Source organism: Methylobacterium sp. J-078, assembly GCF_022829285.1.
Lineage (GTDB): Bacteria > Pseudomonadota > Alphaproteobacteria > Rhizobiales > Beijerinckiaceae > Methylobacterium.
In genome coordinates, this window is sequence record NZ_JAKSYI010000068.1 from 1 (window position 1) to 56,661 (window position 56,661).

Sequence of the window (56,661 nt, forward strand, 5' to 3'; positions counted from 1 at the left end):
GATGAAAGGACGCGCCCCCTGCCACGGCCGCCACGACGCGCTCGCGTAGATCGACAGACAACGGTGAAGGCATCGCAGACTCCTTCACCGGTCAACGCTTCAGCCGCCCTCCCGTCGCAACACTGCCGGGCACAGCTCTAGGTCATCTTGACCTGTCCATGGAGCGGGTCCGCCCCGGTGTTTACGGATAAGGTTAGCGAGGGTCGATGCGACCGAGCTACCTACCATATCCTGGCCCTGAGGTAGGGCCTTTGTTGACGCTCACTTTCAATAATCGGATCTTTGATGACGATGAGTAGAATGCCGAACGACCATAGTGCTATAAGACCCTGAAAATACAGATGCATCTGTAGTGCTTTACGTGACGCCCAACACTTTCCTGACACGCGCTCGAATTTCGATCTTGGGTTTCGGCTCAGGGCCGGAAACCGGCTTTGGCCGCCGAACGAAGGTCGAGCGTTCGGCCATCGTGCCGGCGCAGCCCGGAAGTCCCCGAACCGGGCAGGGATGAAGACAGAATCATCCCAACCCTGAATCGGCTCATCGATACCGCGTCGCCGTGACCTTTCCACGCAAACTGCGCGAGAACCGTGAAACTGCGGGAGGATCACATACGGGTTGCGGTCGCCCTTGAGGAGGCGTGACGGCATCCGGAGATCGCGTTCGGCCGGGGCCGAACGGAATTACCGGCGGAAGAGGCCTCACCCATGCGGACGAAGCCGCGAGGTGGGCACACGGATGGGTCGGACCTTGCGTGGCTCGAAACGGGCGCGCCGCAGCCGCCTACGCGGGCAGCACGACCACCTTCGTCTTGACCGGCGTTCGCGCGTAGAGGTGGATCATGTCCTGGCTGAGCAGACCGACGCAGCCGCTCGTGATGCCCGAGCCGATCGATTCGGGGTCGCTGCTGGCGTAGATCGTATACAGCGTGTAGGCGCCGTTCTGGTAGAGGTGCAGGGTGCGGGCGCCGAGCGGATTGTCGAGGCCCCCCGGCATGCCCTTGGCGTACTTGGCGGCCTCGGGCTGACGCCGGATCATCTCCTTGGGCGGTGTCCAGGTCGCCCATTCGGACTTGCGGCCGACATAGGCGTCGCCGCTCCAGAGGAAGCCGTCGCGGCCCACATTGGCACCGTAGCGCGTGGCGGCGCCATCACCCTCGATCCGGTAGACGTAGTAGTTGCTCGGATCGACGACGATCGTGCCGGGCGCCTCCTTGGATTCGTACCGAACCGTGCGACGATAGTATTTCGGATTGACCTTGCTGATGTCCGTCGCCGGGATCGGAAACTTCTCGTCGGGCATCGGCCCGTAGATCTGTGCCGCCTCGGCGAGGAGCAGGCCGTCGGATGTCGCGCAAGCCCCGAGCCCCAAGGTGCCGAGACCGACGGCCGAGCTGGCCAGAAACGAGCGGCGGCTGAGCAGCCCCGACCGAGCCCCTGGCCGGGCGATCCCGTCCGCATCGGCGCGTCCACCGTCCATCGTCATGCTCCGGGGCTTTCCATGTCGTGCGAGCCATGTCTTACAGCCATGTCTTGCAACCAAGGTGAAACCGCCCCGGTCCACACCTGTCAAGCCTATGGCCAAGCCTGAGATTGCCGGGCCTCCACGCGGGCGGCAAGCCCGGTCGCGCAACGGATGGCGGGCGGAGCGCACCCGAACCGGTCGCATCCCGACCAGGGCGTCAGACGGGCCACCCGTGTCTCCGGCGCATAGTGCGACAGGTCGCCGTACACCGGGCCGGATCCCGGCCGCGGCGCGCGCATCCTCTTTCCGCGCGATCGACGTTACGGTGACGTGCTTGGGCGCGTCGATACGCGGTGGCCCGATGAGCCCGCCGGCGCCGTTCCGGCGCGGGGGACCGAGGATCGAGGCGATGCGCCAGTGGCCGGCGAGTCTGCAGAGCGCCGCCTGGCGCGTTAGCCTCTTCACGCTTCTCTACCTCTACCAGGGCGTCGTCGCCGGCTTCGCCCTCACGGCACTTGCCAACCACTTCGCCGCCGCGGGCGCGTCCGCGGCGGAAGTCGGCCGGCATCTCGCCGTGGTCGGCCTGCCCTGGGTGCTGCAGCCGCTGCTCTGGGGGCCGCTGATCGATCGCGCGCGCCCGTTCCGCATGGGCCCGCGCCGCTTCTGGCTCGTGCTCGCCCTCGCCTGCGCGCAGGCGAGCCTCGCGGGCCTGCTCCTCCTCGGCACGACTCCCGGCCTGACGGCCGTGAGCGTCGTCCTCTGCCTGCACAGCCTGGCCGCTTCCCTCGCCGACACCGCCACCGACCGCATGATCGCGGGCAGCGTACCGGCCGGCGAACTGGGGCGCACAAGCGCGGCGACGCGGGCCGGTTTCGTCATCGGCAGCGCGGCCGGGACAGCGCTCTTCGCGTGGATCCTCGAGACGGCGGGTTTCGCCGCAGCGGCCGGGGCGCTCCTCGGCCTGACCACGGTGCTCGCCCTCCCTGCCGTGCTCGTGCGCGAGGCACCGGACGACCGGTGGGTCTCGCTCGGCCTGCGCGCGCCGCCGCACCGGGCGGAGCCGGGGCAGGCGGCACGGGCGAGTTCCTTCATCCGTGGGCTCCTCGCAGCGTTCCGAACCCGCGACGCCGCGATCCTGCTGGCGATGTGCTTTGCAATCGATTTCGGCCTCGCCCTGTTCCAGGTGCCCTTCGCGGTCGCGCTGGTGCAGGTCCATGGCTGGGACGCGGGCGCGCTCTCCCGGCTGCAAGCACTCCTCGCGCTCCTGGGCGGGACGGTCGGCGCGCTGGGCATCGGCGCCTATGTGGATCGCATCGGCCCGGAGCGGGCCCTGCGCGCCCTCCTGGTCGCCGGCGCGCTGGCCTTCGGTGCCGCGGCCGCGCTGATCGCGGCAGGCCTGGAGGCCGCGACGGGGCCCGTCATCCTGGGGCTGGCCAGCGTCGTGCCGGCCCTCCTCTACGTTGCCCTGCTCCCCACCGTCCTGCTGGCGAGCGGCGCGGGGCGTGCATCCGCGACGCAGTTCCAGGTCTACATGGCGGTGATGAACCTCGGCGACGTGGTCGGCGCGTCGCTGGCCGGAGCGCTCGGGTCGCCGATGGCGCCACCCCTCGTCGCACTCGGGGTCGCGGGCCTCTTCCTGATCTGCGCACGAGCCCGCTCAGGCGACCAGCGCCCGGCCTGACTCCGGGAACCCGCCGATGGCACAGATCCGAAGGCCCGTCCGCGCGCATCCGGAAACACCGGGGGCTCCCCGGGTTCGCGTGCTAAGCGCGTCCCGACAGGATTTCGATCGGGCCAGCACCCCGACCCCGATCCGCCACGACGACAGGATCGATCTGCCGTCCCCGCCGAGAACGAGACGATCGACCGGATCATCGCCGCGATGACGCACGCGTGCGAGACGGTGTTGGCGCGCGAGCACGTTGCGGGTGCTGGTCGCCCGGTCGCCCGAACTGCGCCAGGGACTCTTTGCCGACTCGGGCACCCGCGAGGTCGCGGTCCGCCTCGCGCAGGGGCCGGGCGAACACCTGCCGGACAGGGTGCACACCCATCGCGACATGGGGATCGGGGCGAGCCTGGACGCGGTCGGTCTCCAAAAGCTGAAGAATGGAATTCCCTCGAAAACCTTCAAGGGATCAACAGTCGCGAGGCTGCTCCCCGGCGATCCGAGACAGACCGCCCACTCCATGAGTTTTCGCGATGCTTACACGTGAGATGGGGCATCACGCAGCGGCGTGGCGGGGATCAGAACCATCGGCTACTCGACCGACATCAGACGCGCGTCCGGATTTCGTATTTTACATGTGTCGCGATCACATTTCAGAACTACAATGATCGACGGGGTGATCGGCCGGCTGTCGGCCGATGCAGAGGCACCAGAGGTTGCCCGTCCGTCATCGAAAGCTGCCCGTGGAAATAGGAATACCCAACGACCTCGCAGACCTGAACCGCCTTCGCGCTGCCCTCGACGCCTCGTGCGTCGTCGGGACGTGGGCGTGGGATCACGTGCGTGGCGTCGTCACCTACGACGAGGGCGCCGCGCGCGTTCTGACCGGCAACCCCGAGCTTGCGGATCGCGAGATCAAGGGTCCGATCGCCCTCGCCCTCGTCCATCCGACCGACATGACGTGGCTCATGGAGCACATGCTCCGGGCCGTGCAGGTCGGCGGCCTGGTGCTTGCCGAATACCGTGTGTTCAGGCGTGACGGGACGGTGCGCTGGCTGCTCAGTCGCGGGCGGACGTACCACGACGAGGCGGGTCGACCCGAGCGCTCCCACGGCATCCTGATCGACATCACGGACATGCGCGACGGCGGCGAACGCTACGTCCTCGGAACGACACCGGCATACCCGGATCCGCTGATGCAGGCCGCCGACATGGCCCTCTCCCTGAAGAACGTCCTGGGCCCCGAACCCGCACCGGAGGTGATCGAGGCCGCCAACCTGCTCCTGTTCAGGCTCGGCTGTGCCATCGCGCGGGCGACGGATCAGCAATTGCAATAGGGCACGCCGATCGGTCCGGTGAGGCGAACGAAGGCGGCGGGCAGATGTCCGTCACCCATCCGGCGGATGGGTGACGGCGCACGCGGCCGCTATTCGGCGGCGATCTGCCGGGGCCGGACCGCTTCGACGCGAGCCGCGCAGAACTTGAACTCCGGGATCTTGCCCATGGGATCGAGGGCCGGATTGGTCAGGAGGTTGGCGGCGGCCTCGGCGTAGCAGAACGGCATGAAGATCATGCCCACCGGCACGTCGCGGTCGGACCGGACCTTGAGTTCCACCGCGCCGCGGCGGGTCTCCAGGCGCATGGTGTCGCCGGGCTCCAGGCCGAGGCGATAGAGCTCCCGCGGTGCCATGAAGGCCACCGCCTCCGGCTCCAGGGCGTCGAGGACGCCCGAGCGCCGGGTCATCGAGCCGGTGTGCCAATGCTCCAACACGCGGCCCGTGGAAAGCACCATGGGGAACTCGGTGTCGGGCACCTCGTCCGGCGGCACGATGTTGGCCGGGACGATCTTGGCCCGCCCGCTCGCCGTCGGGAAGCCGGCATAGAAGATGATCTCGTTGCCGGGCTGGTCGGGACCGTCGACCGGGTAGGTCACGGCGCCCTCGCGCTCGAGGCGCTCCCAGGTGATGTTCTTCAGGGAGGGCATCACCTGCGCCATCTCGGCGAAGATTTCGGCCGGGCCGGTATAGGTCCAGTCGAGGCCGAGGCGGCGGGCGAGCTCCTGCAGGATCCACCAATCCTGGCGGGCGTCGCCGGGCGGCGGGACCACGGGCTTGGCGATCTGCACGCGCCGGTCGGTGTTGGTGAAGCTGCCTGCCTTCTCGGCGAAGGCGGAGGCCGGCAGCACCACGTCGGCGTGGAAGGCGGTCTCCGTGAGGAACAGGTCCTGCACGACGAGGTGGTCCAGCATCGCGAGCGCGTGCCGGGCGTGGTTGAGGTCGGGGTCCGACATCGCCGGGTTCTCGCCCTCGACGAACATGCCCTTGATCGTGCCCGCATGGATGGCGCGCATGATCTCCACGACGGTCAGGCCGTTCTTGGGATCGAGGGACTGGCCCCAGAACGTCTCGAACAGGTCGCGGACGGTCTCGTTCTCCACCGACTGGTAGTCGGGGTAGACCATCGGGATCAGGCCGGCATCGGAGGCGCCCTGGACGTTGTTCTGGCCGCGCAGGGGGTGCAGGCCGGTGCCGGGGCGGCCGATCTGGCCGGTGGTCAGCGCCAGCGCGATCAGGCAGCGCGAGTTGTCGGTGCCGTGCACGTGCTGGCTGACGCCCATGCCCCAGAAGATGAGCGAAGCGCGCGAGCGCGCGTAGAGGCGTGCGACCTCGCGCAGGGTCTCGGCATCGATGCCACAGACGGGCGCCATCTTCTCCGGCGTGAAGGCGACGATGCTCTCCCTCAAAGCCTCGAAGTTCTCGGTGTACCCGGCGATGTACTGCTCGTCGTAGAGCTTCTCCGTCACGATGACGTTGAGCATCGCGTTGAGCATCGCGACATCCGAGCCCGGCTTGAAGGCGAGGTGCTTGTAGGCGTGCCGCGACAGGACCTGCCGGCGCGGATCCATGATGATCAGCTTGGCGCCGCGCTCCTTGACCGCGTTCTTGATGAAGGTCGCGGCCACGGGGTGATTCACCGTCGGGTTGGCGCCGATGATGACGATGACCTCGGCGTCGAGGGCCGCCGCGAAGGGGGCCGAGACGGCGCCCGAGTTCAGGCCCTCCATCAGGGCCGCCACGGACGAGGCGTGGCAGAGTCGGGTGCAATGGTCGACGTTGTTCGAGCCGAAGCCGAGGCGCACCAGCTTCTGGAAGAGGTAGGCCTCCTCGTTCGAGCCCTTGGCCGAGCCGAAGCCCGCCAGCGCCTTGGGGCCGACGGTGTCGCGGATGCGCTTGAGGCCGCCGGCGGCGCGCTCCAGCGCCTCCTCCCAGGTGGCTTCACGGAAGTGGGTCCAGGGATTGGCCGGATCGACCTGGTCGTTGGCGTCCTTGGCGACGTTGTCGAGGCGGATCAGCGGCTTGGTCAGCCGATGGGGGTGGTGGACGTAGTCGAAGCCGAAGCGGCCCTTCACGCAGAGGCGGTTCTGGTTGGCCGGCCCGTCACGCCCCTCGGCGTAGACGATCTTATTATCCTTGACCTTGTAGGAGACCTGACAGCCGACGCCGCAATACGGGCAGAGGGAATCCACCTCGCGGTCGGGATAGACGGTCCGGGTCTGTTGATCGTCGAGATAGGCCGCCGGCATCAGCGCGCCGGTCGGGCAGGCCTGGACGCACTCGCCGCAGGCCACACAGGTCGACTGGCCCATCGGGTCGTCGAAGTCGAACACGGGCTTGGAATCCGCCGAGCGGTAGGCCATGCCGATGACGTCGTTGACCTGGACCTCGCGGCAGGCGCGGACGCAGAGGTTGCACTGGATGCAGGCGTCGAGGTTCACCCGCATGGCCGGGTGGCTCCAATCGCCCTCCCAGCGCTGGGCCGCCGGGAAACGGCTCTCGCTGATCGCGACATGGTCGGCCTGCGCCCAGAAATGCGAGTCCGGGTCGTGCGAGATCGCCCGGGCCGGCTGGTCGGCCACGAGGAGTTCCATCACCATGGCGCGGGCCTTGGTCGCCCGCTCGGAGGCGGACTTCACCTTCATGCCGACGCCCGGCACCCGCTTGCACGAGGCGGCGAGCACGCGCTCGCCCTCGATCTCGACCATGCAGGCGCGGCAATTGCCGTCCGGCCGGTAACCCGGGGCGGGCTTGTGGCAGAGGTGGGGGATGTGCGTGCCGAGGCGCTGGGCGACCGCCCAGATCGTCTCACCGGGCGCGGCCTCGACCTGCTGCCCGTCGAACTCGAAGATCACGCCGGGGATGCCGGCGGGCATCTCCTTGAGGCCGAAGGTGCCGCTCGGGGCCGGACCCGCCTGGCCGCCCGACCGGGTGCCCTCGGAATAGGTGCCGCCGGCGCCCGGGTTGGCGTCGTCCGCCTTGCCGCCCGCATCCTGCGGGCCGGTGGGGGTGGTGGCGTGGGCTCCGTTGAGACCAGAGTTCTGTGTGCCGCTGCTCATGGTTCCGCTCCAGACATGGCGCAGGAAAATCGGGGATCGGGCAGCCGCCGCGAGGGGCGGCCGCACCGTCGGATCGGAGACGGATCGCTACTCGGCCGCGATCCGTTGCGGCGAGGGGAACAGGTCCGGGAAGTACTTGATCACGGTGGTCAGCGGGTTCGACGCCGCCTGACCCAGGCCGCAGATCGAGGCGTCGCGCATGCATTGCGAGAGTTCACCGAGGAGATCGGTGTCCCAGACGTCGCTCTCCATCATCACGCGTGCCTTCTGCGTGCCGGAGCGGCAGGGCGTGCACTGCCCGCAGGACTCGTCCTCGAAGAACCGCATCAGGTTGAGCGCCGCGCCGCGCACGTCGTCCCGGTCCGACAGGACGATGACGGCGGCCGAGCCGATGAAGCAGCCGTACTTCTCGAGGGTGCCGAAATCGAGGGGGATGTCGTCCATGCTGGCCGGCAGGATGCCGCCGGAGGCGCCGCCCGGCAGGTAGGCCGCGAAGCTGTGCCCGTCGCTGATCCCGCCGCAATACTCCTCGATCAGTTCACGGATGGTGAGGCCGGCCGGCGCCAGCTTCACGCCCGGCTCCTTCACGCGGCCCGAGACCGAGTAGGAGCGCAGGCCGACCCGGCCGTTGCGGCCGTGGCCCTTCCACCAATCCGCGCCCTTCTCGATCAGGTCCCTGACCCAGTAGAGGGTCTCGACGTTGTTGATGAGCGTCGGGCGGTTGAACAGGCCGACCTGGAACGGGAAGGGCGGCTTGTGGCGCGGCAGGCCGCGCTTGCCCTCGAGCGACTCGATCAACGAGGATTCCTCGCCGCAGATATAGGCGCCCGCGCCCCGGCGCAGGTGGATGCGCGGTCCGCCGGCGGGGAGCCTGGCGATCTCGCGGGCCAGGATCTCGCGGGAGATCGGGTACTCGTCGCGCAGATAGATGTAGACGTCGGCCGCCTCCACCACGTGGGCGCCGATGAGCATGCCCTCGAGGAAGCGGTGCGGATCGGCGTTGAGGTAGAGCTGGTCCTTGAAGGTGCCGGGCTCGCCCTCGTCGCCGTTCACCGCCATGAGGCGGGGACCGGGCTCGCCGCGCACCGAGCGCCACTTGCGGCCCGTGGGGAAGCCGGCGCCGCCGAGGCCGCGCAGGCCACCGTCGTCCAGTACCTGAAGAACCGCGTCGATGCTGAGCTCACCGGAGCGCAGACGGTCGAGGACGGCGTAGCCGCCGCCCGCCCGGTAGGCGTCGTAGTCGGGATAAGCCGGCAGATGAGCGTGGGTGTCCCCCGCCGCGACCGCCGCCTGCACGCTGGCGACGTCGGCCTTGTGCAGAAAGTTATGGCCGACCTCCACCGCCGGGGCATGGTCGCACAGGCCCACGCAGGGCGCGCGCACGACGCGGACCCCGCTGCCGAGGGTCTCGCGCAGGGCCTCCAGCAGGGGCTCGGCGCCGAACATCGCGCAGGTGAGGCTGTCGCAGACCCGCACGGTGAGCGCCGGCAGGTCGGCCTCACCGTCCTTCAGTACATCGAAATGCGCGTAGAACGTCGCCGTCTCGAACACCTCGGCGAAGGCCAGCCCCATCTCGTCGGCGAGTGCCGCGAGGTGGGGGGCGCTGATCTGGCCGTAGGTGTCCTGCACGAGGTGCAGGTGCTCGATCAGGAGGTCGCGCTGCCGCGAGCGGTCGCCCAGTAGGCGCTCGATCTCGACCTTGGCCACGGGCTCGACCTGACGTCCCTTCGGAACGGGCCGCGCCCGATCGCGCCCCTTGCCGGGGTGCTCGAAGCGGCGGACCACACCGTTGTCATGCTCGCTCATACCGTGATCCTGACTTCTGGCATACAAAATACCATCAAAGGCCCTACACTTATATACCGCGCCCGGCCGAACGCATGCAAAAAATTGCGGCGCCTACTGGCCGCCAAAAGCGCGCAGGGGGCGCCCGGCCTCCGAGCGCTGGCGGAAGCTGAGCGTTCCGTCCGGAGCGACCGCATCGAGGCGGGGCCCCACGACGGCCCCGAGGTCGAGTTCGAAGGCGTCCAGGGCGTCGTTGATCCGCCCGACGCCCGCCTCGTCGAGCGGTTCGTCCCCGGGAAGGTCCGAGCCGACTCCGCGCAGAGCGGTGCGCAGGGTCTCCGACAATTCGGGCGTCAGGGGAGGCGTAGCGTCCGCGGCGTAGCCGCGGGCAATGCCCTCGATCAGATCCTGCGGAGAATGGGTTTGAAGTTCGGTCATCGGCGCGCCTCCCGGCATTCTTGTTCGCCGGATCAACGCACGGCGCGTGAATTCAGGCGCATGGCCCGGGCGAAGACTTGGAAACCGGGCTCGGCGGGGTGGCGATCGCCTGGGGGGAGTTCGGAACGACGGCGGGCACGCACGTCCCCAAAAATGCCGCTCCGGAGCGGCCGGGCCCCGCTCATGCCCGGCGCGCCCGCTCCGCCTCCCCGATGGCCGCCTCGACGATGTCGAGGGCGTCCGTCATCTGCCCCGGCGTGACGGTGAGTGGCGGGGTCAGGGTCAGGACGTTGCCCATGGTGGTCTTGAACGACAGGCCGGCATCGAGCGCCCGGTACAGCACCGCCTCGGCGAGGTCGGCATCGGGTTCGCGGGTGGCGCGGTCGCGCACCAGTTCGATGCCGAGGAGGCAGCCTCGGCCGCGCACGTCGCCGATGGCCGGGCAGCGCGCCATCATGGCGCCGAGGCGCTCCAGGGCGAGCGCCCCAACCCGCGCGGCGTTGGCGACAAGGTCTTCGTCCGCGATGATCCGGATCGTCTCCAGGGCGGCCCGCGTCGTCACCGGGTTCTTCTCGTGGATGTAGTGCCCGAAGGCCCAGGCGCCGCCGACGTCGAGGGAGGGATCGGCGATCACCGCCGCGATCGGCAGGATGCCGCCGCCGAGGCCCTTGCCGATCACCAGGATGTCGGGCGCGACACCGTCGTGCTCGCAGGAGAACATCCGCCCGGTCTTGCCGAGGCCGGTGGGGATCTCGTCGAAGATCAGCAGCACCCCATGCCGGTCGCAGATGCGCCGGACCTCCGCCCAGAACCCCGGCGGCGGGATGTAGGGCACCGCCCGCGTCGGCTCGGCGACCAGGGCCGCCACGTCGGGGTCGCGGGTCAGCACGTAGTCGATCATGCGGGCGCAGGCCCGGCCGCTCGCCTCGGCGCCGTCGGTGCCGTAGGGGCAGCGGTAGCCGCCGAAGGGGGCGACGTGGAGCGCGCCGGCCACCAGCGGACCGGCGGGGCCGGAGCGGAACAGCATCTCCCCCGACATCGCCGCCGAGCCGGTGCCGGCGCCGTGGAAGGCATCCCAGAACGACAGGGTCTTGTGCCGGCCGGTGGCGGCACGGGCGACCTTCACCGCCACCTCTACCGCATCCGACCCGCCGGTGGTGAACAGCACCTTCGCGAGGGTGCCGGGCGTGATCGCCGCGAGTTTCTCGGCCAGGGCCAAGGCGGGCTCGCAGGCGTAGCGACGGGGCGCGAAGGGCAGCGCGTCCATCTGCTCGGCGATGGCGCGCTTGAGGCGCGGATGGCCGTAGCCGATGTGGTGGACGTTGTTGCCGTGGAAATCCATGTAGCGGCGCCCGGCCGCGTCCTCGATCCAGACCCCCTCCGCCCGCGTGATCGCATTGAGGCAGGGCGTCGAGACCGACTGGTGCAGGAAGGCCTCCGAATCCCGCGCGAGCAGCCCGCGCGTCGTCCCGTCGAGGCTCCGCGCCTGCCAGGCGGCACGGCGATCGGTGCGGTTGGTGTCGCCCTCGGATTCGGCGATCCGCGCGTCCCGGGTCATGCTATCGCCTCGCGGCGGCGCCAGCCCTGGGCGCGGGCGACGACGAAGCGGTTGACCAGCGCCAGGGCGAGGCGGGCGCCCAAAGCCGTCGCCATGATCACGCTCGCCATGGCGGCGGCCGCCGCCGTGGTGCCGGCCTCGTCCATGTGGACGATGGCGATGGCCGCGAGCTTGGTGCTCGGCCCGTAGAGGAAGATCACCGCCGAGACCGTCGTCATCGCATTGACGAACAGGTAGACGAACAGCTCCAGCACGGTCGGCAGGCAGATCGGCAGGCTGACCCGGCGGAACGTCTGCCAGAACGGCACCTTCAGCGAGGCCGACACGGCCTCGAATTCCGGGTCGATCTGCTTGAGCGCCGTCGTCGCCGTCACATGGGCCACGGTGTAGTAGTGCGCGAGCGTGTTGATCACGAGGAGCGCCAGACTCCCGTAGAGGACGTTCAGCGGGTTCCAGGGCGCGTTGAAGAAGAACACGTAGCCGAGGCCGAGCACGAGGCCCGGCACGGCGAGCGGCAGCATCGCCAGCAGTTGGGCAAAGGCCCGGCCGGCGGGAAACAGCCTCAGCTTCTCGATGAGGTAGGCCCCGCAGAACACGACCGCCGTGCCGATGGCGGCCACCGAGAGCGCCATGGCCAGCGAGTTCCAGTAGGGCGACCAGCCGTCGGCATCGGCCGCCGCGAAGTCGTAATGGTCGAGCGTCAGGCCGAGATTGTAGGGCCAGTAGCGGATGAACGAGGCCCAGACCGCGACCCCGTAGGTGCCCGCGATCACGCCGGCCACGAGCACCGCGTAGGCCAGCGCGAGCGGATCACGGACCGGGTGGGCCTTGGGCTCGTAGGGCACCGAGCGGGCCGAGAGCAGGGACGATTGCCGGCGCTGGATCAGGCGGTCGACCACGAAGGCCAGCACGGCGGGCACCAGCATCAGCAGGCCGACGACGGCACCCATGGGGAAGTTCTGCTGGCCGACCACCTGCCGGTAGGCGTCGGTGGCGAGCACAGCGTACTGGCCGCCGATCACCTTCGGGATGCCGAAATCCGTGACCACCAGGGTGAAGACCACGAAGGCCGCGCTGACAAGGCCGTAGCGCGCCCCCGGCAGGGTCACGGTGAGGAAGGTGCGCCAGCGGCGCGTCCCCATGGCGGCGGCGGCCTCGTAGAGGCGCCCGTCGGAGAGGCCGAGGGCGGTGACGAGGATGATCAGGGCGTGCGGGAAGGCGTAGAGGCATTCCGCGAGGGTGATGCCGATCGGCCCGTAGACGCTGCGGCCGAACAGCAGGCCGCGCAGGAAGCCCTGGTTGCCCAGGATGTAGGTGAGCGCGATGCCCGACAGGAGGGAGGGTGCGAACAGCGGCAGGAGCGCCAGCGCCAGGAACAGGCCCTTGAACGGCATCGCCGTGCGGGTGAGCGCGTAGGCGTAGCCGAAAGCCAGCGGCACCACGATTCCCACGACGCTGCCGGCGACGGTCAGGCTGTTGAGGAGAGCGTCGACCAGGGTCGGCGTCGCGAAGTAGGTGCGGAAGTTCGACAGCCCCGCCATCCCGCCATCCGGCGCCTCCAGGCTCTTGATCAGCAGCGCGCCGAGGGGCAGCGCGATGACGAGCAGGAGGAGCAGGCACAGGCCCGCGACGAGCGCGACGCCGATCGCGGTCTCGGGCACGGACCGGTATTTCGTGGGCGCGGCCTCCGGCAGAGCCCTGGCGAGGGTGGGTTCCCCCAGGATGGATTCGGCCATGGCGCGGCTCACGGGTGCGCCGCCACGGGGAAGGCCCGCAGGGCCGCCGGCGGCAGGGAGACGTAGAGGTACTGGCCTTCCGTCAGGGCGAGGTCGCCGTGGAGATTGGCCGAAACGTCGGCCACCAGCGAGCCGCCGAGGTCGAGGCTCGGTTCCAGGCGGGCGCGGGTGAAGGCGCCGAGGAATTCGAGGCTGCGCACCCGCACCTGAAACGCGTTGACGTCGGTGGGCCGCACGTTGCCGACCCGGATCTCCTCCGGCCGGAAGCCCAGGCGCACCGGACTGCCGGGGATGAAGCCGCGTCCCTCCTCGCAGACGAGATCGACGGCGCCGACCCGGATTTGGCGGGCCGAACCGACCCGGGCATCGAGGAACGTCATCGCTCCGATGAAGTCGGCCACGAAGGCGGTGGCGGGGTTTCGGTAGATCTCCGCCGGGGTGCCCACTTGCTCGATCGTGCCGCGGTTCATCACCACGACCCGGTCGGCCATGGCCAACGCCTCCTCTTGGTCGTGGGTGACCATGATGGTGGTGATCCCGAGGCGCTTCTGAAGCTGCCGGATCTCGTCGCGCAGCCGCGTGCGCACCTTGGCGTCCAGCGCCGAGAGCGGCTCGTCGAGGAGGAGAAGGGAGGGCGAGGTCGCCAGGGCGCGGGCGAGCGCCACCCGCTGCTGCTGGCCGCCCGAGAGCTGGACGGGATACTTGGTGCCTTGCTCGGGCAGGCCCACGAGGGCCAGCAGGTCGGCGACCCGGGCGGCGACCCGCGCCCGCGGCATCCGCCGGTTGACGAGACCGTAGGCGACGTTCGCCGCCACGGTGAGGTTCGGGAACAGCGCGTAGGACTGGAACACGATGCCGAAATCCCGCGCCGCCGGCGGCGCCCGCGAGACGTCGGTGGAGCCGATCGCGATGCGCCCCGCATCCTGCCGGTCAAGGCCGGCGATCAGGCGCAGCAGGGTGGTCTTGCCGCAGCCGGAGGGGCCGAGGAAGCAGACGAACTCGCCCCGGGCAATCTCCAGGTCGATCCCGTCGAGGGCCGTGAAGGCCCCGTAGCGCTTCGACAATCCCGAAACCCTGAGGAACGGCGTCGCGTCGCCAGGCGTCATGGCGGTGCTCCTGATCTCTGTGCGGCCGGGGCTGCGCCCTACTTCCTGGCGACCTTCTACTTCTTGGCAGCCTTCTATTTCTTGGCGGCCTTGGCCTCGTAGCGGCGCGACCACTCGGCCAGCACCCGCTCGCGGTTGTCGGCCATCCAGCCGAGATCGTTCTTGATCATCGCGGCCTCGGCGTTGGCGGGGTAGTTCGCCGGCACGTTGGCGACACCCGGATAGGCGACGACCGCATAGCTCTTCGCGTAGAGTTCGTTGGCAGCCTTCGTGGCACCCCAGTCCGCGACCTTGCGGGCGAGTTCCAGGTGCTTGGTGGCGGCGACGATGGCGTAGGCCTCCTCGTCCCAGCCCGTGCCGTCGGCGGGGACGACCACCGCGAGGGGCGCGCCCTTGGTCTTCTCGGCGGCGCCACGCATGTCGAGCGACAGACCGGCGGTGCGCTCGCCGCGGGCGGCCTGGACGCAGGGCGCGGACCCCGAATGCAGGTAGGCGGCGATGTTGTCGTGGAGCTTGTCCATGTAGGCCCAGCCGGCCTCCTCGCCCATGCCCTGGAGCCAGCCCGCGACCAGCAGGTAGCCGGTGCCCGAGGAGGCCGGATGCGGCATCACCACCTTGCCCTTGAGGGCCGGCACCAGCAGGTCCGCCCAGCGCACGGGGGTCTTCACCCCGTCCTTCTCGGCCTCCGCCGTGTTGAAGCAGACCACGCCGATCGAGGCGTCGGTGCCGGTCCAGCTGTAGGGCGGCACGGAATCGCGGAAGGCGGCTTTCAGGGCGTCGGCGCCCTTCGGCTCGTAGGTGGCGAGCAGCCCCTGCTTCTCGAACAGCAGGAGGCTGGAGGCGGCCAGTCCCATCACCATGTCGGCCCGGGGATTGTCCTTCTCGGCAAGGAAGCGGGCGGTGATGACGCCGGTCGAATCCCGCACCCAGACCACCTCCACCTCGGGTACCGCCCGCTCGATCCCGGCCTTGAAGGGACCGAGCTGGTCGTTCTCCAGGGCCGTGTAGATCGTGAGCCGGGTGCGCTCGGCGGCCGACACGGGTGCGGCCAGGGACGACGCGAGGGCGAGGGTCAGGGCGAGGAGGCCGAGGACTTTCATGGACGATACTCCGGGGTCTTGTCGTTCCGATGTCTAAGGCCTGGTCCATGACAGTAAGAAGACAAAAACCGATGCGATCAAGTCCAGCCTTTTTGCATATAGTGCCTAATTACAGACCATGATAAAGATTTACTTGCGTAGACGGCAGACGGCCGAAATCGATCCGCGGCGCCCGGCCGCGGATCGATGCCGAAATCTTCGTTTCCCTGCAAAAGGAGGCTCGCCGGGGCGACCTCCTCAGCAGGCCTGGGGCATGCGTCCGGCGGCCAGCAATCCCTCGATGTCGCTCACCACGCCCGGCAGCTCGGCGATCGTGTCGATGAGGAAGTGGGGCTTCGAATCGGCGAACAGGGCGGCGATCCGGGCCCGCTCGGCGGCCAGGCGCTCGGCGGGCGCTGCGCGGAACGCGTCGTAGCTCAGGCCCAGCGCGTTGCCCGAGCAGGTGAGCGCCACCGTCCACATGCCGGCCCGGCGGCCCTCGAGGATGCCCGGAACCGTGTCGTCGACCTTCACGCAGGCGGCGACGTCGTCGATGCCGAGGGCGATCACGTTGGCGAGGGCCTGGGCCGGGAAGGGACGCCCGTTCGGGACCTCGTCCGTGGCGACCACATGGTCGGCGACGTAGCCGTTGGTGGCGGCGAGCGCGACCACGCGCTCCATCACGCGGGCGGGATACCCTGAGCAGGAGCCGATCTTCAGGCCCCGGGCCCGCAGGTCGGCGACGGCCTCCAGCGCCCCCGGGATCACCGCGGAATGCGCGGCGATCTTCTCGATCTGCAGCGGCATGAAGCGCTCGTAGATCGCGGTGACGTCCGCGTCGGTGGCGGGGTGCCCGTGCGCGGCGGCGTAGCGCGCCGCGATCGCGGGGTCGTTCAGGAGGGTGCGGATGTGGTCCCACTTGCCCATGCCCATCGGGCCCCTCGCCTCGGGCAGGCTCACGGCGACGCCGAACTCCGCGAAGGCCTCGACGAAGATCTGGGTGGGGGCGAAGGAGCCGAAATCGACCACGGTCCCGGCCCAGTCGAGGATCGCCGCCTGGAGCTTCTTCGGGGGAGCGTAGGACATGGATAGACTTTCGCGTGCGGCCGAGGGACGGGCGATCAGAGGGTCGTGATGTTCAGATCGGCGAACGCCGCGGCGACGGCCTCGACCGCCCGCTCCATGTCGGCGGATTCGACGTGACCGATGCAGCCCACGCGAAAGGTCTCGCGCTGCGTGAGCTTGCCCGGATAGAGGATGAAGCCCCGCGCGCGCACGGCGGCGTAGAAGTCGGCGAAGCGGTACTTCGGGTCGCGCGGGGCGTGGAAGGTCACGATGATCGGCGCCTGGATTTGAGGCGCCAGGAAGGACTTCAGGCCGAGGCGCTCCATGCCGCGGATCAGCACATCGCAGTTGCGCGCGTACTTGGCGTGGCGGGCCGGCAGGCCGCCCTCCTCCGCGTGTTGCAGCAGCGCCTCGTGGAGCGCCGCCACGACATGGGTCGGCGGGGTGAAGCGCCACTGCCCCGTGCGCTGCATGTAGGTGTGCTGGTCGCTGAGGTTCAGCGCCAGCGACGGCGAATTGCCCTCGGCCCGGGCCAGGGCATCGCCCCGCGCGATCACGAAGCCCATGCCGGGCACGCCCTCGAGGCACTTGCCCGAGGCGGCGATCAGCGCCTCGATCGGCACCGCGGCCGCATCGATGGGCAGCGCCCCGAAGGAACTCATCGCATCGACGATGAGACCGCGCCCGTGGCGCGCGACCACGTCGGCGATTTCGGGCAGCGGGTTGAGGATGCCGGTGCTGGTCTCGCAGTGGATCAGCCCGACATGGCTGATGGCGGGATCGGCGGCGAGCAGGTCGTCGACGGCCTCGGGGGTGGTCGGCACGTCGTCGGCGGTCTCGTAGACCGTGTGGTCATGGCCGAGCGCCTCGCAGATCCGGGCCAGGCGCTTGCCGTAGGCGCCGTTGACGAGGACCAGCACCTTGCCGGTGCGCGGCACCAGGGTGCCGATGGCGGCCTCCACGGCGAAGGTTCCGCTTCCCTGCAGCGGCACGCAGACATGGCTGCCGGTGCCGTTGGCGATGGCGACGAGACGCGCGCAGACGTCGGCCGTCAGGGCGTTGAAACTTCCGTCCCAGGACCCCCAATCGGTCATCATCGCCGCGCGGGTGCGCTCGGACGTCGTCAGCGGACCGGGGGTCAGGAGGATCGGCGTCGGAGGGGTGGACGAGGCGCCTGTCATGGTGATCCTGCCCGATCGGCCTTGGGACAATCCCGTGCCGAAGCGCGCTCCGGGATGCGGCGACCTTGCGTTCGGGCAACCCATCAGATCAAATCGTTTCTCGTGATGCGTGCCATCAGTCTGACCGATCGATCGCCATGAACCTCTTCCAGCTTCGGGCCTTCGATGCGGTCGCGCGGGAGGGCAGCTTCACGCGCGCGGCCGGGCGGCTCTGCATCAGCCAGCCCGCGGTGACCGGGCACATCAAGGCGCTGGAGGAGCGCTACGACCTCGTGCTGTTCCGGCGCACCGCGCGCGCCGCCGAGCTGACCCCGCAGGGCCGGGCCCTGGCGGAGCTCACCGGCCCGCTCTTCGGCTTGGTGGAGCAGGCGGAGGACCTCCTCGAGGCCAACCGGACCCTGGTCTCGGGGCGGGTCGAGATCGCGGTGGATTCGCCGCACATCGTGATGCCCCTGCTGGCGCGCCTGCGCGCGCGCCACCCCGGCATCGTCGTCGGGTTGATCCTCGGCAACGCCGCCGACACCCGCGAGGCCCTGCTGTCGGAGCGGGCGAGCGTCGCCGTGCTCACCGAGGCCGAGGCGCATCCGGATCTCCACCTCGCGCAGATCGCGGTCTCGCGCATCTGCGCGGTGGTCCCGCGCGGCCATCCCCTGGCGGATCGCGAAACGCTCGACCGCGCCGAACTCGACGGCGCCGCAATGGTGCTGCGCGAGCCGACCTCGGTGACCCGGCGCACCTTCGACCGGGCCTGCCGGGCCGGCGGCGTCGCGCCCGCCGTGCTGATGGAACTCGACAGCCGCGAGGCGGTGATCGAGGCCGCCGCCGCGGGGATCGGCATCGGCATCGTCTCGTCCCTGGAATGCGGGGCGGACACCCGGATCGCCGCGATCCCGATCGCGGGCGCCGACCTCACCAACCGCCACGCGATCGCCTGCCTCGCGCGGCGGCGGAACCTGCGCCTGATCCGGGCGGTGTTCGGGCTGGCGACCGAGACAGACGAGGCGGCGCGATGACCCGGAAACCGCCGGCTTCGGAGAACCGGGCACTCGCGGCCGCCCGCCACGACGCGATCCTGGCGCGGCTCGGCCAGAACGGCAGCGTCAGCGTCGAGGCGATGGCGGACCGCTTCGGCGTCTCGCGCGAGACGATCCGGCGCGACCTGAAGGCCCTGGCCGAGCGGGGCCGCCTCGCCATCGTGCACGGGGGCGCGACGCGCTGCGCGGACGAGCCGGTCCTCGCCATACGGGAGCGCGACAACCCGGCCGGCAAGGCCGCGATCGGGCGGGTCGCGGCGGGGCTCGTCGAGGACGGCATGGTGGTTCTGCTCGATTCCGGCGCCACCACTCTGGCGGTCGCCAACGCGCTCGCCGGCCACGATCCGCTCTTCACGCGCCCCGTGCCGAAGGGCCTGACGATCTGCACCAACAGCCTGCCCGTCGGGCTCGTCCTGTGCCGCGTGGCCGGCGTGCGGGTCCATGTCCTCGGAGGCGAGGTCGAGGGCGCGGACGAGGCGGCATTCGGCATCGAGGCCCTGGCCGCCCTGGCGCGCTTTCGCGCCGATCTCGCCTTCGTGGGCGCCGGCGGCATCGCGCCGTCGGGGGAGATCACCGATTTCGCGCCGTTTCCCACCGAGTTGCGAATCCGCATGCTGGCTGCGGCCGAGCGCGGCTACGTGGTGGCGGACAGGACCAAGTTCGGCCGCATGACGCCGATCCGCCTGACGCCGATCCCGGCCGGGACCGGTCTGATCGTCGACGCGGAGCCCCCGGCGCCCATGCGGGAGGCCCTCACGGCACGCGGTCTCACGGTGATCGTCGCCCCGTGATGTGGTTTTTTGTGGCTTTCTGAATTCTTTTGCGGCAAACCTCCGTTTGCGGTGGCGCGGATTCCAACGGAGGCGAGACCCCATGACGGCCAGCGGCATGAGCCTGCCTGTCTTCAGTGCGGTGCTGGCCGCCGCCTTCATGCATGCGGGCTGGAACGCGGTCGCCAAGCTTCGCCTCGAGCCGATCCTCACCATGGCGCTGATCTCAGCCTCGGCCGGGCTGTTCGCGCTGCCGGCCGCGCTCTGGTTCGGGTGGCCGCCCGCCGCCGCCTGGCCCTGGCTGGCCGGTTCGATCCTGCTGCACCTCGGCTACTACATCGCCCTGGCCGAGGCCTACCGGCACGCGGATATGGGGCAGGTCTACCCAATCGCGCGCGGCAGCGCCCCGCTCCTGACCGCCTGCGCGTCCCTTCTCCTGTTGCGGGAGGGGCTGGCGCCGCTGGCCGCCCTCGGGATCGCGATCCTCTGTGCGGGAGTCGCCCTGATGGCCTTCGCCAGGGCCGGCGGGCAGCGGCTGAGCCGGACGGCCCTCGGTTACGCGCTGCTCACCGGCGCCCTGATCTCCGGCTACACGCTGGTGGACGGGCTCGGCGCGCGGGCGGCGGGCGACCCGCACGCCTACGCGGCCGCGCTCTTCGTGGTCGACGCGATTCCGCTGCCGGCCTTCGTCCTCTGGACCCGCGGCCGCAGGGTCCTGGGCTCCGTCCGGGGCCTGACGCTGCCCGGCCTCGGGGGCGGCGCCCTGGCCCTCGGCTCCTACTGGATCGCGATCTGGGCGATGACGGTCGCGCCCATTCCCCTGGTCGCGGCGACGCGGGAGACCAGCGTCCTGTTCGCGATGCTGATCTCCGTCCTCGTCCTGAAGGAGCCGCTCCTCCTGTCGCGGATGACGGCCGTCATCATCATCGTGGCGGGCGTCGTGGCCATGCGCCTGGCCTGAGGCGGAGGGCCTCCATCCCTGTCGCGCTCCGTGCCGAACAGGGCCTACCTTCGGGGTCGTCGAATTTGTATACATTGTGCAGGCGGTGCGATCCGGGGCCGCCGGGCACGGATGAGAGACGTCGATGACACCGCAGCAGGTCACGCTCGTTCAGGACAGCTTCGCGAAGGTGCGGCCCATCGCCGACACCGCGGCGGATCTCTTCTACGGCCGCCTCTTCGAGATCGCCCCGGGGGTCCGTGCGATGTTTCCCGAAGACATGAGGGAGCAGAAGAAGAAGCTCATGGCGATGCTCGGCCTCGCGGTCACGAACCTCCATAAGCCCGACACGGTGGTGCCCGCACTTCAGGCCCTCGGGCGCCAGCACGTGGCCTTCGGCACGCAGTCGGCGCATTACGCGCCCGTGGGCGAGGCGCTGCTCTGGACCCTGGAGCAGGGGCTCGGGCCCGACTTCACGCCAGAGGTGCGCGAAGCCTGGACGGAGACCTACGGCCTCGTGGCGCGCGTCATGCAGGATGCGGCCGCCGACATGCGAGCATGATCCTGGCGCGGCGCGGCACCGTCGCGCGGACGGGCCGGGACGCCGGGGACGAGGGAACGACGACGTGAAGACGGTGCTGCATCGCCTCCTGGCCATCGGTGTGATGGTCGTGGTCGTGGGCGCCGCCCACGGCCTCAAGCTCGCGGGCTTCGCACATGCCGAGCTCGACGCGTTCCTGGCCGCGGGCCTGGCCTCCATCCTGACTGTGGCGTCCACCCTGTAACGTCCGCCGCCCTCCAGTGGAGGGGGCGGCGCCCGGGGGGCAGCTTTCGGCTCTCCCGTGAACACAATGGTGACGGTCCTGCGCTACGCCTGGGCGCGACGGGCGCATCGGACCCAAGCGCACGGCCAAGGGAGACGTCACATGAGCGCTGCTCCAGCGCCTTCGCATCGGTCTCGGGACGCCGCGCAGCGCCTGCCCGAGTTGTCGGATCTGGCGGGGCGCCTCGCCGACCGGGTCGTGGAGGCCCAGGTCGCGGGCGAGCCCGTACCCGACGATCACATCCGTTTCCTGCTCGACGCGGCCCTGCTGCTCCAAGAGCACGGCGTGGGGCTGCCCTCGCTCCTCGGGCAGATCATGCGCGGCGCCGCCGAGCCGGAGATCCGGATGCCGCGGGTCGATGAGGACGACGATGCCGGCCGCCTCGCCTGGCTGCTGCGCCCCTTCCAGGAGACGCGAGGCTGAGGGCGGCCGCGCCCCCGGCCCGCCACGCGCTTGCGAACCCTTCGCTTGCGAGACCCTGGCCTGCAAGTCTTTCCACCAGGAGACCGAGCAACCGAAGGTCGAATCACTGGAATCGAGCCTCCCGGACGACGTCTCGTCGTGGGCCGGAATGGCAAGCCTCGTGCAAGGCACCGATGGAGCCGGCGGAACGTCTCCGTCCAGCCATCGTCCCCGACCCGAGACGGCTCACTCGACCCGCCCGGCGCAAGCCGCGGCGGGTTTTTTTACTGTCGACCCGCGCGTATCGCCTCGAGCGAACCCTGCCGGGGACGCGCTCGCCAGGAGCGGTCAGACCATCCCGGAGGCTCCCGGACGGCCCCGCGTCCGATGTGAGAGAGGCGCGCCGCTCAAGCTGACGTGGGGCGGGAGTCGCGCCGGCACCGGCCGATTGTTGTGTCTCGGCCACACACTATTTCTATCGCAGACGGACGCGGAATACGCCTTGAGCGTCGCGATTTCGTGAAGCTACAAATCTGACTGTCAACACGCGATCGAAACAATCGATTCAAATTCAGGCGCGTTCCGCTTCACTCTTGGAGCGATGGGCACGCGCTATAGCCTTTTGATCGGCAGGAAACCTTCCAAGATTCTGAGGACACCGATGTCGAATCCAACGCGTCTGCGGCCCCTGCGCGCCGCCGGGCTGAGCTTCCTGTTGTGTGCGGGCGTCTCGCACGCGGCCCTCGGACAGACGACCGGGTATCAGGATCCCGGCCGGATCGGGGACGTCGCGAGTTGGCGCACGCCGGAATACCTCGCCGATTTCGGTCTCGCCTCGATGAACGCGGATCAGGCCTATGCCCGCGGCATCACCGGTCGGGGCGTGGTGGTGGGGTCGGTGGATTCGGGCTACCTCGCCACGCATCCGGAATTCGCTGGCCGTGTCACCGCCCTCACCAACACCGGCACTTTCCTCGCCGACGGCTATCGCTACGAGACGGCCGCCGGGGTGCGCTCGAGCTTCTTCACCGCCGGATCGAGCTATTCGGTGCCCGGCACCTGGATCCAGGGCGTCAACGACGACCACGGCACCCATGTCGACGGCACCATCGTGGCCAACCGCGACGGCGTCGGCATGCACGGCGTCGCCTTCGGCGCGACGCTGCTCGCCACCAACACCAACGGCACCGATTCCTCGATCTACGGCACCAACCAGGACTACAACTACTTCAAGAGCGCCTACGGCAACCTCGTCGCGCAGGGTGCGCGGGCGATCAACAGCAGTTGGGGCAGCCCGCCGCCGCCTGAGAACTACAACACCCTGGGCGGCCTGTTCTCGGCCTATGCCAAATTTCCGCGCCAGCTCGACTGGCTCGACGCCGCCGCGGAAGCCGGCCGTGCGGGGACCATCATGGTCTTCGCCGCCGGCAATGCGGGCGTGAACAACCCGACCGTGCGCGCCGCGCTGCCCTATTTCGAGCCCGACCTGGAAAAGAGCTGGATCGCCGCCTCGGGCCTGACCGCGACGGATGGGTCGGCCTTCAACCGCTGCGGCGTCGCCAAGTACTGGTGCATCGCCGCCCCCGGGCGCAACGTCTACTCGACGGTGACCAGCGCCACGGGCGTGGCCGGCTACGGCCTGAAGAGCGGCACCTCGATGTCGGCTCCCCACGTCACCGGAGCGCTGGCCCTGGTGATGGAGCGCTTCGCCTACATGACCAACGAGCAGACCCGCGACGTCCTGCTCACCACCGCGACCCACCTGGGGGACGGCCCCGCCGACCGGCCCAACGAGACCTTCGGCTGGGGCAAGATCGACCTCGGCCGGGCGATGAACGGCCCCGGCCAGTTCCTCGGCCGGTTCAACGCCAATCTCGGCGCGGGCGTCTCCGACACCTGGTCGAACGACATCTCCGACGCGGCCTTGCGCCAGCGCCTCGTGGAGGACACCGCCGAGCACGCGGCCTGGATCCAGACCAAGGCCGAGCGCGGCTGGACCAACGGCCTGCCAGCGAACGCAACGCAGGAGCAGGGGGTCGAGTACACCTACAAGCAGGCCCGCGATCAGGCCTTCCTCACCCGCACCTACGCGGGCGGCTTGACGAAGTCGGGCGGCGGCACGCTCCAGCTCACCGGCAACAGCACCTACACGGGCACCACCGAGGTGAATGGCGGCCTGCTCGCGGTGAACGGCTCGATCACCTCGCTCGCCAACGTCAATGCGGGTGGCACGCTCGGCGGCTCGGGCCGCGTCGGCGGCCTCAACGTCGGCCAGGGCGGCACCGTGGCGCCGGGCAATTCCATCGGCACCCTCAACGTGGCGGGCAACGTCACCTTCGCGGCGGGTTCGACCTACGCCGTCGAGGTCGCCGCCGGCCGCAGCGACCGCATCGCCGCCACGGGCGCGGCGCAGATCGGCGGGGGCACCGTCTCGGTCTCCCTGGAGAACGCGCTCAGCCCCTTGAGCCCATCGGAGACCCGCAGCCTGCTGGGGCAGCGCTACACCATCCTCACCGCCACCGGCGGGGTCAGCGGGCGCTTCGACGTGTCGACGCCGCGCTACACCTTCATCGGCACGGACCTGTCCTACGGCGCCAGCACCGTCGACCTCTCGGTGGCGCGCAACGCCACCACCTTCGCGTCCGTCGGAGCCAACCGGAACCAAGCCTCGGTCGGCGCCGCGGTGGAGGGGCTTGGGGCCGGCAACCGGATCTACGAGACCATCCTGGTCACCACCGATCCGGCCAGCGCCCGCGGCGCCTTCCAGTCCCTCTCCGGGGACATCCACGCGAGCCTCGTCTCGGCCGAGTTCGAGACCGCCTTCTTCGTGCGCGAGGCGATCCTCGACCGCCTGCGCTGGGGACCGACGCCGGGCTCCACGGAGGCCACCGATTACGGCCTGCTGCCGGCCACCTACACCGCCGACTTGCCCGGCCGGGCCGCTCCGGTGCCGATGCGGGTGGTGGATTCCCGCGTGTTCGGCGTCTGGGGCCAGGGCTTCGGCAGCTTCGGGCAGGCGCGAACGGACGGCAACGCCGCCAGCCTGTCGCGCCAGACCAGCGGCTTCGTGCTCGGCGCCGATGCCAGGCTCGAGAACGGCATCCGGATCGGCGTCGCGGGGGGCTATTCCAACACGGGGCTCGATACGCCCGGCAGCCTGCAATCCGGCACCATCGAGAGCGGGTTCGGAGGCGTCTACGGCGGCTACGAGTTCGGGGCGGTGTCGCTGCGCCTCGGCGCGGTCTACGCCGACAATTCGGCGCGCCTGCGTCGCAGCGTCGCCTTCGCCGGGCTGGCCGACAGCACGAGCGCGCGCACCGGCGGCGACACCATCCAGGGCTTCGGCGAACTCGGCTACCGCTTCGCCTTCGCGGGCCAGCCGGGTGTCACACCGGGCGGTTTCGCGCTGGCCTACATCGAGCCCTTCGTGGGGGGCGCCCTCGTCAGCATCGGCCGGGATCGCCTGACCGAGACAGGCGGGTTCGCCGCCCTCACCGGCGCCGCCCAGACCTACGACATCGGCACCTCCACGGTGGGCCTGCGCGCCCAGGCGAGCCTCGACCTCGGCTTCGGCGCTCCGGTCTCGCTGCGCGGTCTCGTCGGCTATCGGCGGGCCTACGGCGACGTCGTTCCGAAGGCCCTCCTGGCCTTCGGCACCGGCCCGAGCTTCCTGACCGCCGGCCTGCCGATCGACCGGGACGCCCTCGTGGCGGAGGCCGGCCTCGACGTCCTCGTCGGGCGGGGCACCACCCTGGGCGTCGCGTATACCGGGCAGGTCGGTGACCGCGCCCAGGATTACGCGGTGAAGGGCAACTTCACCTACCGGTTCTGATCCCAAGTCTCTAGGAGACGGACCCATCGGTCCGTCTCCCCAGAGGTCCGGCGGCCGAAAGCCGCCGCGCCGCCCCTGGTCCCCGGAGCATCCGGACCCGGACCAGGGGCGGATTCATGATGATCCGTCCCGCCCTCGCTTCGCGCCGGAACCGGCTGGGGCTTCGTGCCGCACATCTGCTGCCCCGGCGCGTGGCGGGCTCCCGATCGCATCCGCCCGCCGTGGCCGCCCGATCCCTGGGCGGCCCGATCCCGGCCGCGTGCCCTCGGTCCCCGAGACGCGATGACGGGTTCTGCAGGCCGCGCCTCTCTCGACGGCCTGATCCGGAACGGATCTTGCTCTGCCTCGGGATCAAGATCCGGGTGGCCCGGGATGCGCCGCGCAGGTCCGTCACTTCGACACGCAGTCGTCTTCGTCCTGGGCGTGTGTTCCGCGGGCGGAGGGCAGGACGACATCCGCTCCCGTCATCGTGAAAAGCATTTTGTCATAGTTGTGTAATAGATTCGATGTGCATTCGGTCAGCGCTCATGAGAATCGACCGCCATGGGGACCCCGCACATGCTTGAAAGGTTAATCAACAATATTTCCGGAAAAATCTCCTCAAAGCCGACATTGAGATTTTTCGATGAAAAATATTACACATCTCAGTATCCAGACGTTGCAAGTCACGAACTGAGCCCGTTGGAGCATTATCTCCTGATCGGCTGGAAGGATCGTTACGATCCCAGTACACTGTTCAGCACACGCGGATACCTAAGCGCGAACCCGGACGTCGCGGCGATTCGGATCAATCCGCTCCTTCATTTTCTCCAGCACGGATTGGCCGAAGGCCGGACCGGCTGGGAAAAGTCCACGTCGATGCCCGCACCCGACCCCGCGATCGCGCGCTGAAGCCGAAGCGATATCCCGCCGGCGCGAATCGCCCCCGAGCCCGACGAGAGCGGGGCCTTCCCGCTCCCGTCGGGCCGGTGCATCGCATCACGGGTGAAGCCCGCGAGCCTCCGGACCGGCAGGAGGCGTGAAATCCGGAGGCCCGATCAGGCGCGCCGGCACAGAACGGCGACATCGAGGTTTCCGATGAAATCCGGAATGACATCGACGACATCGAGGTGCTTGGACCAGGCCCGGCGCGTGTAATCCTGGGTCTGCACCGTGTGGCGATAGTAGGTGCTGTCGGAAATCTTCCCCTCGAGGGCCGGATCGATCAGCTGATCGTCGAAGCCCGTCTCGGTCCAGTGCCGCCAGAAGTCCGGCCCGCGAAAGACCGACGACCAGGCGACGGAACTCGACCCGCCGAAGGTGATCAGCGCGACGCCCTCCGGCTTGAGCAGACGGCCGATCTCGTCGAGCCAGGCGGCCTGAACCTCGGCGGAGAGGTGCGTCATCACCGAGATGCCGAAGATGCCGTCGAAGCTTCCGTCCGCGAAGGGCGTCGGCGGCATGAGGGGCGTGGTGCGGAACTCGCCCGCCAGATACGCCCGGCACCAGGCGATGTTCTCGTCGTCGATGTCGGTTCCGCACACCCGCGCGGCATTCCATTGCTGAATGAAGTGGCGCGTGACCCGGCCATGCCCGCACCCCCAGTCGAGCACGGAGACGCCGGCGCGGTTCGCCACCCCGTAGCGGCCGAGCAGGCTCTCGATGGCCTTGAAGGCGCAATGGCCCGTGAATGTGACGCTCTGGTCGTTGGACCAGGTCTGCACCCGGGTCAGCTGGCTGCTGTCGCGGGGAAGCCCGATCCCGGCATCGAGACGGGTCGGGACGAAGACCCGCCGCCCCAGGATGTCGCCGACCTGGCGCCCGTCGAGGTCGAGGGGATTTCCGTTGTCGTACGCGAAGGTGAAGCTGAACGGATCGGAGCCCGGCTTGCAGGCGGGCAGGTCGATGACCACCATGAAGGACGAGTGATGGGCGTTCGGCCAGTACCAGAAGTGATTGCCGAAGGAGATCGAGGGCAGCGGATACTGGAATTCGTAGGCGACCCCGGGCCCGAAGACCACCCGCAGAGCACCGGGATCTCCCGCGGGCGGCAGGTGCTCGCCCGAGATGATGAGGCGGGCGCCGTCGAAGCTCAGCCAGGGGGCCGCCTGGAACGGCAGGGGATGGACCGCGAGCACGTCGCGGGCCGTCAACCCGAACTGGTTGACGATGGGCGCGCGCGGCGGGACCGTGAGGCGCGCAAGGCACGCCTCCTCGGACGATCCCCGCACCTCGACCGCGGTCTCGGCCGGAACGATCATCGGTGGCAACTGACACGTGAAGCGCGCCAGACCCTCGACATTCGCCACCGGAACCGTCGCCCAGTGGCGGCCGTCGCACCGCACCGTGACCCGAGAAGCGATCTTCTTTCCGGTGAAGGTGCCCACCAGCATGTCGCCCGGATCGAGGCGCAGGTCGAGCCCTCCCGACTCGGAGGCAACGATGTCGGCCTCGATCGCGGTCGGTGTCACCATGGTCCGGTCATCCCTTCAAGCGAGATCTCGCCCTGTGCGGTGAGCTAAGGCAGTTCTCCTATAAGGCGATTTTTTCTCGTTATCCAATAGATACTTTGATCCACTCGCATCCAGACCATGCGACGATCTCGAACTTGAGCGGCCAAAACCGCAGCGGCGCTCGTCGGGAAGGCGTATCTGCGGGACAGAAACCCGGCCACGAAACAACCAGAGTGTGCGAACAATTCTCTTTTCGATCGAGATGACCCGCGAGGGCGGGTTTTCGTTGCCGATCCGGCCCCATCGGGACGTGGACCATGGATACGGCCGGCCCGGTGTCCGGAGTCATCCCTTGAGTCTGACCCGACGGAATCCGGACGCTTCGCACCGGCCTCCCTTCCCTCCAGGGATCACCCCCGACGGATACGGATAGGGAGGGGGTGCCGCTGGATTTAGCCGCTGGATTCAAAGGATCACAAAAGCACTTCCTCTTCCAAAATCATTCCTCTAGACAGACAAGCCGATCGTCTCGACCCTATGACCACTGAACGCGAGCCCTCGATGAGCGACGAAACCAATCCCTTGATCGTACAGATGCCGGGCTTTGACGAAGATTATTACCGCTCTCAGTGCCCCGACGTGGCAGATTACGAGGGATCTGCGCTCGATCATTACTTGAACGTAGGCTGGAAGGCCGGCATAAACCCAAGCAAAGGCTTTGATGGCAATGCATACCTGACCGTCAACACCGACGTCAGGGAGGCAGACATCTGCCCACTCCTCCACTTCCTCAACTACGGCCTGGCCGAGGGACGCGCTTTTTCGCCGAATCCTTAAGAAAAAGCGATCGCAATATTGACCTGACAGGTTGTTGTCGGGGCGCTGATTTTAGGCACGCGCGTCAATCATCATCCAAAAGCTCAGCTCTGTTCGGGCTCGACGATTCCAAAACTGAATCGACCCGAGCCCCCAGACCGTTGATCTGCGGGCTCCGGCCCCAGGCCAGTGTCTGTTGCCGAGGGCTGATTTCGAGATCGTCGAGCCTCGGGGCGAAACTCACCGGGTGTGACCGGCTTGCACCTTGCCCCCTCTCGTCATGGCGCCTTATAGACTTTCGCCATGAAGTCCCTCCGCCTGAAACGCACAACCGGACAGACCGGAAAGCCTTCCACGATGGCGGGTTTCGATTCCGTCTATTATCTCTATTGGTACAGGGACGTCGAACAATACGGGGGAACCCCGCTCGATCACTACCTGACGATCGGCTGGAAGGAAGGGCGTGATCCAAGCGCCGGATTCAGTACGGATGGCTATCTCGCGGCCCATGCCGACGTCCGTGCGAATGGCGCCAATCCGCTGATCCATTTCCTGCAGTTCGGCCTGGCCGAGGGGCGGCGCGGATGGGAGAAGGATCCCGGTGCTCCCGCGCCACGGCCGCGCCTGCTCTGACGCGAAGGGGCGCAGACGCCTCGGGCCAATCCTGCCCGGTCGCGCATTGGCCGAAGGCCGAACGGGACTGGGCGGTCAGCGCAGTCCCCGCGCCGCCATTTCCTCCGGCGCGAGGTCGGCCCCATCCTGCCGCGCGAGGAGCGTCGCCAGTTCGACCGGGCGGTAGTCCCAGGCATCCGCACCGACATCGCAGGCGCGGCTGGTATCGGGAAGGCAGGCATGCGTGTGCCCATAGAGGTGGCGCGTCTCCCGCCAGAACCCGGGCCAGGACCGGTGGGGGTAATGCGACAGGAACAGGCGCCAGGCCCGTCCCCGCCCGTCCTGCGCGGTGATCCGTGCGCTCTCCACCGGCGGCTCGGCCCAGGGTAGGTCCAGCACGCGGTTGGTGTCGTGGTTGCCGCGCACCAGGCGCTTGACGCCGTTGAGCCGGGCGAACACCGCCGCGCAATGCGCGCGACTGGCCCCGGCAGCGAAGTCGCCGAGGTGCCAGACGGAATCGTCCGGCCCGACCACCGCGTTCCACCGCGCGATCAGGGCCGCGTCGTGCGCGTCGACGGAGCCGAAGGCCGTCCGGCGCCGTTGCACGAGGGGAGCGTCACCGAAATGCGTGTCGGCCGTGAAGAACGTTGCCATGCAACCTGCGGGCGGGTGCGCCCCTGCGGAAGGCGGGGACGTGTCGCGGTCCCGCCAGATGGCGCGGCAGGCTGCGCCCGCAAGCCGGTGCGACCTCGCCGACCGCGGATGCGCCACGATGGCTGACCCGTCCGACGATTCCGCGCTGCGTCCATTACGTGGGCTTCCGGGACGATCGCTACTGGAACGCCTACCGGATCTTCGGCGGCCCTCGGGTGATCCATCGGCGCTGGGACTTCTACGCCACCCGCGATGTCGGCCCCGGCGACGTGGTGATCTTCGCCGAAGGTGACGCGGACCAACCGGTCGCCGCGCGCAATGCCACCGACCTCGACGAGCGCTGGCTTTAACGCGGACGAGGCGGGACGCGATCGCGCAGGGCGGCCCACGGAACGAACCTCGCGCCGGCCGCGTCATCCTCGACAATCCGACACCCGAGGAAAGCAAGATGGATGATGATCGCGTTTGGTCGTTCGAGAAGAGCCTCTGGACCGGTGACCCCGACCATTACCGGGAACTGGTCGATGACGAATGCCTAATGGTGTTGCCGACGCCGCCCTTCGTGCTCAGCGGCGCCCAGGCCATCGAGGCCGTCGCCGACACGCCGCGCTGGTCCTCGATCGAACTGTCCAAGGGCCAAATTTCGCGCCCGCAGGAAGGCCTCATCGTCATCGCCTACAACGCCAAGGCCTCGCGTGAGAACGAGACCTACGAGGCGAATTGCACCTCCACCTACCGGCGCCTCTCGCACGAGGTTTGGCGCGTCGTGCAACACCAGCAGACGCCGCCGCTGTCGATCCCTGCGGCCAACGACTGATCCGGCCTTCGTCCGGGGCCGGTGGGGCCTGGCCGTCCACCGGACGGGCGACGAGGATGCGCACGCTGGCTGACGGCCCAGCGCGGCGCCTTACCCGGAGGACGGGGGATTCACGGGCCCGCGAAGGACATGGGCTAATCGCCGATCTGCATTGTCCGACGTTCGCTTGTGATCCACAGCCCTTAACCCACCGTTCAGGCTGAACGTTGACGAAGCACAAAGCCCTGCTCGTCCATGAGACGAGCATGACTCTCACGCTCGTCACACTCCTGGGCAGTCAGGCGGTCAGCTTCGTTCTCGCCGCAGTGATGATCTGCGCCTTGAGCGCGTGGCTGACGGTCCGCCTCCTTTTCAAGGCCGAATGCGCCGCGGCGGGGCGGCGGGGCAAGTGGCTCGTCGGAACGGCCATCGTCGCCGGCGTCGGCGTGTGGACGACGCATTTCATGGCGATGCTGGGCTACCGGACCGATATCGTCCTCGGATACGACCTCTCCACGACGCTGCTCTCCGGCCTGATCGCGATCCTGGCCGTCGGCACCCCCCTGGGCCTCTCGGCCCTGCCGGCGGCCCGGTCGACGCGCGCCCTCCTCGGCGGGGTGGCGGGCCTCGGGATCGGGGCGATGCACATCACCGGCATGCTGTCGCTGGACGGCTGTACGCAGACGCAGTCGCTCGCCGCCAACGGGCTGGCCTGCGCGGTCGGCGCCACCCTGATGGCCCTCGCGCGCGCCCTGCCCGCCGGCAAGCCGTCCTACGCCATCGCCTGCCCGCTGATCGTCGCCGCGGTCTGCGGCACGCACTTCACCTCCCTGGCCGGCACCGTCGTCGAGGGCCGCCTCGCGAGCGACGCGTCGTCGAACATCCAGATGGCGCTGAGCGTCCTGACGGCGGCGGGCGCCGCGGTCCTGATCATCGGCGCTTTGATCGCCCTCGCGGCGACCCGCCGCTTCGAGGCGCAGGAGGCCGCGCACCTGACCGTGCTCGCGACCGCGCTGCAGAACATGTCGAACGGGCTCCTGAAGATCTCGTCCGACGAGGTGATCGAACTCTACAACCAGCGCCTCTGCGGGATGCTGCGGCTCGAGCCGGAAACGATGGCCGTGGGCATGTCCCTGGAGCGCTTCCTCGCGGTGACGGGCGAAGCCAACGGCTGGGACGCCGCGCGCGTCGCCCGGACCCTGGACACGCATCGCCTTTGGCTGCGCGCGGATCGCGAGACGCGGGTCGAGCATCATTTCGACGATGGCCGCGTCCTGGCGATCTCCTGCCAGCCGGTCCGGGACGGCGCGGTCCTCACCTTCGACGACGTGACGCGGGACCGGCTCGCCGAGAAGGAGATCTCGCAACTCGCCTATCACGATCCGCTGACGGGGCTCGCGAACCGGCGCGCGCTGAGCGAGCGCCTGCTCGCGAGCCATGCGGGTGCCGCGCCCTTCGCCCTGCTGCTGATCGATCTCGATCGCTTCAAGTCGGTCAACGACACCTTCGGTCATGCGGTCGGCGACCGGCTCCTGGTCGCGGTGGCGGACCGGCTGCGGGACCTTGTCGACGGCGGCTTCGTTGCCCGGCATGGCGGGGACGAACTCGCCGTGCTGCTGGCGGGCGAGGTGTCCGGGGCGGAAGCCCTGGCCGACCGCATCGTCCAGGCGGTCGAGCGGCCCTACACCCTGGAGAGCGTGACGGTGGTGGTCGGCTGCAGCATCGGCATCTGCAGCCTCCGCGACAGCACCGGGCCCGACGACCTCATGCAGCGCGCCGACATCGCCCTCGACGAGGCCAAGCGCCGCGGGCGCGGCCGGGCGATCTCCTACCAGCCCGGAATGATCGAGGCGATCGCCGAGCGCGGACACCTCGACAACGCCCTGCGGGGCGCCCTCGCGCAGGGTCAGTTCCACCTCCTGTACCAGCCGATCCTGTCCCTGGCGGACGATTCGATCGTGGCCTTCGAGGCGCTGATCCGCTGGACGCATCCGACCCGGGGGCTGGTCTCCCCGGCCGAGTTCATTCCGCTGGCGGAGGAGAACGGCTGCATCCTGCCGATCGGGCAATGGGTGCTGGATCAGGCCTGCCGGGAAGCGGCCGGCTGGCCCGCCGACCAGCACGTCGCCGTCAACGTCTCGGCGGTGCAACTGCGCTCGCCGCACATCCTGGCCCACGTGACGGAGGCCCTCGCGCGAAGCGGATTGCCGCCGCACCGCCTGGAGATCGAACTCACGGAGACCGCCCTGGTGGAGGACGGCCGCCAGGTCGCCCACACGCTGGCGGCCCTGCGGACCTTGGGCATCCGGATCGCGATGGACGATTTCGGCACCGGCTACTCGTCCCTCGCCCACCTGAGGGACCTGCCCCTCGACCGGATCAAGATCGACCGGAGCTTCGTGGCCGCAGCGCTCGAGGACAAGCACTCGCTGGCCGTGATCCGGGCCGTGGCGCAGATGGGGCGGGACATGAGTGTCCTCACCCTCGCCGAGGGCGTGGAGACCTCGGATCAACTCGCCCTCCTGCGCGCGATCGGCTGCGACGCGGTCCAGGGTTACTTTATCGGCCGGCCGGCGCCCCCGCCGCGGAGCGGGGCCGAGCCTGCATTGGTGCACGCGGCCTGAGAGACGGACGGGACCGTCGGGGCTTCACCCGCCGGAAGGCGGACCGGCGATCCATCGCGCCAGGAAACAATCGCGCGGATGCGCCCATGCGGAACCGGACCTCGGCCGCGACACAACCCTTGGGCGCATCGAACGAGATAGGGCTGCCACCTCGCAGGAGAGGACAATCACCCCTCCGGGCTGCAGGGGCGCACCGATGCAGGACCTCATCCGAGCCGGCATAGCATCGCGATGTCGAGCCGAGCCGGAAATCCGGGCCGCGCATGGCCGCAGGAATTCGTCCCTAAAGCGAACTTATCCCGTTCTCTATCTTATGACATAGACGGATACTGCGATCTGTGGTGGTGTTGTGCCGCCTGACCGGCTGCGCACGGACTTGATTTGGACGCGACGCCCCCTTCCCGCCCGGCCTCCTGGCCGCGCCTGGCACCGGAGATCCTGGCGCAGCGGATCGTCGGGCTGGCGCGCGGCGAGCGCCTGACCGTCCTGGGTCTCGGCCCGGACGGCATCGGGGACATTCTCGACGAGATTCCCGAGCGCAGCCGCGGCGCGCTCCTCGTCGCGGGCGAAGGCCTTCCCACCGCCGCGATTCTTGACCGGGTCCTCGACGATCTCGCCGAACTCGCGCTGGCCGGATGGCCGCCGGACGATCTCGGCGCCTCCATCCCGGGGGCGAGCCCCGATCCCTGGCGCAAGGCTGCGGCCAAGTGCGTCCGGGTCGGCCTTGCGCCCCGGTTCCGGCGCATGGCGCGGAACCTCGAATTCGCGCGGCTCCTGCGGGCGGTCGAACCCGCCGGCCCCATCCTGGTCTGGGCGGTCGACCCGGCCTCGGGCGCGCGGGCGGCCCCCGTGATCGAGGCGCTGGAATGGTGCATGCGGCAGGGAGCGGCGAATGTGGCGGCGCTCAGCGTGCCCCCGGCCCCGGCCTCCCCTTACGACCGCATCCTCTACGGGGCCGTGGAACTGGCCCGGCCACCCCGGGCGGCCGGGGCGCGCTTCATCGCGCCGGCCACGGGCGCCCATCATGCCAGCGCCGCCGAGCAGCGCGTTGCCGCCGCCCTCGCGCAAGATGCCGACCTGGCGGGCCTGTTCCTGTGCAACGCGCCGGTGCCCGTCGGCCCCTGGGAAGCGCGGCCACGGGTCGACCTGCTCTGCCCCGATCACCGCATCGTCGTGGAACTCGACGGTCCCGAGCATCGGGCCGAGCCGAAATTCGGCAATGACCGCCACCGCGACTTCACGTTGTTGACGGCCGGCTATCTCGTGCTCAGGTTGACCAACGCACAGGTCGCCGCCGACCTCCCGCTGGCGATCGAGAAGATTCGCGCCGTCGTCGACCTGCGACGGCGCCCACGAGGGGAAACGAGCCCATGAGCGAGACGCCGACGCCCAAGCAGGCGCTGGTCCTGTGGTGCCTGCTAGGACGCTGCGGAACCGCCCTCCAGAGCGCCCTCACGCCGAAGATCGCAAAGCTGGACCGCGAGGCCCTCCTGAAGGCGGGGTACGTCGAGGCACGCCGGCAGGGCCGCTCCCAGCGCCTCACCGTCACCGACAAGGGCTGGGCCTGGGCCGGCGCGCATCTGCGCGATCCCCTGCCGCCGAGCTTTCGCGTGCTCCAGGACTGGCTGGAGCGGCTGCACGGGCATCTCGAAGCCACCGGTGGAACCCTCGCGGACCTCGTCGGCCCGCCCCCGCCGGAGCCGGAACCGGAACCCGCCCTCAAGCGCCCGGCCCCCAAACGGGCGGCGTCGAAGCGTCCCACCGCCAAGGCGCTGCGTGCCCGGATCGAGTCAGCCTACCTCGCCCTCACGGGCGGAGAACGGGCGAAGGCCGTGCGCCTCAGCGCCCTGCGCGAAAAACTCGCCGACCTCGACCGCGAAACCCTGGATGCGGGCCTCGCGGCGATCCTGCGCGGGGACGCGACCGCGCGCCTGAGCCAGTTCAGCGATCCGAAATCCCTCGATGCCGCCGAGCGCGCGGCCGCCTACGCGCCGGCCGGCGAGCCCTTCCACATCCTCTGGATCCAGTCATGAGCGACGCCCTCGACGCCCTCCGGCGGGTGGATTTCGACTGGGTGCGCACCCTCGACAGCATCTGGATCGACACCGAGCCGACCGGCGGCCCCAACGAGCGGCTCGTTCCCGAAATCGTCGCCGACCTGCACGACAAGGCGCGCCAGCCCGCGGAGCGGGCGCCGGGCCGCGTCCTCGTCGGCCAGTCCGGCGTCGGCAAGACCCACCTCGTCGGGCAGCTCCGGCGCGAGGCCTGGCGCAGGGGCGCCTGGTTCGTGCCCCTCGACGTGCTGGGGCTGACGGATTTCTGGCGCAGCACGGCGCTGAGCTTCGTCACCGCGCTCCTCCAGGCGATGCCGGATGGACGCCGGCAATCGGATGCGGTGCTGGCGGGCGTGGCGCGGCGCTTCGGCGTGGAGGCCCAGGTGGAGGCGGCCTTCAACACGCCGAACATGGATGCGCGCCGGATCGTCGACGTTCTGGTCCAGGCCCTGATGCGGGTCGACGCGGGCCGCGCCCTCAAGCATCTCGACGTGTTCCGCGCCCTCTGCCTGCTGCGCTCGCAGGATTTCGCTGCCGTCGGCCTCGCCCATGCCTGGCTCCAGGGCTACGAGGCCGACCCGGCCGAGCGCGCCGCCCTCGGCTTCAGGACGCCGCCGCCCGCCCCCGTCGAGGTGGTGCGCGGCATCTGCTGGATCATGGCGCTGGGCGGCCCGACGCTGATCGCCGTCGACCAGATCGACGGCATCATCGACGGGAGCCGTCTCGCCGGCGGCGACGGCCTGGAGCCGGAGACCAGCCTCACGGAGGTTCTCTCGGCGGGGCTCCTCGAACTCAGCATCGTCTGCGACCGCAGCATGACGGTGGTGACCTGCCTGCAGGAATCCTGGGACCGCCTCGAGACGCGGGGCCTGCGGTCGATGCGCGAGCGCTTCGGCCAGCCCCAGGCCCTGACGGGCATGAACGAGCGCGCGGCCGCCTCCGCCCTGATCGCCGGACGGCTGGCGCCGGCCTATGCGGAGGCGGGCTTTACGGCAGCCACCCCGACCTGGCCGTTCGGCGAGCAGGCGATCGCGGATGCCGCGGCCTTCGGCATGATGCCCCGCACCCTGCTGATGCGCTGCGACGCCTTCCGCCGGCACTGCCTCGCGACGGAGTCGGTGGGACTCTGCACCTCGCTCATCGACGCGAACGTGGCGCCACCGCCACCACCCGGCACCGACTTCGACCTCCCGGCGGCCTGCCGCGCGGCCGACATCGCAGGGATCGACAGCGACGAGGATGCCTGGCTCGGCCAGCTCCTGCGCGACGCCTTCGACATCTACGCCCTGGAGGACGACCCCGACGACACCCTCGACGTGGCCAGCAAGGGCGAGCCCAATCAGAGGATTCCGCCCCTGCACGGGCGCCTGACCTTCATCCACCGGGACGAGAACGACCGCGAGCGCCACGTCTGCTACCGGGCGCTCCAGCACCAGAACGCCATCGCGTTCCAGGCCCGGCTGCGGGCGGCGCTGACCGCCTCCGGCATCTCGGCCCGCATTCCCGACCGCGAACTGCTCATCGCCCGCCGGGGACCGGTTCCGGGCGGGGCCAAGACGAAGCAGCTCTTCGACGCCTTCACGGCGGCTGGCGGCCGGCTGATCGATCCGTCCGACGAGGACCTGCGGATCTTCGTCGGCCTGCGCGACCTGCGGGCGCAGGCCGAGGCCGACGGTGCCTCCGACCGCTTCGAGCGCTGGCTCCGGGCCGAGCAGCCGCTGATGACGAGCGCCCTGTTCCGGGTGGCGGGCCTCGCCCATGCGCCACGGACGGGCGATGGGTCGCCGGAGGACGGGACGAATCCGGAACCGGCCGTGTCCGGGCCGAGTGCGGCCCCAGAGGTGAAGGCGCAGGCGAGCGCGCCCCGGCCGGACGCGCCCGGAGGCAGGCCGGAAGCGATCCCGGTCGGGAATCGCCCCACGCCGGAAGCGATCCCGATCGGGCACCGCCTCACGCCCGAGGCGCCCGTCGTGACCCTGCCGCTGCGCCTGCTGCCGCGCCACACCGCGATCATCGCGGGCTCCGGCTCGGGCAAGACGGTGCTGCTGCGCCGCCTCGTGGAGGAGGCGGCGCTCGCCGGCATCCCCGCCATCGTGATCGACCCCAACAACGACCTGTCGCGGCTCGGGCAGCCCTGGCCCGAGCGGCCGGCGGGCTTCGGCCCGGAGGACGACGGGAAGGCCGCGCTCTACGCCACAGGGGTGGAGGTGGTGGTGTGGACGCCGGGGCTGCATGCCGGCAACCCGCTGTTCCTCTCCGTCCTGCCCGATTTCGCCGGTCTCGGCACCGACCGAGACGAGCGCCAGCAGGCCATCGAGATGGCGGCCGAGACCCTCGGCCCCCTGGCGGGCGTCCGGAACGCGCTCCAGCGCGGCGTGCTCGCCGACGCCCTGCGGCGCTTCGCCGAGACGGGGGGCGGCGACCTCACGGCCTTCATGTCCCTGCTGGGGGACCTGCCGGACGGGATCAGCCAGATCGGCAATGCGCCGCGGCACGCCCAGGCCATGGCCGACCAGCTCCACGCGGCCATTGCCACGAACCCGCTCCTGCGGGTCGAGGGCACGGTGCTCGATCCGCGCCACCTGTTCGCGGGGCCCGACCCGGCGCGCACGCGCATCTCGGTGATCAACCTGTCGGGCCTCTCCTCGGAGGCGGCCCGCGAGGACTTCGTGAACCGCCTCCAGATGACGCTGTTCGGTTGGATCAAGAAGAACCCGTCCGCGCGGGGCCGCCTTTACGTGGTGGACGAGGCCCAGGGCTTCCTGCCGGCGCAGCGCGCCGCGCCCAGCCTCGGGAGCGGCATCAAGCTCGTGGCGCAGGGGCGCAAGTACGGCCTCGGCATGATCGTGGCGACGCAGGTTCCGAAGGGCATCCACAACCAGGTGGTCTCGAACTGCACGACGCAGTTCCTCGGCCGCCAGAGCGCGCCCGCCACCATCGCGGCGGCCCAGGAGATCCTGTCGGCGAGCGGGGGCGGGGGCGGCGACATCGGCAAGCTCAAGGCCGGCGAGTTCTACTTCTCCAGCGAGGGCTCGGGGCGCCCGGCCAAGCTGCGCACGCCCCTCTGCCTGAGCTACCACCCCGCCAACCCGCCGACCCCGGAGGAGGTCGTGCGCGAAGCCCGGCGATCCGGCGCCCGCGCGACGGCCCCTTGAACGCGCGTCAGGTCGCGGTGCGCACGCAGGCGAAGCGCCCGCCCGAGGCGTCGCCGGCACGAAACCGGGCGGGGGCACGCATTGGGACAGACGCTTCCGGCCCGGCACGCCTCGGCGCCGGAGGCGGCGCGGCACGAGCCTTCGCCAGCAGGGCGTGGCGCAGCGCCGTCACCTCCGCGTGCAGCCGCGCGTTCTCGCGCTCGACCGCCGCGAGCCGCTCCACCCCCGCCGGGGCGAGGCCCCCGAAGCGGCGGCGCCAGCGGTAGAACGTCCCGAGGGAGACCCGCGCGGAGGCGCAGATCGCCGCGATCGCCGTTCCGTTCTCGGCCTCCCGCAGGAGGAAGGCGATTTCCTGATCCGTGTGTCGGGATCGACGCATGCGCCAAGGCCCCCGTGTTCGCTGTCGCATTCGGTGCGCCCGCAAGAAACGAACCGCTTGCCCGCAAGACGAATCCCCGGCCTGTTCTGTCAATTTTGACGTATTGGTCGCGCGACCGCCCCTGGCATGGGCGAAACGCCCGGGTTTTGCGCACGAGCGGAGCGCCCTGCAATCCATTTGGCCTTCCGCCCCGGACCCTCACCTCCGACAATCCGCCGGTCACGGCACGGGACGAGAGCGATGGTCGGATTCACGAGACGCGGCTTCCTGGGCACCACGGCGGCCCTGGCCGCCCCCGCCCTCATCAGGCCCGCCTGGGCGGCCGACACGGTCAAGCTCGGCTGCCTGTTCTCGTCCTCGGGCACCATGGCCAATCTCGAAGGGCGCCTGAACCACGTGGTGCGCATGGCCGCCGACGGCATCAACGCGAAGGGCGGGGTCAACGGGCGGCGCATCGAGGTGGTGACCTCGGACCCGGCCTCCGACTGGCCGCTCTACGCGCAGATCGGCCGGCAGATGCTGCAGCAGGAGAAGGTCGCGGCCCTGTTCGGCTGCTGGACCTCCGTCTCGCGAAAGTCCGTGCTGCCGGTGGTCGAGCAGAACGACGGGCTCCTGTTCTATCCGCTCCACTTCGAGGGCGACGAGAACTCGAAGAACATCGTCTACGCGAACTCGCCCCCGGCGAGCTCGGTGCTGCCGGCGGTGGATTACCTGATGGGCGCCGAAGGGGTCGGCGCCAAGCGCTTCTTCATGATCGGTTCGGACTACGTCTGGCCACGCACCATCAACAAGCAGCTCAAGGCCTACTGGACCTCCAAGGGCGTGCCCGAGACCGCGTGGCGCGAGGAATACGTGCCGCTGGGCTTCTCCAACTTCCAGACCCTGGTGAACCAGATCCGCAGCTTCGCCGCGCAGCCCGGCGGACAGCCCATCGTGGTGCTCACCGTGGTCGGCTCCTCGATCCCCGACTTCCTGCGCGAATTCGCCAATCAGGGCATCCGCGCCACCGACGTGCCGATCCTCGGCCTCGACATGGTGGAGGCCGACCTCGAGGGCCTCGATACCGCCCCCCTCGTCGGCCACCTGAATTGCTGGGCCTATCTCCAGGCGGCCAAGGCCGAGGCCAACACGCGGTTCCTCTCCGAGTGGGCGGCCTACGTGAAAGCCAAGGGCGTCCCCTTCAGCGCCGACACGGTCATCGACCCCATGGTCTCGGCCTATGACAGCGTCCAACTCTGGGCGCTCGCCGCCGCCAAGGCGGGCAGCTTCGACGTGCCGGAGGTGCGCAAGGCCTTCCCCGGTCTCAGCTTCGCCGACCCGTCCGGCTACACGCTGACCATGGGGAGCGAGAACAACTACGTCGCCCGGGGCGTCTTCATCGGCTCGGTCAACGAGAAGCAGGGCTTCGACATCCTCTGGCAGTCGCCCGATGCCCCGAAGCCCGTGCCGTTCAGCCCGTATGGTTGAGGGCCCGGGACGGTTCGGGCTCGCCGGTCTCCTCGTCTGGATCGCGAGCCTGGTGATGCAACCGGCCCTCGCGGCCGCCGCGCCCCTCGATCGCGGCGCCTTCGCGGCCGCCCTGTGCGGGGACGGCGCGGCGCAGACGAGGTCCGTCGAGTCTTTCCTCGGCATCGCCTCGGAGGCGGAGAGCAGTGACGTCGCCTGGGCCGGCACGGCCCTGCGCGCCCTCCTCGACCGGCGCCTCGCCTGCCTCGGCGAGACCGCCCTGCTCCTCGATCGCGCCGGCGCCGCCGAGGGCGTCGACGCGGCCACCGGAGCGGCACGGCCGGCGGCGGGCGGGCGCTCGCCGGTGCTCGGCCTGCGCCAGCGCGCCCTCGTCGAGACCGCCTCCGGGGCAGCGGTCCTGCTGACCGCGCCGGGCGTCGAGGCGCGCCGGACCGGTCTCGCCACCCTGGAGCGCCGCATCGCCGCCGTGCCGGAAGCGCTCCTCCTGCGCGCGGCCGCCGCCGAGACGGATCCCGGCCTCAGGCTGAGCCTCGCGGCGGTCGCGCAATCCGCCGCCCTGTCCTCCGCCGATCCGGCCCGCCGTCTCGCGGCGATCCGCGCGGTCTCGGAGGCGCCCTCGGGGGCGGCCCGCTCGCGGCTCTCCGCCCTGAAGGCTGACCCGGCCTACGGCACGGATCCCGCCTTCCGCGCCACCCTCGATGCCGCCCTCGCCCGGGTGGAGCGCGCCGTGTCCATCGGGGACGGCCTCGCGGTGCTCTACAACGGCTTGAGCTTTGCCAGCATCCTGTTCATGGCGGCCGCCGGCCTCGCGATCATCTTCGGCTTGATGGGCGTCATCAACCTCGCCCAGGGCGAGTTCATCATGATCGGCGCCTACGCGACCTACGGCGTGCAGGAGGCCCTGCGCCGCCTCGCGCCGGCCTGGCTCGACAGCTACCTGCTCGTCGCGATTCCCGTCGCGTTCCTGGCATCGGCGGGGGTCGGCATCGCCATCGAAGCGCTCATCCTGCGCCACCTCTACCGGCGTCCGCTGATGAGCCTGCTCGCCACCTGGGCCGTGAGCCTGTTCCTGATCAACGGGGTGCGGGTCGCGGTCGGCTCGCAGAACCTGCAGTTCACGATGCCGTCCTACGTCAGCGGCGGCGTTCCGCTCTACGCCGACTTCGTGGTGACCTGGAACCGCCTCTTCGCCATCGCCTTCGCGGCCGTCACCCTCGTGCTGACCCTCGTCATCCTGAAGCGGACGCCGCTCGGGCTCGATATCCGCGCCGTGACCCAGAACCGCGACATGGCCGCCTGCCTCGGCATCCGCACCCGGCGGGTCGACCGCCTCGCCTTCGGCTTCGGTTCGGGGCTGGCCGGCCTCGCCGGCGTGGCCCTCTGCCCGATCTACAGCGTGAATCCCGGCATGGGCGCCAACTTCATCGTCGACAGCTTCATGGTGGTGGTGCTCGGCGGCGTCGGCACCGTGGTGGGGACCCTGGTGGCGGCGCTCGGCATCGGGGGCGCCAACGTCCTCATCGAGCCGCTCTACGGGGCGGTAGCCGCCAAGGTCATCGTGCTGGCCGGCATCATCCTGTTCCTCCAGCGACGGCCCGAGGGGCTGTTCGCCATGCGGCGGCGGCGATGAGCGGCGCCGTGGACCTGTCGCCCCGCATCCCGGCGGCCCGGCGCATCGGCGCAGGTTTCGGGGGCGACCCGCTGCTCGCGGGCCTCGTCGGCCTCGTCCTGGCCTCGGCCCTCGGCCTCGTGCTGCTCCAGCCCGCCCCCTACCTCGTCAACATGATCGGGCAACTGGCGGCCTTCGCGATCCTGGCCGTCTCCCTCGACCTCGTCTGGGGCTATCTCGGCATCCTCAGCCTCGGGCACGGGCTGTTCTTCGCCATCGGCGGCTACGTCTGCGCCATGCACCTCCTGGCCCACGCCTACGCGGTCACGGGCAGGGCGCCGGACCTGATGCAGTTCATGGGCTGGAAGAGCCTGCCCGCCTATTGGGCCGGGCTGACGAACGCGCCCTATGCCCTGGCGCTCGCGCTGGGGCTGGCCGTCGCCGTCGCCTTCGCGTTCGGCCTCGCCTCGTTCCGCTCGCGGGTGAACGGGGTCTACTTTTCGATCATCAGTCAGGCGCTGGTCTACGTCGCCATGCTGCTGATGTTCCGCAACGACACCGGGCTCGGCGGCAACAACGGGATGACGGGCTTCGACGTCCTGTTCGGCTGGCCGATGAGCACGCCAGGGATCGCCACCGGCCTCGCCGTGGCGACGCTCGTCGCCCTGGCCGGCGTCCTGGCCGGGGCGCGGGCCCTGGTTGCGAGCCCGCTCGGGCGGCGGATGCTGGCCTGCCGGGACGACGAGGCGCGCCTGCGCACCCTCGGCTACGGCACGACGCGCCTCAAGCTCGGGATCTGGTGCCTCTCGGCCGCCATCGCGGCCCTGGCCGGCATCCTCTACGTGCCCCAGGTCGGCATCATCAATCCGCGCGTGCTCAGCCCGGATCTGTCCATCGAGATCGCGGTCTGGGTCGCCATCGGCGGCATGGGCCGCCTCAGCGGCGCGGTGATCGGCGCCGTGGCGGTGAATGCCCTCAAGTTCTGGCTGAGCGCGGCGCTGCCCGAGGCCTGGCCCTTCATCCTCTCGGGGCTCGTCCTCGCGGTGGTGCTCGGTCTCCCCAACGGGCTCCTCGACCTCGCGACCCTGCGGCTGCGGCCGACCTGGCTCCGGCGCGGCGGGGCGCGTCCGTGAGCGCCCTCGTCATCGACGGCCTCACGGTCGTGTTCGGGGCCTTCCGGGCCCTGGACGGGCTCTCCCTCGCCGTCGATCCGGGCGAGGTCCGGGCGGTGATCGGTCCCAACGGGGCCGGCAAGACCACCCTGCTGGATGCGATCACGGGGATCACCCGGCCGAAATCCGGGCATATCCACCTCGGCGACGGCCTCGACCTGACGAAGCGCTCGGAGGCCGAGATCGCCCGGGCCGGGGTACGCCGCAAGTTCCAGAAGCCGAGCGTCTTCCCGGCCCTGACCGTGCGCGAGAACCTCGGTCTCGGCTGCGGGCCCGGATGCCCGGCGGCCACGCGCAGCGCTCGCCTCGCGGCGGCCCTGTCCGAGACCGGCCTCGAAGGGCGGGCCGACGTGCCGGCCGGCGCCCTGGCCCATGGGGAGAAGCAGTGGCTGGAGATCGGCATGGTGCTGGCCTCCGAGCCCCGCGTGATCCTCCTCGACGAGCCGGTGGCCGGCCTGTCGGACGCCGAGACGGCCCGCACGGCCGAAATCATCGGGACGCTGCGCCGGCCCGACCGGGCCATCCTGGTGATCGAGCACGACATGGCCTTTGTCGAGGCGGTGACCGACCGGGTCACGGTGCTGCACGAGGGCCGGACCCTGTTCGAGGGCGGCATGGCGCAGGCGCGGGCCGATGCCCGCGTGATCGAGGTGTTTCTCGGCCGATGAGTACGCCCCACCCCCCGCCTCCGGCCGGTCTCGCGGTTTCGGGGCTCGACCAGCATTACGGCAGCGCCCAGGTCCTGCGCGGGGTCGACCTCGCGGTCGCGCCCGGCGCCTGCCTGGCCGTGCTCGGCCGCAACGGGGCCGGCAAGACGACCCTGCTGCGCTGCCTCACCGGCCTGATCCCGACGACCCGGGGAAGCGTCGCCCTCGACGGCACCGACATCACGCGGATGGCCTCCGACCGGCGGGCCCGGGCGGGCCTCGCCATCGTGCCCCAGGGCCGGGAGATCTTCGGCGACCTCAGCGTCGCGGAGAATCTCCGGGTCGCGGCCCGGGCCCACGGCCTGGACCGGAGCGGGGCCGTCGACGAGGCCGTCGCGCTGTTCCCGGCCCTGCGCGAACTCTGGCACCGGCCGGGCGGAAACCTCTCCGGCGGTCAGCAACAGCAACTCGCCATCGCCCGGGCCCTGGCGACCCGGCCGCGCATCCTCCTCCTCGACGAGCCGACCGAGGGCATCCAACCCTCCATCGTCTCGGCCATCGAGGGCGTGATCGCGGGGCTCCAGGGCCGCATCACCGTGGTCTTGGTCGAGCAGTACCTCGCCTTCGCGATCCGGCTCGCCGACGCCTTCGTCGTCCTCTCGCGCGGCGCCGTGGTCGAGCAGGGCCTGCGCCAGGACCTGAACCACGACGCCGTTTCCCGGCACATCGCCGTCTGACACAGGAGCCCGCATGCCGACGCATCACGAAATCCCCGCGACCCCCGAGAACATGGTCCTGGGTTACTTCGACGCCGCCCTGCCCCCGGTGCTGGAGATCGCCTCCGGCGATACCGTGACGCTGCACTCCTTTCCGGCGGGGGGACGGGAATCGCTCCACCCCGATCCCGCGCGGGTGCCGCAGGATTATCGCCTCGCCCTCGACACCCTCGCGCAGGGGCCCGGCCCCCACTTCGTCACAGGCCCCGTCCACGTGCGCGGCGCCGAGCCCGGCGACATGCTCCAGGTCGACATCCTCGATCTGAAGTTCCGCATGGACTGGGGCTTCGTGGCGATCCTGCCGCTCCTCGGCACCCTGCCGGACGAGTTCACCGACTACGAGACCATCCACCCCGACATCGACGTCGCCCGCGGCGTCGCTGTGCTGCCCTGGGGCACGGAACTGCCCCTCGATCCGTTCTTCGGCATCATGGGCACGGCACCGCCCGCCGCCTGGGGGCGGGTCGGAACCCCGGTCCCGCGCGGGTTCGGCGGCAACATGGACAACAAGGAGCTGAAGGTCGGCACCACGCTCTACCTGCCGGTCTACAATCCGGGCGCGGGCTTCTACGCCGGCGACGGCCACGGTGTGCAGGGCGACGGCGAGGTCTGCATCACCGCCCTGGAGACCGGCCTGACCGGCACGTTCCGCCTCACCGTTCGCAAGGATCTCGGCCATGCCTGGCCCTTCGCCGAGACGCCCACGGACCTGATGTCGATCGGCCTGCACGAGAGCCTCGACGAGGCGATGCGCCAGGCCGTGCGCGAGATGGTGCGCCTCGTCTGCGAACGCACCGGCCTCACCCGCAACCAGGCCTACATGCTGTGCTCGCTGGCCGGGAACCTGCGCATCACCCAGACGGTGGACGGCAACAAGGGCGTGCACATGCTGATGCCGAAGAGCGCCCTGCTCGGGCCGGAGGCGCAGGCCCCGAAGCCGGAGCTGACGCCAGGCCGCTGAAGGCGTCCGCGCGACCCCGAAGCCGCCGCGATGTTGCTCTTACGTTCCTGGCGCACGACGGCCGAATCGGCCATAAGCGCGCCATGCGCATGATCGTCCTCACCGCCTTCCTGTCGATCGGACTCGCCGGCGAGGGCGCGGCGGCCGGGACGTCGTCGGCTCCGCCGGACGATCTCGCCGCCCTGGAGCAGGAATGGCACGACTGCGTGCGGGAGGCGTTCCGGCGCCAGCCCAGGACCCAGAGCCGGGCGGCTTCCGAGCGCAGCGCCCTCGACGAGTGCCGGGCGGGCGAGGACGCCTATGTCGCCGCCGCGATGCGCGCGGAGCCGTCCGGCGGCGGCCGGGGCGGGCGCCGGGGCCTGACGGAACGGGCCAGGGCCTGGGCGGCCTCGGTGGCCGCCGGGGTCATCGATCCCGTCACGTCGTGGTTCGGCGTCCTCGAACGCTGAGAGGGCGGCACGATGCCCGAGGCGCAAATCCCTGCCGCGATCCGGTCCCGCCCGGGCCGGGCACACGGGCGCCCCCCCGCCGCAACGCCTCGGTAACCCTTGCGCCTTAGGCCTCAGAAACCCAGCGATGACAGGACCCTTGCGAACCGCATGATGACCCGAGACCAATTGGCCGCCGAGTTGCTCCGCATCTCCAAGCTGCAGTTGAGCGACATCACCCGCGCCGTGAAGAACGGCGAGAAGTCCATCGCGCTGAACGAGGTCGTCGATCTCGGCCGGCGCCTGAACCGGCTCGCCGACGCCGTGGCGGGTCGGCCGCCGCAGGCGGCCGTGACGGCCGTCCGTCCGGCCGACGACCGCGTTCTCAGCGAGGCGTGAGCACCGCCTCCGAATGGCGGGCGACGCGCAACGTCGCGGCCCGCGCGCGCCTCGAGCGGGCGTTGCCGGCACGGTTTCCGGCTCCGGTGCTCCAGCACGCGCTGGCGCGCCCGCTCATCCCGCCGACGCCGCGCCTCGCGGTCGAAAGCTACTGGCGCGCGCATCTCCTGCGCGCCGACCGCCTCGCCCGCGCCCTCGCCACGCGCTCGGGGCACCCCGAGGGCTGGACGTGGCGGCTGGGCACGGGGAAGGATTCCGGCCTCGCGGCGACCTTCCGCCTGCCGCCCTCGCCCTTCCGCGAACCCGCGCATGCGCGCGGCAAGGGGCATTGCTGCATCTGCGGGCAGCCGGTCTATCGCTTCGGCTGGCACCGCGATCTCTGGGACGCGGGCGCACCGAACAAGAACGCCCGCTGGCACGCCGCCTGCGTCACCGCCTGGAAGCTCTGGGTGGCGCCGAGCGACCAGGTGAAGGCCCTCAAGGCCCGCCAGCGCCACCGCTGCGCCGCCTCGGGCAAACGCCTGTTCAAGACCGCCGAGGTCGACCACCGCGTGCCGCTCTACCGCGTCTGGCGCGAGCACCGCGACGCCCCGTGGCCGACCCTCCTCGACTATTGGGGGGCGCCGAACCTCCAGGTCGTCAACCGCGTGGTCCACGTGGAGAAGTGCGGTCAGGAGGCGAACGAGCGTGCCCTGAGCCGGCGGGCCGCCCGCGCGGCGGTGACCCCGGGCGAGCCGCACGGGGACGCGCGCGGCGAGGACGATCCGCATCCGGACCTGTCCCCCCGCTGAGGGGAAGGCCGCCTCAGAGCACGGCTTCGATCAGCGCGAGTTCCTGCGCGTGCCCCGCCTCGATGTACCAGTTCTCCGGTGCCCGCCGGAGAACTTCGTCCAGGCTCACCTGCGAATCGCGGACGAGGTTGGCGAAGCCCTCGTTCTGGATCTCGATCGAGCATTCGATCTCGTGGAGAGCCGCCTTGACCGAGGCGACGCAGGTGGTCAGCGGGCCGTTGAGCTTGATCTCCTTGGAGAGCTTGCGCTCGTGGATCATCAGGCGCGTGCCGCGGGTGAGATAGCGGTTGGGCCGCGCGAAGAAGCTCATGAAGGTGGTGCCGGCCGAGTAGATCGCGGCCTTGCCGAGGAAGACGAAACGGCGGTTCGGCGAGAGATCCGTGTGGAAGCGGATGTCTTCACCCATCATCCGGGCCACCTCGGGGTCGCCGCCCAGGGTCGTCAGTTCGACCACCACGAGGTCACGGTCGGCCGCCGCATCGAACTGGCTCCGGAAGCTCCGGTACATGTCGTGGTCGACGGGTCCGGAGAGCAGGACGGCGGGGGCGCCGAAGGCGGAGGCGGGCAAGGGATTCGTGTCCATGTGGAGGCTCCCGGCGGCGGACATCGCGGCCGTTCCGACGGTGAACGCCCCAACGCGGCGATGGATCGGCGCGCGCGAATTTTCACTTCCTCGAAGCCGCCCTCCGCGGCGGATGCCTCGCGCGCGCCGCAGATCGCTCTCTGATCATCGCCGCGATCCGCTCACGCCCCATCGGCCGCCGGCCGCACCACGAGGAAACGGGCGTCGTTCGTCGGGTGTGGCCAACTAAGCCGCAGCATGCTTGGCCCCCTCAACCCGACTCGGATCGACATCCGAGCCGGAGACGCCCGTCAGTACGGATAACCGTAATAGGGCTGCCGGCTCGGGCGGTAGCGCTCTCGCACCGGGCGGTCGTAACGTCCTTCGTAGGCCCCGAGATAGGGGTCGAGGGCGGGGGAGCGATAATTCCCGTTGTTCACGCCCGCCGAGCGGTCGTTGCCGCTGAGCGCTGCGTAGGGCGACAGGCCGTCGCCGCTACTGCCGCCGCCGCGCGCAAGCGCAACGCCGGACGTGGCCAACACGAGTGCCGCCACGAGGGCGGGGCGAACGAGGAATGCGGACATGAGAACCTCCTGCGGTTGGAACGCGCCCCGCTGCGGGAACGCCTCCGGTGACATCGGTGCCGGCCCGCGCTCGTCCTAGCGCTCGGCCTGCAGGCTCTTGAGGAAGCGGCGGGCCACATCGCGCACGGCCTCGTCGTCCCGGGTCTCGTCGTCGGCCTTGTCCCAGAGGTGATCGAGGCTTCCCTCGAGCGCCGTCAGCAGGTCCGGGTTCTGCCGGGCGAGATGCTGGATGGTGCCGAAAAGCAGGTGCTCGATGGCGAGTTCGCGATGACGGGCCTGCGCAATGGGGTTCGGATCGGATGGGGTGCGGGTCATCCTCACACAACGAGCGGCACCGCTCCCGGTTCATGTCGATCCGCGACAGCGGCAAGGTTTCGCACGACGTGTCCGCCCCGCCACTTCCGCTTCGCCGGGCTTTCGGCCAGACAACCGGTCGTTTCGAACAGCATGACCGAGCGGATACGAGATGGCACGGACACCGGAGACCGGGGCGGCCCAGGCGGATACGCGGCGCGCCTTCGACAAGGATTTCTACGCCGGCACCGGCCTCGCCTTCGTGGCGGGTTTCGTCGACGCGGCGGCGTTCATCGCCCTTGCGGGCCTGTTCACGGCCCACGTCACGGGAAACTTCGTGATGATCGGCGCCGAACTCGTCTCGACCTCGTCCGGGGTCGTCGCCAAGATCCTCGCGCTGCCGGCCTTCGTCCTCGCGGTGGCGGGCGCGCGCCTGCTCGCCCTCGGCCTGGAACGGCGCGGACGCGCGCCCCTGCCCTGGCTCCTCGTCCTCGAGGTGCTGCTGCTGGCGGGCTTCGGCCTCGCGGGCTTCGCCCTCACGCCGCTGGGCTCGCCCGACGGCGTCGCGGCGGTGTCGGTGGGCATGCTGGGCGTCGCCGCGATGGGGGTCCAGAACGCGATCGGGCGCCTCGGCCTGCCGCATCTGGCCGCCACCACCGTGATGACGATCAACGTCACCCAGGCGGTGATCGATCTCGTGGACTGGGCACGCGGCGCGGTCGCGCCGGACGGGCCCGCCCGCCTGCGCATGCGGCGGATGCTGCCGGCGGTGCTCGCCTTCGCGCTCGGTGCCCTGGCGGGGGCCTTCGGCGTCGCCGCCTGGTCGTTCGGCTGCGTCGCGCTCCCGATCGCCGTCCTGTGTGGCTTGACCGTCCTGCTGCGGTCCTGAAAGCCCGGCGCCGTCAGCCCCGGCAGGGCAGCAGGCCGTAGGCCACCGTCCGGTGCCAGGACACGCCCCCCGGCGTGGTGCGCGCGGTGACGACGGGCGCGGAGAGCGGAAAGATCCCGGCGTTTCCGGGCAGTTCCTGGCGATCCCGCAGGGGGACGACGATCCAGGCCGGCGCATCCGGCGCGGCGCAGAGGGTCGCGACCGCGGCGGCCGGCGGGTCGTCGGGGCGGCGGGGGCCGGCCGGGTGGAACGGCGCGCGGTCATTCGGCGCGGCGAGGCCGGCCGCGATCAGGCGATCCATCCGCTCCGACCAAGCCCGGGCCAGGGCGGGCGAGAACACGATGCCGGCGCCCTGCAGGTTGCTGCTCCAGTTCGCGCGGACGAGCAGGAGCCAGGCCTGGGTCTCGCCGTCGAGCCAGAGCACCGGGCCGGGCCGGCGCGCGACGGCCGCCGCCAAGCCGGGCAGCGCCGTACGCGCCTCGATCGCGCGGGCCGTCACGGTCCGCTCGTCCCAGAGGACGACGAGGGCGAGGCCGAGCCCTGCCCCGAGGACGATCCGGGCCCCCCGGTGCCCGGCGGTCCGCGTCCAGACGAGTCCGGCAACGACCGCCAGGGTCAGCACGAGGGAAAAGTTGCGGATCACGCCGAGGCGGAGGTCGGCCCCCTCGTCCCGGTGGCCGAGGAGCCAAGCGAGCGCGGAGAGTTCGAGGGCCAGCCGGCTCGCCGCCAGAACGCCGATGAGCGCGCCGATCACGAGGATCATCCGGGGAGTCGGATCGATCCGGGTCCGGCGCAGGGCGGTGTGCAGGGCGAGCGCCGTCGCGCCCGCGCCGGCCGCGATGACGAGATCGTCCGCGAACAGCCAGCCGAGGGCGAGGAGGCCGAGGGTGAGCCGGTCCGCGCTCCGCCCCCACAGGCCGGCGGCGCAGAGGCCGAAGGCGGCGGCCCCCACCACGGCGGTCAGCCAGAGGAAGCGCCAGGGCTGAAGCTGGACGACGAGCAGCGCGGGCCAGCGGTCGCCGAAGAGGGCGGACGCGGCGACGCCCATGAGCCCCGCCCCCAGCGCCGCGTACAGGATCGGCCGGACCCGCGGCGGCGCGAGGGTGGCGCCGATCAGGATCGAGGCCCCCTGAATCACGATCGGCCCCCAGGCCGCGCCGGGCCAGAAGGACGGGAAGAGGTCGGCGCAGCGCAGGCGCAGGATGGCGGAGAATTCGGGGTCGAGCCCCTGCAGCAGCCGGTCGAACAGCGGCAGCCCCAGGGCGGCGGCGGCCAGCGCCGCCAGGGGCAGCGCGACGAGGGCGATCAGCCAGCGTCGATCCCGCGCGGCGAGGACGAGGGCGAGGACCGCGACCCCTGCCAGACCCATGATCGGGTGGACGAGGCAGCCCAGGAGGGCGAGCAGGCCCGCGAGCCGGTCGCGCCCGGCGGCACAGGCCGCCAGGCTGGCGAGCACGGCGGCCTCCGCGAGGGTACGGGGCGTCGCCAGGGCCTCGCCCACCCGGAAGACCCCGGGAAAACCGTACGAGGCCGGAAGCGCCGCCATGGCGGCGAGGACGAGCCAGCGCCCGCGCGGGGCCAGGCTCGCCGCGAGGGCCGCGGCGGCGCAGAACCAGGCGCCAAGCCCGGCGAGGCTGACGGCGAGCGCCGCCTGGGCGGGGCCGAAAGCCTCCACCAGCCCCCGCAGCAGGAGGGGAAACAGACTGAAGCGCGACTGGCCGTCATGGACGAACATCAGGTCGCGCCCGATGCCGGCCGGGTCGAGATCGGCGAGCGCCCGCCCGATATAGAGGCGGGCATCGCCGTCGATGCCGCGATAGGGATGCAGGAGCCCGTACAGGCCCGCCGCCCCGAGAATGGGCCAGATGCCACCGCGCCGGTCCGTGGAGGGCGGGGCGGCCTCCGGTGCGGACGACCGGTCCGCCCGCTTCCCCGGCCGGGCCATGGCGCCCGCCCCGTCCCGTGCCGTCAGGCGGCCCGGCGGGGAACCTGGCGCTCGCTGGTGAGCGCCCCGGCGGCGCCCGAGACGCCGGCCTCGGTGTATTCCGCGTCCTCGTTCACGCACCAGGGGTCGTAGCGGCGCTCGCCCGAGAGGATGTTCTCCACGGTCAGCATCGCGGTCATCATCGCGTGGTCCTGGTTGTTGTACTTGTGCATGCCGTTGCGGCCGACGAGGTGCAGGCTCGGATAGGTCCGCTCCAGGTCGCGCCGGATCGCGGCGACATGCGCCTTGTAGTCCGCGTCGTAGACCGGATAGGCCTTGGGCTGGCGCACGACGCAGGCATCGACCACGTCCTCGGGCCGGATCAGCCCGATCTGTCCGATCTCGCGCTTGGCGAGCGCGATGAGGTCTTCGTCCGAGGCGGCCCAGAGGCCGTCGCCCTCGAAGCAGAAGTATTCGAGGCCGAGGCAGGTGTGGTCGGCGTGCGGCACCATCTCGGGCGACCAGGAGCGGAAGTTCTGGACGCGCCCGACCTGCACCTTGGGATCGTGGATGTAGATCCAGTTGTCGGGGAAATCCTTCGTGGAGCGGGCGATCAGCGCCACGGTGAGGAAGTCGCGGTATTGCAGCGCCCGCGCCTGGAAGGTGCTGAGCGGGGCCGGGGTGATCGTGCCCGCGAGTTCGCGCAAAGGTGCCGACGAGACGATGTTGCGGGCCGTGAAGGTCTCGCGCGTGCCGTCGCCGCCCCTGGCGGTCACGGTCCAGAGCTTCGTCCGGGGCTCGTAATGCAGGCCGTCCACGCCGCGGTCGAGGTGCAGGGTTCCGCCCTTGGCCCGGACCTTCGCGGCGGCGGCCTCCCACATCATGCCCGGCCCCTTGCGGGGATAGCGGAAGGACTCGATCAGCGTCTTGATCACGGGCTCGCCCGCGCGGGGCGCCTTGCGCAGGCCGAGGGAGCGCACCAGCGCGTCGCGGATCGCTGCGCCGAGATCGAGGCCGTTGATGCGCTGGGCCGCCCAGTCCGCCGAGATGTCGTCGCAGGACATCCCCCAGACCTTCTCGGTGTAGGTCTTGAAGAAGATCGAGAACAGGCGCTCGCCGAAGCGGTTACGGACCCAGTCGTGGAAGCTCTTGGGCTCGGCGATGGGCCGGGCGCGGGCATACAGGTAGGAGGCGACGCAGGCCGCGCTCTCGATGAGCCCGAGGTTGCGCAGGGCCTCGAAGGCTTTGAGCGGATAGGCGTAGTACTTGCCCTTGTAGAAGATCCGCGACAGGCGCGGCCGCTCGATGAAGTCGTCGGGCAGGAGTTCGTCCCAGAGATCGACCACCGCCTTCGATTTCGAGAAGAAGCGGTGGCCGCCGATGTCGAACAGGTAGCCGTTGTGCGAGACGGTCCGGCTAATGCCCCCGACCTGGACGGGGTCCCGCTCCAGGACCGCCACGGAGCGCCCGGCCTTGGCCAGCAGGTAGGCGGCGGTGAGGCCGGCCGGCCCGGCGCCGATCACGAGCGTTTCCGTATGGTGGCTCATCGGGCGGGGCTCGCGAAGACCGGGGGACAGGTGCCCCCGGCATACGATCGCTTTGGTTAAGGAAGCCCTGTCCCGGCCGGCCGTCGCTGGCACCGCCTCAGGGATAGCGCACCGGCGCCGGCTGCTCCGGCAGCGGGATGAACTCGGATTCGCCCGGCACGGTGTCGAAGCGGGCCTGGCGCCAATCCTCCTTGGCCTGCTCGATCCGCTCGGGCCGCGAGGAGACGAAGTTCCACCAGAGGTGGCGCGGCCCGTCCATCGGCTCGCCGCCCAGCACCATGAAGCGGGCGGCCTGCGTGGCCCGCACGGAGATCCGGTCGCCCGGATTGAAGACGAGGAGCTGGCCGGGGCCGAACCCGTCCCCGGCGATCTCGATCGCCCCCGAGACGGTGTAGATCGCGCGCTCGTCGTAGGTGGGGTCGAGGGGCAGCACGGCACCGGCCTCCAGGGCCACGTCCGCGTAGACCATCGGGCTCGAGGTCCGCACCGGAGACCTCGCCCCGAAGGCCTCGCCCGCGATCAGCCGGACCTGCTTGCCCTCGCCGGTGAGGATCGGCAGGGCCTCGGCCTCGTAATGCTCGAAGGCGGGGGCGGTCTCCTCGTCCCGACCGCTGAGCGCCACCCAGCTCTGGAGGCCGAACAGCCGCGAGCCCGTGGCCCTCAGGCCGGCGCCCGTCCGCTCCGAGTGGGTGATGCCCCGGCCCGCCGTCATCCAGTTGAGTTCGCCCGGGCGGATCGGCAGTTCGGTGCCCAGGCTGTCCCGGTGCATGATCTCGCCCTCGAAGAGGTAGGTCACGGTCGAGAGGCCGATATGGGGGTGGGGCCGCACGTCCATGCCCTGACCGAGGAGGAACTCCGAGGGGCCCATCTGGTCGAAGAAGATGAACGGCCCGACCATCCGGCACTCCGTGGAGGGGAGCGCGCGCCGGACCGCGAAGGAGCCGAGATCCCGCGAGCGCGGCACAATCAGGGTCTTGATCGCGTCACAGGTGAAGTGATCCCCCGGGATGGGATCGTCGGCGCCGTGCCAGCTCATGGGTCATTCCTCTCGAAGCGTGATTCAGCGGTCCAACGTGCGGTGTTTCCCCGGCCGGGCACAGACCCCGCGCGCCGGGGAAACGATCAGGCGACCGAGGGGCCCTGCGGAGCGACGCCCTGCGGGATCGCGCCCTTGAGCGCACCGTAGCTCGTCATCAGGTTGCGGTAGTCGGGGATGTGGTTCGACAACAGGCCGGCCAGCCCCTCCACGTCGCGGCGCCAGTCGCGATGCAGTTCGCAGGCGACGCCGAACCACGTCATCAGTTGCACGCCCGCCGCCGACATCCGGTTCCAGGCGGCGTCCCGCACCAGCGGGTTGAAGGTGCCGGAGGCGTCGGTGACCGCGAACACCTCGAAGCCCTCCGCGATGGCCGACAGGGCCGGGAAGGCGACGCAGACCTCCGTCACCACCCCGGCGATGACGAGCTGGCGCCGGCCGGTCGCCCGGATCGCGGCCACGAAATCGGGATTGTCCCAGGCGTTGATCTGGCCGGGCCGCGCGATGAAGGGCGAATCGGGGAACTTCGCCTTCAGCTCGGGCATGATCGGGCCGTTCGGGCCCTCCTCGAAACTCGTGGTCAGGATGGTGGGAAGCCGGAAGTAGGCGGCCAGGTCCGCCACCGCGAGCACGTTGTTCCGGAACCGGTCCGGCTCGATGTCCCGCACCAGGGAGAGCAGGCCGGCCTGATGATCCACGAGGAGAACCACGGCCTGGTCGAGGTCGAGTCGGGTATAGGGCTTGCTCATCGTCGTCTCCGTCGCCCGGGGCTGGTCGGCTTTCGATGAAGACAGCGTATGGCTCCTCAGGTGACTATGAAATAGAAACGATGGAAACGCATCGTTTCCAGGACCAACCCCATGCGTCTTCCCGATTTCGAGGCCTGGGCCATCTTCGCCAAGGTGGTCGAGACGGGCTCCTTCGGCCGCGCCGCCTCCGATCTCGGCCTGTCGAAGGCGACCGTCTCGAAGGCGGTCGGCCGCCTGGAGGCCCGCATCGGCGCGCGCCTGTTCCACCGCACCTCGCGCAAGCTCGCCCTGACGGAGGCGGGACAGGCCGCACGGGAGGGAGCCGCCCGCATCCTTTCCGAGGGCGAGGCCGCCGAGGCGGAGGCCATCGCGGGTGCCTCCGAGCCGCAGGGCCTCGTGCGGCTCGCAGCACCCATGTCCTTCGGGGTGCTGCACGTGGCGCCGCACCTGCCGGACTTCCTGAGCCGTCACCCCGCCGTGTCGGTGGACCTGCACCTCAGCGACGCCGTCGTGGATCTCATCGGCGGCGGCTTCGACATCGGGCTGCGGATCGCCGCGCTGCCGGATTCGTCCCTGCGCGCCCGCAAGCTCTGCGCCGTGCGCCGCTCCCTGGTGGCCACGCCCGGCTACCTCGAGCGGCACGGTCGGCCGCACCATCCCGACGACCTGATCCACCACGCCTGCCTCGGCTATGCCTACCTGCCGACGCCGGATCGCTGGCGCTTCACGGACGGCCACGGCGCCGAGGCCGCGATCGTGCCCAAGGGACCGATGCGGGCGAACAATGCCGAGGCCCTGGCGCCCGCCCTGCGGGCCGGGCTCGGCCTCGCGGTGCAGCCCGACTTCATGATCTGGGACGACCTGAAGGCCGGCCGCCTGGAGCGCGTGCTGCCGGACTGGTCCCTGCCGCCGATCGCCCTGCACATCGTGATGCCGCCCGGGGACCTGCGCCCGGCCCGCGTCACCGCCCTGATCGCCTACCTGACCCAGGTCCTGTCGGCTGCGCCCTGGGCCGGCGCTTCGTGAGCGCGGGAATCGCCGCCGCCCGCCTCGACGCGGCCGGGGACGGGCGGGCCGGGTTTTCAGTTGCCGCGACCGCGCCGCCGAACGATGATCCGGAGATGCCCGTCGTCCCTCCTGCCCCCGCCCACGACCAGACCCGCGACCCTCGGCGTGCCCGCGCCGGGGATGCGGCGCGGCCGGCCGCACAGTCGCCGGGACGGGCCTGACACCGATGCCGATCCGGCGCGAGCACCGCTTCTTCTACCCGATCGACTGGCCGCAACTCTCCGCCGTCATCCGCTTCCAGCGGGCGCGAGGCCGGTGCGAGGTCTGCGCCCGCCCGCATGGCCAGCGCGTCTTCCACCTCGGCGATGGCCGCTGGTGGGACGGGCAGGAAGGCTCGTGGCGCGACGGCGCGGGCCGCTTCATCTGCCTCGCGGTCGGGGCCGACGACGTCCTCGGCACGGTGCGCACGACCCGCGTCGTCCTGGCGGCCGCGCACCGCGACCACGACACCGCGAACAACGCGGCCCGGAACCTCGCGGCCTTCTGCCAGCGCTGCCACATGAACCACGACCGGACCGAACACCGTCGCCGGCGCTGGCATACCCTGTTCCGGCGCAAGGCCTTGGGCGACCTGTTCCGGGGACCCTATCCCGGGCCCTGACAAGGGCGCGTTCGGGCCCTGCTTTGGTGCCCCTCCCAAAACTCCCGCCGCACCGTCGCGCTCAAAGGCAAGAACCGATCGCGATCGGGCCTTTTGAGAGACGCCGTCTAATCCCTTTCATCATGTGTCGTGCGACACGTCGAGAATGAAAACGGCTTCCTATCTTCAGTTCAGACAGACAGAAACGGACCAGCCACTTGGTTCGTACGAAACTGGAGAGTACAAGCCTTCATGAAGACCCGTATCGCCGCTCTTGCCACCGCCCTTGTCCTTGGCGTTGCTCCGATCTCGTCCGCGATGGCTTACGACAGCCCCTCCCGCTACACCGGCTTCGCGCCCTACGACGTCGAGACCACGGGCTC

At 70.4% G+C, this 56,661-nt stretch carries 51 protein-coding genes; 31 read left to right on the forward strand and 20 right to left on the reverse strand.

Annotated features, from left to right (window positions below; all coding sequences use genetic code 11):
* Positions 1-783 precede the first annotated feature (783 nt).
* Positions 784-1,485 (reverse strand): L,D-transpeptidase, encoded by a 702-nt coding sequence (locus MKK58_RS10545; RefSeq protein WP_243912031.1) that lies wholly within the window; start codon positions 1,483-1,485, stop codon positions 784-786.
* A gap of 388 nt (positions 1,486-1,873) precedes the next feature.
* Here MKK58_RS10545 and MKK58_RS10550 point away from each other — a divergent pair, with 388 nt between their 5' ends.
* The 3 genes from MKK58_RS10550 (at position 1,874) to MKK58_RS10560 (ending at position 4,467) form a co-directional block, all read left to right on the forward strand.
* Positions 1,874-3,145, forward strand: coding sequence for an MFS transporter (locus tag MKK58_RS10550; RefSeq protein ID WP_243912032.1), 1,272 nt, complete (start codon positions 1,874-1,876; stop codon positions 3,143-3,145).
* Positions 3,146-3,392: 247 nt separating this feature from the next.
* Positions 3,393-3,677 carry a hypothetical protein gene (locus tag MKK58_RS10555; RefSeq protein ID WP_243912033.1) on the forward strand — a complete coding sequence of 95 codons (285 nt, stop codon included), beginning with the start codon at positions 3,393-3,395 and terminating at the stop codon, positions 3,675-3,677.
* Positions 3,678-3,873: 196 nt separating this feature from the next.
* The gene (locus tag MKK58_RS10560) at positions 3,874-4,467 is read left to right on the forward strand and encodes a PAS domain-containing protein (protein WP_313899280.1); all 594 of its coding nucleotides are present in this window, start codon (positions 3,874-3,876) and stop codon (positions 4,465-4,467) included.
* Positions 4,468-4,556: 89 nt separating this feature from the next.
* On the opposite strand, the gene fdhF is transcribed toward MKK58_RS10560, so the two are convergent.
* From fdhF to MKK58_RS10605, 9 genes are all read right to left on the reverse strand, one after another.
* On the reverse strand, positions 4,557-7,523 hold the full coding sequence (gene fdhF, locus MKK58_RS10565; protein ID WP_243912035.1) for a formate dehydrogenase subunit alpha: 2,967 nt from the start codon (positions 7,521-7,523) through the stop codon (positions 4,557-4,559).
* Positions 7,524-7,610: 87 nt separating this feature from the next.
* Positions 7,611-9,329: an NAD(P)H-dependent oxidoreductase subunit E gene (locus MKK58_RS10570; RefSeq protein ID WP_243912036.1), complete on the reverse strand. Its 1,719-nt coding sequence runs from the start codon at positions 9,327-9,329 to the stop codon at positions 7,611-7,613.
* Between the two features lie 93 nt (positions 9,330-9,422).
* Positions 9,423-9,746 carry a hypothetical protein gene (locus tag MKK58_RS10575; RefSeq protein WP_243912037.1) on the reverse strand — a complete coding sequence of 108 codons (324 nt, stop codon included), beginning with the start codon at positions 9,744-9,746 and terminating at the stop codon, positions 9,423-9,425.
* 181 nt (positions 9,747-9,927) lie between these two features.
* Complete coding sequence (locus MKK58_RS10580) at positions 9,928-11,304, reverse strand: aspartate aminotransferase family protein (protein ID WP_243912038.1); 1,377 nt, start codon at positions 11,302-11,304, stop codon at positions 9,928-9,930.
* Entirely contained in the window at positions 11,301-13,040 is a 1,740-nt protein-coding gene (locus MKK58_RS10585) for a putative 2-aminoethylphosphonate ABC transporter permease subunit (RefSeq protein WP_243912039.1), read from the reverse strand. Before MKK58_RS10585 ends, MKK58_RS10580 begins: the two co-directional genes overlap by 4 nt.
* Before the next feature lie 8 nt (positions 13,041-13,048).
* Positions 13,049-14,146 carry a putative 2-aminoethylphosphonate ABC transporter ATP-binding protein gene (locus MKK58_RS10590; protein ID WP_243912040.1) on the reverse strand — a complete coding sequence of 366 codons (1,098 nt, stop codon included), beginning with the start codon at positions 14,144-14,146 and terminating at the stop codon, positions 13,049-13,051.
* Positions 14,147-14,220: 74 nt separating this feature from the next.
* Positions 14,221-15,246: a putative 2-aminoethylphosphonate ABC transporter substrate-binding protein gene (locus tag MKK58_RS10595; protein WP_243912041.1), complete on the reverse strand. Its 1,026-nt coding sequence runs from the start codon at positions 15,244-15,246 to the stop codon at positions 14,221-14,223.
* Between the two features lie 237 nt (positions 15,247-15,483).
* Positions 15,484-16,311, reverse strand: coding sequence for a phosphonoacetaldehyde hydrolase (gene phnX, locus MKK58_RS10600; RefSeq protein ID WP_243912042.1), 828 nt, complete (start codon positions 16,309-16,311; stop codon positions 15,484-15,486).
* Positions 16,312-16,346: 35 nt separating this feature from the next.
* Positions 16,347-17,471, reverse strand: a complete 1,125-nt coding sequence (locus MKK58_RS10605; RefSeq protein ID WP_243912043.1) for a 2-aminoethylphosphonate--pyruvate transaminase — start codon at positions 17,469-17,471, stop codon at positions 16,347-16,349.
* 137 nt (positions 17,472-17,608) lie between these two features.
* On the opposite strand from MKK58_RS10605, the gene MKK58_RS10610 reads away from it, so the two are divergent.
* From MKK58_RS10610 to MKK58_RS10645, 8 genes are all read left to right on the forward strand, one after another.
* A complete protein-coding gene (locus MKK58_RS10610; protein ID WP_243912044.1) occupies positions 17,609-18,484 on the forward strand; it encodes a LysR substrate-binding domain-containing protein in 876 nt (291 codons plus the stop codon).
* Complete coding sequence (locus MKK58_RS10615) at positions 18,481-19,296, forward strand: DeoR/GlpR family DNA-binding transcription regulator (RefSeq protein ID WP_243912045.1); 816 nt, start codon at positions 18,481-18,483, stop codon at positions 19,294-19,296. Before MKK58_RS10610 ends, MKK58_RS10615 begins: the two co-directional genes overlap by 4 nt.
* Before the next feature lie 82 nt (positions 19,297-19,378).
* Positions 19,379-20,236, forward strand: coding sequence for an EamA family transporter (locus tag MKK58_RS10620; RefSeq protein WP_243912046.1), 858 nt, complete (start codon positions 19,379-19,381; stop codon positions 20,234-20,236).
* Between the two features lie 124 nt (positions 20,237-20,360).
* On the forward strand, positions 20,361-20,777 hold the full coding sequence (locus tag MKK58_RS10625; protein ID WP_243912047.1) for a globin family protein: 417 nt from the start codon (positions 20,361-20,363) through the stop codon (positions 20,775-20,777).
* A gap of 64 nt (positions 20,778-20,841) precedes the next feature.
* Positions 20,842-21,000 carry a hypothetical protein gene (locus MKK58_RS10630; RefSeq protein ID WP_243912048.1) on the forward strand — a complete coding sequence of 53 codons (159 nt, stop codon included), beginning with the start codon at positions 20,842-20,844 and terminating at the stop codon, positions 20,998-21,000.
* A 141-nt stretch (positions 21,001-21,141) separates the two neighbouring features.
* On the forward strand, positions 21,142-21,462 hold the full coding sequence (locus tag MKK58_RS10635; RefSeq protein ID WP_243912049.1) for a hypothetical protein: 321 nt from the start codon (positions 21,142-21,144) through the stop codon (positions 21,460-21,462).
* A 640-nt stretch (positions 21,463-22,102) separates the two neighbouring features.
* Positions 22,103-25,273, forward strand: a complete 3,171-nt coding sequence (locus tag MKK58_RS10640) for an autotransporter serine protease (RefSeq protein ID WP_243912050.1) — start codon at positions 22,103-22,105, stop codon at positions 25,271-25,273.
* Positions 25,274-25,816: 543 nt separating this feature from the next.
* Positions 25,817-26,164, forward strand: coding sequence for a hypothetical protein (locus MKK58_RS10645; RefSeq protein ID WP_243912051.1), 348 nt, complete (start codon positions 25,817-25,819; stop codon positions 26,162-26,164).
* 146 nt (positions 26,165-26,310) lie between these two features.
* On the opposite strand, the gene MKK58_RS10650 is transcribed toward MKK58_RS10645, so the two are convergent.
* A complete protein-coding gene (locus MKK58_RS10650; RefSeq protein WP_243912052.1) occupies positions 26,311-27,726 on the reverse strand; it encodes a class I SAM-dependent methyltransferase in 1,416 nt (471 codons plus the stop codon).
* A 540-nt stretch (positions 27,727-28,266) separates the two neighbouring features.
* Here MKK58_RS10650 and MKK58_RS10655 point away from each other — a divergent pair.
* Together MKK58_RS10655 and MKK58_RS10660 are read left to right on the forward strand one after the other, a co-directional pair.
* On the forward strand, positions 28,267-28,542 hold the full coding sequence (locus MKK58_RS10655; RefSeq protein WP_243912053.1) for a hypothetical protein: 276 nt from the start codon (positions 28,267-28,269) through the stop codon (positions 28,540-28,542).
* A gap of 336 nt (positions 28,543-28,878) precedes the next feature.
* Positions 28,879-29,154, forward strand: coding sequence for a hypothetical protein (locus MKK58_RS10660; RefSeq protein WP_313899281.1), 276 nt, complete (start codon positions 28,879-28,881; stop codon positions 29,152-29,154).
* A 75-nt stretch (positions 29,155-29,229) separates the two neighbouring features.
* On the opposite strand, the gene MKK58_RS10665 is transcribed toward MKK58_RS10660, so the two are convergent.
* The gene (locus tag MKK58_RS10665) at positions 29,230-29,787 is read right to left on the reverse strand and encodes a metallophosphoesterase (RefSeq protein WP_243912055.1); all 558 of its coding nucleotides are present in this window, start codon (positions 29,785-29,787) and stop codon (positions 29,230-29,232) included.
* A 158-nt stretch (positions 29,788-29,945) separates the two neighbouring features.
* On the opposite strand from MKK58_RS10665, the gene MKK58_RS10670 reads away from it, so the two are divergent.
* The 6 genes from MKK58_RS10670 to MKK58_RS10695 all read left to right on the forward strand — a co-directional run bounded on the left by MKK58_RS10670 (position 29,946) and on the right by MKK58_RS10695 (position 38,416).
* Positions 29,946-30,137 carry a hypothetical protein gene (locus MKK58_RS10670; protein WP_243912056.1) on the forward strand — a complete coding sequence of 64 codons (192 nt, stop codon included), beginning with the start codon at positions 29,946-29,948 and terminating at the stop codon, positions 30,135-30,137.
* 98 nt (positions 30,138-30,235) lie between these two features.
* Positions 30,236-30,604 carry a DUF4440 domain-containing protein gene (locus MKK58_RS10675; RefSeq protein ID WP_243912057.1) on the forward strand — a complete coding sequence of 123 codons (369 nt, stop codon included), beginning with the start codon at positions 30,236-30,238 and terminating at the stop codon, positions 30,602-30,604.
* A 245-nt stretch (positions 30,605-30,849) separates the two neighbouring features.
* On the forward strand, positions 30,850-33,207 hold the full coding sequence (locus tag MKK58_RS10680) for an EAL domain-containing protein (protein ID WP_243912058.1): 2,358 nt from the start codon (positions 30,850-30,852) through the stop codon (positions 33,205-33,207).
* A gap of 381 nt (positions 33,208-33,588) precedes the next feature.
* Positions 33,589-34,581: an endonuclease domain-containing protein gene (locus MKK58_RS10685; RefSeq protein WP_243912059.1), complete on the forward strand. Its 993-nt coding sequence runs from the start codon at positions 33,589-33,591 to the stop codon at positions 34,579-34,581.
* Positions 34,578-35,240, forward strand: a complete 663-nt coding sequence (locus MKK58_RS10690) for a hypothetical protein (RefSeq protein ID WP_243912060.1) — start codon at positions 34,578-34,580, stop codon at positions 35,238-35,240. Before MKK58_RS10685 ends, MKK58_RS10690 begins: the two co-directional genes overlap by 4 nt.
* Positions 35,237-38,416, forward strand: a complete 3,180-nt coding sequence (locus MKK58_RS10695; RefSeq protein ID WP_243912061.1) for a helicase HerA domain-containing protein — start codon at positions 35,237-35,239, stop codon at positions 38,414-38,416. Before MKK58_RS10690 ends, MKK58_RS10695 begins: the two co-directional genes overlap by 4 nt.
* A 7-nt stretch (positions 38,417-38,423) precedes the next feature.
* On the opposite strand, the gene MKK58_RS10700 is transcribed toward MKK58_RS10695, so the two are convergent.
* Positions 38,424-38,795 carry a transposase gene (locus MKK58_RS10700; protein ID WP_243912062.1) on the reverse strand — a complete coding sequence of 124 codons (372 nt, stop codon included), beginning with the start codon at positions 38,793-38,795 and terminating at the stop codon, positions 38,424-38,426.
* Positions 38,796-39,035: 240 nt separating this feature from the next.
* On the opposite strand from MKK58_RS10700, the gene MKK58_RS10705 reads away from it, so the two are divergent.
* The 9 genes from MKK58_RS10705 (at position 39,036) to MKK58_RS10745 (ending at position 47,045) form a co-directional block, all read left to right on the forward strand.
* Entirely contained in the window at positions 39,036-40,262 is a 1,227-nt protein-coding gene (locus tag MKK58_RS10705) for a transporter substrate-binding protein (RefSeq protein ID WP_243912063.1), read from the forward strand.
* Positions 40,255-41,892, forward strand: a complete 1,638-nt coding sequence (gene urtB / locus MKK58_RS10710; protein WP_243912064.1) for an urea ABC transporter permease subunit UrtB — start codon at positions 40,255-40,257, stop codon at positions 41,890-41,892. Before MKK58_RS10705 ends, urtB begins: the two co-directional genes overlap by 8 nt.
* Complete coding sequence (gene urtC / locus MKK58_RS10715; protein ID WP_243912065.1) at positions 41,889-43,004, forward strand: urea ABC transporter permease subunit UrtC; 1,116 nt, start codon at positions 41,889-41,891, stop codon at positions 43,002-43,004. Before urtB ends, urtC begins: the two co-directional genes overlap by 4 nt.
* A complete protein-coding gene (locus MKK58_RS10720) occupies positions 43,001-43,711 on the forward strand; it encodes an ABC transporter ATP-binding protein (protein ID WP_243912066.1) in 711 nt (236 codons plus the stop codon). Before urtC ends, MKK58_RS10720 begins: the two co-directional genes overlap by 4 nt.
* Positions 43,708-44,427: an urea ABC transporter ATP-binding subunit UrtE gene (gene urtE / locus MKK58_RS10725; protein ID WP_243912067.1), complete on the forward strand. Its 720-nt coding sequence runs from the start codon at positions 43,708-43,710 to the stop codon at positions 44,425-44,427. Before MKK58_RS10720 ends, urtE begins: the two co-directional genes overlap by 4 nt.
* 13 nt (positions 44,428-44,440) lie before the next feature.
* Positions 44,441-45,427: an acetamidase/formamidase family protein gene (locus tag MKK58_RS10730; protein WP_243912068.1), complete on the forward strand. Its 987-nt coding sequence runs from the start codon at positions 44,441-44,443 to the stop codon at positions 45,425-45,427.
* Positions 45,428-45,510: 83 nt separating this feature from the next.
* Positions 45,511-45,876 (forward strand): hypothetical protein, encoded by a 366-nt coding sequence (locus tag MKK58_RS10735; protein ID WP_243912069.1) that lies wholly within the window; start codon positions 45,511-45,513, stop codon positions 45,874-45,876.
* Positions 45,877-46,026: 150 nt separating this feature from the next.
* Positions 46,027-46,254 carry a hypothetical protein gene (locus MKK58_RS10740; protein WP_243912070.1) on the forward strand — a complete coding sequence of 76 codons (228 nt, stop codon included), beginning with the start codon at positions 46,027-46,029 and terminating at the stop codon, positions 46,252-46,254.
* Entirely contained in the window at positions 46,251-47,045 is a 795-nt protein-coding gene (locus MKK58_RS10745) for a hypothetical protein (RefSeq protein WP_243912071.1), read from the forward strand. The genes MKK58_RS10740 and MKK58_RS10745 overlap by 4 nt, the downstream gene beginning before the upstream one ends.
* Before the next feature lie 13 nt (positions 47,046-47,058).
* Here MKK58_RS10745 and MKK58_RS10750 read toward each other — a convergent pair whose 3' ends face one another.
* From MKK58_RS10750 to MKK58_RS10760, 3 genes are all read right to left on the reverse strand, one after another.
* On the reverse strand, positions 47,059-47,628 hold the full coding sequence (locus MKK58_RS10750) for a peptidase S14 (RefSeq protein ID WP_243912072.1): 570 nt from the start codon (positions 47,626-47,628) through the stop codon (positions 47,059-47,061).
* A 290-nt stretch (positions 47,629-47,918) separates the two neighbouring features.
* Positions 47,919-48,191 carry a hypothetical protein gene (locus MKK58_RS10755; protein ID WP_243912073.1) on the reverse strand — a complete coding sequence of 91 codons (273 nt, stop codon included), beginning with the start codon at positions 48,189-48,191 and terminating at the stop codon, positions 47,919-47,921.
* Positions 48,192-48,266: 75 nt separating this feature from the next.
* Positions 48,267-48,506 (reverse strand): hypothetical protein, encoded by a 240-nt coding sequence (locus tag MKK58_RS10760; protein WP_238281035.1) that lies wholly within the window; start codon positions 48,504-48,506, stop codon positions 48,267-48,269.
* A 151-nt stretch (positions 48,507-48,657) separates the two neighbouring features.
* Here MKK58_RS10760 and MKK58_RS10765 point away from each other — a divergent pair, with 151 nt between their 5' ends.
* Positions 48,658-49,374, forward strand: coding sequence for a YoaK family protein (locus MKK58_RS10765; RefSeq protein WP_243912074.1), 717 nt, complete (start codon positions 48,658-48,660; stop codon positions 49,372-49,374).
* 13 nt (positions 49,375-49,387) lie between these two features.
* On the opposite strand, the gene MKK58_RS10770 is transcribed toward MKK58_RS10765, so the two are convergent.
* The 4 genes from MKK58_RS10770 to ycaC all read right to left on the reverse strand — a co-directional run bounded on the left by MKK58_RS10770 (position 49,388) and on the right by ycaC (position 54,630).
* Complete coding sequence (locus MKK58_RS10770; protein ID WP_243912075.1) at positions 49,388-51,319, reverse strand: hypothetical protein; 1,932 nt, start codon at positions 51,317-51,319, stop codon at positions 49,388-49,390.
* A gap of 23 nt (positions 51,320-51,342) precedes the next feature.
* A complete protein-coding gene (locus tag MKK58_RS10775; RefSeq protein ID WP_243912076.1) occupies positions 51,343-52,845 on the reverse strand; it encodes an NAD(P)/FAD-dependent oxidoreductase in 1,503 nt (500 codons plus the stop codon).
* Positions 52,846-52,942: 97 nt separating this feature from the next.
* Positions 52,943-53,881 (reverse strand): pirin family protein, encoded by a 939-nt coding sequence (locus MKK58_RS10780; protein WP_238281031.1) that lies wholly within the window; start codon positions 53,879-53,881, stop codon positions 52,943-52,945.
* A gap of 86 nt (positions 53,882-53,967) precedes the next feature.
* The gene (ycaC, locus tag MKK58_RS10785; protein ID WP_243912077.1) at positions 53,968-54,630 is read right to left on the reverse strand and encodes an isochorismate family cysteine hydrolase YcaC; all 663 of its coding nucleotides are present in this window, start codon (positions 54,628-54,630) and stop codon (positions 53,968-53,970) included.
* A 111-nt stretch (positions 54,631-54,741) separates the two neighbouring features.
* On the opposite strand from ycaC, the gene MKK58_RS10790 reads away from it, so the two are divergent.
* Positions 54,742-55,656: a LysR family transcriptional regulator gene (locus MKK58_RS10790; RefSeq protein ID WP_243912078.1), complete on the forward strand. Its 915-nt coding sequence runs from the start codon at positions 54,742-54,744 to the stop codon at positions 55,654-55,656.
* A gap of 208 nt (positions 55,657-55,864) precedes the next feature.
* A complete protein-coding gene (locus MKK58_RS10795) occupies positions 55,865-56,299 on the forward strand; it encodes a hypothetical protein (RefSeq protein ID WP_243912079.1) in 435 nt (144 codons plus the stop codon).
* Positions 56,300-56,661 lie beyond the last annotated feature (362 nt).

Bases quoted from the DNA above. Each gene is read 5' to 3' on its own strand.
- MKK58_RS10570 (WP_243912036.1), bottom strand. From the start codon at position 9,329: ATGAGCGAGCATGACAACGGTGTGGTCCGCCGCTTCGAGCACCCCGGC.
- MKK58_RS10680 (WP_243912058.1), top strand. From the start codon at position 30,850: ATGACTCTCACGCTCGTCACACTCCTGGGCAGTCAGGCGGTCAGCTTC.
- MKK58_RS10635 (WP_243912049.1), top strand. From the start codon at position 21,142: ATGAGCGCTGCTCCAGCGCCTTCGCATCGGTCTCGGGACGCCGCGCAG.
- MKK58_RS10550 (WP_243912032.1), top strand. From the start codon at position 1,874: ATGCGCCAGTGGCCGGCGAGTCTGCAGAGCGCCGCCTGGCGCGTTAGC.
- ycaC (WP_243912077.1), bottom strand. From the start codon at position 54,630: ATGAGCAAGCCCTATACCCGACTCGACCTCGACCAGGCCGTGGTTCTC.
- MKK58_RS10790 (WP_243912078.1), top strand. From the start codon at position 54,742: ATGCGTCTTCCCGATTTCGAGGCCTGGGCCATCTTCGCCAAGGTGGTC.
- MKK58_RS10755 (WP_243912073.1), bottom strand. From the start codon at position 48,191: ATGTCCGCATTCCTCGTTCGCCCCGCCCTCGTGGCGGCACTCGTGTTG.
- MKK58_RS10730 (WP_243912068.1), top strand. From the start codon at position 44,441: ATGCCGACGCATCACGAAATCCCCGCGACCCCCGAGAACATGGTCCTG.
- MKK58_RS10775 (WP_243912076.1), bottom strand. From the start codon at position 52,845: ATGAGCCACCATACGGAAACGCTCGTGATCGGCGCCGGGCCGGCCGGC.
- MKK58_RS10735 (WP_243912069.1), top strand. From the start codon at position 45,511: ATGCGCATGATCGTCCTCACCGCCTTCCTGTCGATCGGACTCGCCGGC.
- MKK58_RS10750 (WP_243912072.1), bottom strand. From the start codon at position 47,628: ATGGACACGAATCCCTTGCCCGCCTCCGCCTTCGGCGCCCCCGCCGTC.
- urtC (WP_243912065.1), top strand. From the start codon at position 41,889: ATGAGCGGCGCCGTGGACCTGTCGCCCCGCATCCCGGCGGCCCGGCGC.
- MKK58_RS10780 (WP_238281031.1), bottom strand. From the start codon at position 53,881: ATGAGCTGGCACGGCGCCGACGATCCCATCCCGGGGGATCACTTCACC.
- MKK58_RS10605 (WP_243912043.1), bottom strand. From the start codon at position 17,471: ATGACAGGCGCCTCGTCCACCCCTCCGACGCCGATCCTCCTGACCCCC.
- MKK58_RS10795 (WP_243912079.1), top strand. From the start codon at position 55,865: ATGCCGATCCGGCGCGAGCACCGCTTCTTCTACCCGATCGACTGGCCG.
- MKK58_RS10740 (WP_243912070.1), top strand. From the start codon at position 46,027: ATGATGACCCGAGACCAATTGGCCGCCGAGTTGCTCCGCATCTCCAAG.
- MKK58_RS10675 (WP_243912057.1), top strand. From the start codon at position 30,236: ATGGATGATGATCGCGTTTGGTCGTTCGAGAAGAGCCTCTGGACCGGT.
- MKK58_RS10625 (WP_243912047.1), top strand. From the start codon at position 20,361: ATGACACCGCAGCAGGTCACGCTCGTTCAGGACAGCTTCGCGAAGGTG.
- MKK58_RS10700 (WP_243912062.1), bottom strand. From the start codon at position 38,795: ATGCGTCGATCCCGACACACGGATCAGGAAATCGCCTTCCTCCTGCGG.
- MKK58_RS10655 (WP_243912053.1), top strand. From the start codon at position 28,267: ATGAGCGACGAAACCAATCCCTTGATCGTACAGATGCCGGGCTTTGAC.
- MKK58_RS10770 (WP_243912075.1), bottom strand. From the start codon at position 51,319: ATGGCCCGGCCGGGGAAGCGGGCGGACCGGTCGTCCGCACCGGAGGCC.
- MKK58_RS10610 (WP_243912044.1), top strand. From the start codon at position 17,609: ATGAACCTCTTCCAGCTTCGGGCCTTCGATGCGGTCGCGCGGGAGGGC.
- fdhF (WP_243912035.1), bottom strand. From the start codon at position 7,523: ATGAGCAGCGGCACACAGAACTCTGGTCTCAACGGAGCCCACGCCACC.
- MKK58_RS10580 (WP_243912038.1), bottom strand. From the start codon at position 11,304: ATGACCCGGGACGCGCGGATCGCCGAATCCGAGGGCGACACCAACCGC.
- MKK58_RS10575 (WP_243912037.1), bottom strand. From the start codon at position 9,746: ATGACCGAACTTCAAACCCATTCTCCGCAGGATCTGATCGAGGGCATT.
- MKK58_RS10665 (WP_243912055.1), bottom strand. From the start codon at position 29,787: ATGGCAACGTTCTTCACGGCCGACACGCATTTCGGTGACGCTCCCCTC.
- phnX (WP_243912042.1), bottom strand. From the start codon at position 16,311: ATGTCCTACGCTCCCCCGAAGAAGCTCCAGGCGGCGATCCTCGACTGG.
- MKK58_RS10660 (WP_313899281.1), top strand. From the start codon at position 28,879: ATGGCGGGTTTCGATTCCGTCTATTATCTCTATTGGTACAGGGACGTC.
- MKK58_RS10620 (WP_243912046.1), top strand. From the start codon at position 19,379: ATGACGGCCAGCGGCATGAGCCTGCCTGTCTTCAGTGCGGTGCTGGCC.
- MKK58_RS10640 (WP_243912050.1), top strand. From the start codon at position 22,103: ATGTCGAATCCAACGCGTCTGCGGCCCCTGCGCGCCGCCGGGCTGAGC.
- MKK58_RS10695 (WP_243912061.1), top strand. From the start codon at position 35,237: ATGAGCGACGCCCTCGACGCCCTCCGGCGGGTGGATTTCGACTGGGTG.
- MKK58_RS10765 (WP_243912074.1), top strand. From the start codon at position 48,658: ATGGCACGGACACCGGAGACCGGGGCGGCCCAGGCGGATACGCGGCGC.
- MKK58_RS10650 (WP_243912052.1), bottom strand. From the start codon at position 27,726: ATGGTGACACCGACCGCGATCGAGGCCGACATCGTTGCCTCCGAGTCG.
- MKK58_RS10705 (WP_243912063.1), top strand. From the start codon at position 39,036: ATGGTCGGATTCACGAGACGCGGCTTCCTGGGCACCACGGCGGCCCTG.
- MKK58_RS10545 (WP_243912031.1), bottom strand. From the start codon at position 1,485: ATGACGATGGACGGTGGACGCGCCGATGCGGACGGGATCGCCCGGCCA.
- MKK58_RS10595 (WP_243912041.1), bottom strand. From the start codon at position 15,246: ATGAAAGTCCTCGGCCTCCTCGCCCTGACCCTCGCCCTCGCGTCGTCC.
- MKK58_RS10760 (WP_238281035.1), bottom strand. From the start codon at position 48,506: ATGACCCGCACCCCATCCGATCCGAACCCCATTGCGCAGGCCCGTCAT.
- MKK58_RS10690 (WP_243912060.1), top strand. From the start codon at position 34,578: ATGAGCGAGACGCCGACGCCCAAGCAGGCGCTGGTCCTGTGGTGCCTG.
- MKK58_RS10590 (WP_243912040.1), bottom strand. From the start codon at position 14,146: ATGACGCCTGGCGACGCGACGCCGTTCCTCAGGGTTTCGGGATTGTCG.
- MKK58_RS10615 (WP_243912045.1), top strand. From the start codon at position 18,481: ATGACCCGGAAACCGCCGGCTTCGGAGAACCGGGCACTCGCGGCCGCC.
- MKK58_RS10585 (WP_243912039.1), bottom strand. From the start codon at position 13,040: ATGGCCGAATCCATCCTGGGGGAACCCACCCTCGCCAGGGCTCTGCCG.
- urtE (WP_243912067.1), top strand. From the start codon at position 43,708: ATGAGTACGCCCCACCCCCCGCCTCCGGCCGGTCTCGCGGTTTCGGGG.
- urtB (WP_243912064.1), top strand. From the start codon at position 40,255: ATGGTTGAGGGCCCGGGACGGTTCGGGCTCGCCGGTCTCCTCGTCTGG.
- MKK58_RS10645 (WP_243912051.1), top strand. From the start codon at position 25,817: ATGGGGACCCCGCACATGCTTGAAAGGTTAATCAACAATATTTCCGGA.